The 57,671-nt window shown below is 48.0% G+C and carries 55 protein-coding genes (1 of these 55 running past the window's edge); 9 read left to right on the top strand and 46 right to left on the bottom strand.

The genetic code is table 11. The features are described from left to right. The 6 genes from H8K38_RS17775 to H8K38_RS17750 all read right to left on the bottom strand — a co-directional run. On the bottom strand, positions 1-363 hold the 5' portion of the coding sequence (locus H8K38_RS17775) for a DUF6348 family protein (RefSeq protein WP_186886185.1). 510 nt of this gene lie to the left of the window's left edge; the window shows 363 of its 873 coding nt (coding positions 1-363); it begins with the start codon at positions 361-363; its stop codon lies off the left edge, out of view. Positions 364-537: 174 nt separating this feature from the next. Continuing rightward, on the bottom strand, positions 538-2,421 hold the full coding sequence (locus H8K38_RS17770; RefSeq protein WP_186886184.1) for a glucokinase: 1,884 nt from the start codon (positions 2,419-2,421) through the stop codon (positions 538-540). 127 nt (positions 2,422-2,548) lie between these two features. After that, the gene (locus H8K38_RS17765) at positions 2,549-4,969 is read right to left on the bottom strand and encodes a TIM-barrel domain-containing protein (RefSeq protein WP_222610911.1); all 2,421 of its coding nucleotides are present in this window, start codon (positions 4,967-4,969) and stop codon (positions 2,549-2,551) included. After that, entirely contained in the window at positions 4,966-6,570 is a 1,605-nt protein-coding gene (locus H8K38_RS17760) for an alpha-amylase family glycosyl hydrolase (protein ID WP_255423064.1), read from the bottom strand. The genes H8K38_RS17765 and H8K38_RS17760 overlap by 4 nt, the downstream gene beginning before the upstream one ends. A gap of 323 nt (positions 6,571-6,893) precedes the next feature. Then, positions 6,894-8,213 (bottom strand): MFS transporter, encoded by a 1,320-nt coding sequence (locus H8K38_RS17755; RefSeq protein WP_186886182.1) that lies wholly within the window; start codon positions 8,211-8,213, stop codon positions 6,894-6,896. Between the two features lie 180 nt (positions 8,214-8,393). Beyond that, positions 8,394-11,057 (bottom strand): TonB-dependent receptor, encoded by a 2,664-nt coding sequence (locus tag H8K38_RS17750; protein WP_255423063.1) that lies wholly within the window; start codon positions 11,055-11,057, stop codon positions 8,394-8,396. A gap of 518 nt (positions 11,058-11,575) precedes the next feature. On the opposite strand from H8K38_RS17750, the gene H8K38_RS17745 reads away from it, so the two are divergent. Next, positions 11,576-11,947: a hypothetical protein gene (locus H8K38_RS17745; RefSeq protein ID WP_186886181.1), complete on the top strand. Its 372-nt coding sequence runs from the start codon at positions 11,576-11,578 to the stop codon at positions 11,945-11,947. A gap of 127 nt (positions 11,948-12,074) precedes the next feature. Here H8K38_RS17745 and lnt read toward each other — a convergent pair whose 3' ends face one another. The 7 genes from lnt to H8K38_RS17710 form a co-directional block, all read right to left on the bottom strand. After that, a complete protein-coding gene (gene lnt / locus H8K38_RS17740; RefSeq protein WP_255423062.1) occupies positions 12,075-13,670 on the bottom strand; it encodes an apolipoprotein N-acyltransferase in 1,596 nt (531 codons plus the stop codon). A gap of 7 nt (positions 13,671-13,677) precedes the next feature. Next, positions 13,678-14,556, bottom strand: a complete 879-nt coding sequence (locus H8K38_RS17735) for an HlyC/CorC family transporter (RefSeq protein WP_186886180.1) — start codon at positions 14,554-14,556, stop codon at positions 13,678-13,680. A 202-nt stretch (positions 14,557-14,758) separates the two neighbouring features. After that, the gene (locus H8K38_RS17730; RefSeq protein WP_186886179.1) at positions 14,759-15,649 is read right to left on the bottom strand and encodes an ion channel; all 891 of its coding nucleotides are present in this window, start codon (positions 15,647-15,649) and stop codon (positions 14,759-14,761) included. An 8-nt stretch (positions 15,650-15,657) separates the two neighbouring features. Then, positions 15,658-16,125 carry an rRNA maturation RNase YbeY gene (ybeY, locus tag H8K38_RS17725; protein WP_186886178.1) on the bottom strand — a complete coding sequence of 156 codons (468 nt, stop codon included), beginning with the start codon at positions 16,123-16,125 and terminating at the stop codon, positions 15,658-15,660. Beyond that, entirely contained in the window at positions 16,109-17,191 is a 1,083-nt protein-coding gene (locus H8K38_RS17720; RefSeq protein WP_186886177.1) for a PhoH family protein, read from the bottom strand. The genes ybeY and H8K38_RS17720 overlap by 17 nt, the downstream gene beginning before the upstream one ends. Next, positions 17,188-18,528, bottom strand: coding sequence for a tRNA (N6-isopentenyl adenosine(37)-C2)-methylthiotransferase MiaB (gene miaB, locus H8K38_RS17715; protein WP_186886191.1), 1,341 nt, complete (start codon positions 18,526-18,528; stop codon positions 17,188-17,190). Before miaB ends, H8K38_RS17720 begins: the two co-directional genes overlap by 4 nt. 167 nt (positions 18,529-18,695) lie before the next feature. Beyond that, positions 18,696-19,079: a hypothetical protein gene (locus H8K38_RS17710; RefSeq protein ID WP_186886176.1), complete on the bottom strand. Its 384-nt coding sequence runs from the start codon at positions 19,077-19,079 to the stop codon at positions 18,696-18,698. 290 nt (positions 19,080-19,369) lie between these two features. On the opposite strand from H8K38_RS17710, the gene H8K38_RS17705 reads away from it, so the two are divergent. Together H8K38_RS17705 and H8K38_RS17700 are read left to right on the top strand one after the other, a co-directional pair. Continuing rightward, positions 19,370-19,879 carry a flavin reductase family protein gene (locus H8K38_RS17705; protein ID WP_186886175.1) on the top strand — a complete coding sequence of 170 codons (510 nt, stop codon included), beginning with the start codon at positions 19,370-19,372 and terminating at the stop codon, positions 19,877-19,879. 6 nt (positions 19,880-19,885) lie between these two features. Next, positions 19,886-20,146 carry a SemiSWEET transporter gene (locus tag H8K38_RS17700; protein WP_186886174.1) on the top strand — a complete coding sequence of 87 codons (261 nt, stop codon included), beginning with the start codon at positions 19,886-19,888 and terminating at the stop codon, positions 20,144-20,146. A gap of 51 nt (positions 20,147-20,197) precedes the next feature. On the opposite strand, the gene H8K38_RS17695 is transcribed toward H8K38_RS17700, so the two are convergent. The 9 genes from H8K38_RS17695 to H8K38_RS17655 all read right to left on the bottom strand — a co-directional run bounded on the left by H8K38_RS17695 (position 20,198) and on the right by H8K38_RS17655 (position 29,337). Continuing rightward, entirely contained in the window at positions 20,198-21,235 is a 1,038-nt protein-coding gene (locus tag H8K38_RS17695) for an L-threonylcarbamoyladenylate synthase (protein ID WP_186886173.1), read from the bottom strand. Then, positions 21,232-22,449, bottom strand: a complete 1,218-nt coding sequence (locus tag H8K38_RS17690; RefSeq protein ID WP_186886172.1) for a 5-(carboxyamino)imidazole ribonucleotide synthase — start codon at positions 22,447-22,449, stop codon at positions 21,232-21,234. Before H8K38_RS17690 ends, H8K38_RS17695 begins: the two co-directional genes overlap by 4 nt. Before the next feature lie 361 nt (positions 22,450-22,810). Next, the gene (purE, locus tag H8K38_RS17685; protein WP_186886171.1) at positions 22,811-23,308 is read right to left on the bottom strand and encodes a 5-(carboxyamino)imidazole ribonucleotide mutase; all 498 of its coding nucleotides are present in this window, start codon (positions 23,306-23,308) and stop codon (positions 22,811-22,813) included. A 1-nt stretch (position 23,309) separates the two neighbouring features. Next, complete coding sequence (locus H8K38_RS17680) at positions 23,310-24,206, bottom strand: phosphoribosylaminoimidazolesuccinocarboxamide synthase (RefSeq protein ID WP_186886170.1); 897 nt, start codon at positions 24,204-24,206, stop codon at positions 23,310-23,312. Positions 24,207-24,294: 88 nt separating this feature from the next. Further along, positions 24,295-25,359 carry a class II fructose-bisphosphate aldolase gene (fba, locus tag H8K38_RS17675; RefSeq protein WP_186886169.1) on the bottom strand — a complete coding sequence of 355 codons (1,065 nt, stop codon included), beginning with the start codon at positions 25,357-25,359 and terminating at the stop codon, positions 24,295-24,297. 43 nt (positions 25,360-25,402) lie between these two features. Beyond that, positions 25,403-26,836 carry a pyruvate kinase gene (pyk, locus tag H8K38_RS17670; RefSeq protein WP_186886168.1) on the bottom strand — a complete coding sequence of 478 codons (1,434 nt, stop codon included), beginning with the start codon at positions 26,834-26,836 and terminating at the stop codon, positions 25,403-25,405. 67 nt (positions 26,837-26,903) lie between these two features. Further along, on the bottom strand, positions 26,904-28,097 hold the full coding sequence (locus H8K38_RS17665; protein WP_186886167.1) for a phosphoglycerate kinase: 1,194 nt from the start codon (positions 28,095-28,097) through the stop codon (positions 26,904-26,906). Positions 28,098-28,288: 191 nt separating this feature from the next. Then, on the bottom strand, positions 28,289-28,612 hold the full coding sequence (locus H8K38_RS17660) for an AzlD domain-containing protein (RefSeq protein ID WP_186886166.1): 324 nt from the start codon (positions 28,610-28,612) through the stop codon (positions 28,289-28,291). After that, positions 28,609-29,337, bottom strand: a complete 729-nt coding sequence (locus tag H8K38_RS17655) for an AzlC family ABC transporter permease (protein WP_186886165.1) — start codon at positions 29,335-29,337, stop codon at positions 28,609-28,611. Before H8K38_RS17655 ends, H8K38_RS17660 begins: the two co-directional genes overlap by 4 nt. A gap of 126 nt (positions 29,338-29,463) precedes the next feature. Between H8K38_RS17655 and H8K38_RS17650 the strand changes: the two genes are divergently transcribed. The 4 genes from H8K38_RS17650 to H8K38_RS17635 are packed head-to-tail and all read left to right on the top strand — an operon-like array spanning position 29,464 to position 31,669. After that, entirely contained in the window at positions 29,464-29,664 is a 201-nt protein-coding gene (locus H8K38_RS17650) for a zinc-finger domain-containing protein (protein ID WP_186886164.1), read from the top strand. Between the two features lie 15 nt (positions 29,665-29,679). Continuing rightward, positions 29,680-30,111, top strand: coding sequence for a nuclear transport factor 2 family protein (locus H8K38_RS17645; protein ID WP_186886163.1), 432 nt, complete (start codon positions 29,680-29,682; stop codon positions 30,109-30,111). Between the two features lie 6 nt (positions 30,112-30,117). Further along, complete coding sequence (locus H8K38_RS17640; RefSeq protein ID WP_186886190.1) at positions 30,118-31,080, top strand: YheT family hydrolase; 963 nt, start codon at positions 30,118-30,120, stop codon at positions 31,078-31,080. Continuing rightward, positions 31,073-31,669 carry a DUF2946 family protein gene (locus H8K38_RS17635; protein ID WP_186886162.1) on the top strand — a complete coding sequence of 199 codons (597 nt, stop codon included), beginning with the start codon at positions 31,073-31,075 and terminating at the stop codon, positions 31,667-31,669. Before H8K38_RS17640 ends, H8K38_RS17635 begins: the two co-directional genes overlap by 8 nt. Positions 31,670-31,797: 128 nt before the next feature. On the opposite strand, the gene H8K38_RS17630 is transcribed toward H8K38_RS17635, so the two are convergent. From H8K38_RS17630 to H8K38_RS17605, 6 genes are read right to left on the bottom strand one after another with little or no spacing between them, the layout of a single operon-like run. Beyond that, entirely contained in the window at positions 31,798-32,538 is a 741-nt protein-coding gene (locus H8K38_RS17630) for a bifunctional 2-polyprenyl-6-hydroxyphenol methylase/3-demethylubiquinol 3-O-methyltransferase UbiG (protein WP_186886161.1), read from the bottom strand. Beyond that, entirely contained in the window at positions 32,535-33,014 is a 480-nt protein-coding gene (locus tag H8K38_RS17625; protein WP_186886160.1) for a GNAT family N-acetyltransferase, read from the bottom strand. The genes H8K38_RS17630 and H8K38_RS17625 overlap by 4 nt, the downstream gene beginning before the upstream one ends. Continuing rightward, complete coding sequence (locus H8K38_RS17620; protein ID WP_186886159.1) at positions 33,004-33,960, bottom strand: hypothetical protein; 957 nt, start codon at positions 33,958-33,960, stop codon at positions 33,004-33,006. The genes H8K38_RS17625 and H8K38_RS17620 overlap by 11 nt, the downstream gene beginning before the upstream one ends. Positions 33,961-33,963: 3 nt before the next feature. Then, complete coding sequence (locus tag H8K38_RS17615; RefSeq protein ID WP_186886158.1) at positions 33,964-34,923, bottom strand: glycosylase; 960 nt, start codon at positions 34,921-34,923, stop codon at positions 33,964-33,966. Between the two features lie 2 nt (positions 34,924-34,925). Beyond that, complete coding sequence (locus H8K38_RS17610; RefSeq protein ID WP_222610910.1) at positions 34,926-35,663, bottom strand: WbqC family protein; 738 nt, start codon at positions 35,661-35,663, stop codon at positions 34,926-34,928. A gap of 25 nt (positions 35,664-35,688) precedes the next feature. Further along, on the bottom strand, positions 35,689-37,275 hold the full coding sequence (locus H8K38_RS17605) for a M48 family metalloprotease (RefSeq protein ID WP_255423067.1): 1,587 nt from the start codon (positions 37,273-37,275) through the stop codon (positions 35,689-35,691). Between the two features lie 22 nt (positions 37,276-37,297). On the opposite strand from H8K38_RS17605, the gene moaC reads away from it, so the two are divergent. After that, on the top strand, positions 37,298-37,813 hold the full coding sequence (gene moaC / locus H8K38_RS17600) for a cyclic pyranopterin monophosphate synthase MoaC (RefSeq protein WP_186886157.1): 516 nt from the start codon (positions 37,298-37,300) through the stop codon (positions 37,811-37,813). A gap of 166 nt (positions 37,814-37,979) precedes the next feature. Here moaC and H8K38_RS17595 read toward each other — a convergent pair whose 3' ends face one another. The 17 genes from H8K38_RS17595 to H8K38_RS17515 all read right to left on the bottom strand — a co-directional run bounded on the left by H8K38_RS17595 (position 37,980) and on the right by H8K38_RS17515 (position 55,827). Further along, complete coding sequence (locus tag H8K38_RS17595) at positions 37,980-39,572, bottom strand: O-antigen ligase family protein (RefSeq protein ID WP_186886156.1); 1,593 nt, start codon at positions 39,570-39,572, stop codon at positions 37,980-37,982. A gap of 207 nt (positions 39,573-39,779) precedes the next feature. Continuing rightward, entirely contained in the window at positions 39,780-40,901 is a 1,122-nt protein-coding gene (locus H8K38_RS17590) for a DegT/DnrJ/EryC1/StrS aminotransferase family protein (RefSeq protein ID WP_186886155.1), read from the bottom strand. Next, on the bottom strand, positions 40,901-43,315 hold the full coding sequence (locus tag H8K38_RS17585) for a tetratricopeptide repeat protein (protein WP_186886154.1): 2,415 nt from the start codon (positions 43,313-43,315) through the stop codon (positions 40,901-40,903). The genes H8K38_RS17590 and H8K38_RS17585 overlap by 1 nt, the downstream gene beginning before the upstream one ends. Positions 43,316-43,353: 38 nt before the next feature. Beyond that, positions 43,354-43,659 (bottom strand): hypothetical protein, encoded by a 306-nt coding sequence (locus tag H8K38_RS17580; RefSeq protein WP_186886153.1) that lies wholly within the window; start codon positions 43,657-43,659, stop codon positions 43,354-43,356. Between the two features lie 109 nt (positions 43,660-43,768). Next, positions 43,769-44,566 carry a TfpX/TfpZ family type IV pilin accessory protein gene (gene tfpZ / locus H8K38_RS17575; RefSeq protein ID WP_186886152.1) on the bottom strand — a complete coding sequence of 266 codons (798 nt, stop codon included), beginning with the start codon at positions 44,564-44,566 and terminating at the stop codon, positions 43,769-43,771. Positions 44,567-44,633: 67 nt separating this feature from the next. Beyond that, on the bottom strand, positions 44,634-45,059 hold the full coding sequence (locus H8K38_RS17570) for a pilin (RefSeq protein ID WP_186886151.1): 426 nt from the start codon (positions 45,057-45,059) through the stop codon (positions 44,634-44,636). A gap of 203 nt (positions 45,060-45,262) precedes the next feature. Continuing rightward, positions 45,263-45,862, bottom strand: a complete 600-nt coding sequence (locus H8K38_RS17565) for an FHA domain-containing protein (protein WP_186886150.1) — start codon at positions 45,860-45,862, stop codon at positions 45,263-45,265. 33 nt (positions 45,863-45,895) lie between these two features. Beyond that, complete coding sequence (locus H8K38_RS17560; RefSeq protein WP_186886149.1) at positions 45,896-46,702, bottom strand: Stp1/IreP family PP2C-type Ser/Thr phosphatase; 807 nt, start codon at positions 46,700-46,702, stop codon at positions 45,896-45,898. A gap of 190 nt (positions 46,703-46,892) precedes the next feature. After that, positions 46,893-47,774, bottom strand: a complete 882-nt coding sequence (gene sucD / locus H8K38_RS17555) for a succinate--CoA ligase subunit alpha (RefSeq protein WP_110255493.1) — start codon at positions 47,772-47,774, stop codon at positions 46,893-46,895. Between the two features lie 18 nt (positions 47,775-47,792). Further along, positions 47,793-48,974 carry an ADP-forming succinate--CoA ligase subunit beta gene (sucC, locus tag H8K38_RS17550; protein ID WP_255423065.1) on the bottom strand — a complete coding sequence of 394 codons (1,182 nt, stop codon included), beginning with the start codon at positions 48,972-48,974 and terminating at the stop codon, positions 47,793-47,795. A 30-nt stretch (positions 48,975-49,004) separates the two neighbouring features. Next, entirely contained in the window at positions 49,005-49,589 is a 585-nt protein-coding gene (locus H8K38_RS17545; protein ID WP_370587115.1) for a DUF2889 domain-containing protein, read from the bottom strand. Positions 49,590-49,764: 175 nt separating this feature from the next. Next, positions 49,765-50,217 (bottom strand): recombination regulator RecX, encoded by a 453-nt coding sequence (gene recX, locus H8K38_RS17540; RefSeq protein ID WP_255423061.1) that lies wholly within the window; start codon positions 50,215-50,217, stop codon positions 49,765-49,767. Positions 50,218-50,300: 83 nt separating this feature from the next. After that, the gene (gene recA / locus H8K38_RS17535) at positions 50,301-51,344 is read right to left on the bottom strand and encodes a recombinase RecA (RefSeq protein ID WP_186886146.1); all 1,044 of its coding nucleotides are present in this window, start codon (positions 51,342-51,344) and stop codon (positions 50,301-50,303) included. Positions 51,345-52,451: 1,107 nt separating this feature from the next. Beyond that, positions 52,452-52,883 (bottom strand): hypothetical protein, encoded by a 432-nt coding sequence (locus H8K38_RS17530; RefSeq protein ID WP_186886145.1) that lies wholly within the window; start codon positions 52,881-52,883, stop codon positions 52,452-52,454. Positions 52,884-53,363: 480 nt separating this feature from the next. After that, positions 53,364-54,461, bottom strand: coding sequence for an endo-1,4-beta-xylanase (locus tag H8K38_RS17525; protein WP_186886144.1), 1,098 nt, complete (start codon positions 54,459-54,461; stop codon positions 53,364-53,366). A gap of 11 nt (positions 54,462-54,472) precedes the next feature. After that, positions 54,473-55,603, bottom strand: a complete 1,131-nt coding sequence (locus tag H8K38_RS17520; RefSeq protein ID WP_186886143.1) for a serine hydrolase — start codon at positions 55,601-55,603, stop codon at positions 54,473-54,475. Positions 55,604-55,614: 11 nt separating this feature from the next. Continuing rightward, complete coding sequence (locus H8K38_RS17515) at positions 55,615-55,827, bottom strand: hypothetical protein (protein ID WP_186886142.1); 213 nt, start codon at positions 55,825-55,827, stop codon at positions 55,615-55,617. Positions 55,828-56,143: 316 nt separating this feature from the next. On the opposite strand from H8K38_RS17515, the gene H8K38_RS17510 reads away from it, so the two are divergent. After that, entirely contained in the window at positions 56,144-56,548 is a 405-nt protein-coding gene (locus H8K38_RS17510; protein WP_186886141.1) for a hypothetical protein, read from the top strand. Positions 56,549-57,372: 824 nt separating this feature from the next. Here H8K38_RS17510 and H8K38_RS17505 read toward each other — a convergent pair. Beyond that, positions 57,373-57,671 (bottom strand): nitrogen fixation protein NifQ (locus H8K38_RS17505; protein WP_186886140.1); only part of this gene is annotated, 299 nt, incomplete at its 5' end.

Genomic DNA, 57,671 nt, shown 5'->3' with positions numbered 1-57,671 from the left:
AAAGCCTTCAGCGATGGCAGCCGCCTCATCCGCGCCAAGCGCATGCTGATATTCTGATATCCCTTGCGGAAAATACTGTGGATGCCAAGCGTGTATGCGGGTGCAGCTACGAACCCGCCCCTCAGCAATCACATTCGTTGTCACCGGCTGCACGGCCAGTGCCAGCCCTTCCGGCAGTTGTATGCACGATGCTAAACGTTCAAATGCGATTCCGGCATCGCTGAGTGCGGCAGCCAGCACTTCCATCAACAGCGGGTCGCTCTGCATCTGCGGTGTCTGCACTGGCGACGTGACAGAGGCCACCGCAGGCGAGCCAGAGCTGAACTTATTTTTGAGGGTTTTGAGAGATTGAAGCAGCGACATAAAGTACGATCAGAAGGCAGATGAAGCGCGATTGCAGGTCACGCTAAACCAGCATTGTACTTTTTTACGCCGCTGCTGAGCAGCAGTGCAATAAATTCTTACACTGCATCACACCAGAACCGGCTGAGCCTGGCTGCCTCGCTGTTTGAAAGAAACGCGGCAGCTCGCCTCAGATCAGCTATCCAGATGTGAAATCAGCAGATGGCTCAGACGTGTCGCTTCTTTCTCGCGGGAGTCTGCGCTGTGCGGTGCATCGACTGATAAACCGACGGCCAGAATATCGATCAGCAGCAACTGCAATATGCGCGAAATCATCGATAAAAATGTAGCGTTATCTTCGGTGTGATTCACCGCCAGACAGACGCTGGCTTTTTTCGCTAATGGCGACTGATGTGGGGCAATCGCAATCACATCGGCACCTGCATTCAATGCAACGTCCACTGCATTCAGCAGTTCCGGCAACTTACCGGAATTGGACACCACAATCACGACATCACCGGGATTGAGTAATTCGGCTGCCATCGTGAACAAATGCGCATCGCCGTAATTGGCGGTCGGAATGCGGAAACGGAAAAATTTGTGCTGCCCATCCAGCGCGACCGCGCGGGAATTACCCATCGCATAAAATTCGACCTTGTTTGCCTTGCGCAATAAAGCAATCGCCTGATCTATCGCGTGCACTTCCAACTGATCGCGGAAATTCAAAATCGCCGACACGGTGTTATCGATCACTTTAGCACTCAGATCGTGGGTGCTGTCATTGCGCCTGACCTGGCTGTGACGTACGGGAATCGTTCCCGTCAGACTGCTGGCAAATTTCAGCTTGAAATCGGCGAGTCCGGTAAAACCCAGCGAGCGGCAAAAACGAATCACCGTTGGCTGGCTGACATCGGCCAGACGCGATATTTCTGCAATCGCTTCATTCAATACGGTACGCGGATTCTCCAGTATCAGCGCCGCAACGCGACGCTCTGCCGGGCTCAGTTCCAGCTGTATCTGTTGTATGCGATCCAGCAAAGAACTGTCGCCGCTGCGCCCGCGCAAATGCTCAGACAAGATAGCCGACACACCGTAAAACGCCGGATTCGGTGTCGTAATCACATACGTTGGAATTTGCGCCAGATAGCTGCTGAAGCGCCCTTTCGCCTCGAAACGGCTGCGGAATAGCGACGCTGCAAACTTTTCGCCCATCAGTGGCACGATGCCACCGCCAATATAAATGCCGCCAAAAGCGCCCAGCGTTACCGCCAGATTCGCAGCGAAACTTCCCAGCATCGCGCAAAAACATTCCAGGGTTTCCAGACTGAGCGGCTCGGCTTCATGCAAGGCGGCATGCATAATTTCCTGCGCCGATAAGGCGCGCACCTGATGCTGATGCCGCGCTGCCAGCGCACGATAAATCAGCTCCAGACCGGGGCCGGAAATCAGACGCTCAGTCGAGACGTGCGGCCATTCTTTCCATGCGAACTGCAAGATCGCATATTCACGTTCATCACATGGCGCAAAATTGACATGGCCACCTTCGGAACCCAAAGTGACGAAACCATCCGAGGTAGGTATCAGCCCGGAGACACCCAGACCGGTACCCGGGCCGAGCACGCCTATCACTGATTTTGCGACGGCAGTGCCACCGCCGATCTGCATCACATCGCTTGCCTGCAAGCCGGGCAAGGACATCGCCAGTGCCGTAAAATCGTTCACAATCAGCAAGGTGTACAGGCCAAATTCACGCCTGACTGCTTCGATAGAAAAAGCCCAGTCACGATTCGTCATGCGGACATCGTCGCCATCAACCGGATTGGCAATCGCAAACGCTGCATGTTGAATACGGCTCCCCTGATGATCATGCAGGTAAGCACGGATCAACGGCACGATGCCGGTGTAATCATCACATTTCAATACACGTACTGCAGAAAAATTTCCGGGTGCCGTTTCCAGCGTAAAACGGGCATGGGTCGCGCCGATGTCTGCCAGTAAACGTGGGCCACCGGAAAACCCGGCGCTATGATGTTCTGCGTGTTCTGCGTATGCAGGTCCTGCCAACGTATGTTCTGCCATGTTTTTTTATTTAATTAATTTCCGGAATTTCATCACACCATGATCTGACATTTGTCTCGCTGTCTGCGCTGACAAAGGTTAAGCAATTTACCACAGCCGCTGCCGGTTTCCGCATATTCTGTCGCGCTCATTCCAACATTTGAACAACTAATTTTGCCGTGCTGCCCGCCTTCCAGAGTACATCCAGCGTCGCTTGCCGGCTGGACGCATCCCAGGCAAACGCGACCGGCTGATGTTGCAGCAGAATTTTTTCCGGTGCAGCGGCTATATTGTGAATGACCATCTGTACACGCCTGTCACTGGCAACACGTTTTGCACCATTCACGGCATCCAGTGTCAGCACCAGTTGCCGTTGCTGGTATGCGCTGTGAAACTTCATCAGTGTGTATGCGCCGTGTTCAAATGCCTTAGCCGTCATACCGTCATCGTCGTATAACTGCGACTGGGAAGAGGCAACTGCGGGGTCATAGTAGTAGTGTAAATCAAGTGTCTGAGTCGAATACTGCTGGGTATTCTGCAGCGGCTTTGTCATGGGAATGAACGCACCGCCACGAACAAAAACCGGGATATGTTCGTTGACGATATCAATGCTGTGGCGACTACCTGCGGCATAAGCCTGCCCCGTATAAAAATCAAACCAGTTACTGCTGGCGGGAAAGTAAATATCGGTCTTTTTCTGGCCTGCACTCAATACAGGATGTACCAATAAATCACGTCCCCACAGATAACTGTCGGATGCCGAGGTCAACACCGGATTCATTGGTTCGGCAAAAAACAGCGGGCGCATCAGTGGCCAGCCATGCTGGTTATTCTCAAACGCCAACGTATAGTTATACGGCAACAGGCGGTAGCGCAACTCTATCGCCGCCTTGGCAAGCGCCCGCGTCGCAAGCTCACGAAACACCGGTTCTGAGGCAACTTCCTCCTGTGCATGCGGACGGAATACCGGTTGAAAAACACCATATTGCAACCAGCGTGTATATAACTCGTCGTCCAGATTAGCACCGGCAAAACCGCCAAGATCAGAATGCATGTATGCCATACCCTGCATACCCATTTGCAGTGCAATTTCTGGTTGCGAACGCAAACCACCCCAGGTCCGGTTCACGTCGCCCGACCACGGAATCATGCCGAAACGCTGCGAGCCGGAATAACCCGCGCGCATCAGAATGAAAGGCCGTTCTTGCGGATAGTCTTTGCCGTAGCCTTCCGCAATGAGTTTCGCCCATTGATGCCCGTAAATGTTATGGATCTGATCTGCCGATCCGGTTTTATGCTGCAGACCAGCAGGATGCACTTCCGGCTCGCCCAGATCGCCCCACCATCCGGCAACACCTTCAGCTTTCAGATTCTTGTAGATATTCCAGAACCATTGTTGCGCATGCTCGTCGAACAGATCAATCAGGCCAGTGTGACCGAAATAAAAGTCATAGGTATAAGGCTGACCTTGCTGATCTTTCGCCAGAATATTTTCTGTAACGGCTTCTTTCCATCTGGCCGAACTGGTCAGAATAAACGGTTCGGTAATCAGTATGGTTTTGACGCCTTGTTGCGCAAAGTCGGCAATCATTTTTTTGGGTTGCGGGAAATTATCGCGATCAAAAGCGAGATTGCCCATGGTTCCTTTGATCTGCTTTCCGAACCAGTACAGGTCAAAAATAATCGCATCAACAGGAATCTGCTCTTCCTTATATTTCGCCAGTACTGAACGTGCCTCGGATTCTGAATGATAGCCAAAGCGGCTGGCGAAATTACCGAAGGCCCAACGTGGTGGCAATGGTTGCCTGCCTGTCAGTTGCGTGTACGCAGAAACGATGTCTTCCCAGCTATCGCCCGCAATCACCTGATAAGTCTGGCGTCCGCTCAGGCTTTCATAGGCGAGCAGATTATTTTTTTTACTATCGAGATCGAGAAATCCTGTCGTCGGATTATCAAAATGTATGCCGTACATTTTGGAAGAAAAAACCAGGGGCATAGCAAAATTCATTTGCTCGGAATGTTCTTCGTAACCGTAATGCGCTTTGTTATATAAAGGCAGGCGATAACCACGCCGGTTCATGCCAAGGGCGCGGGCACCTGCGCCATATAAAGCCTCATCCTGATCCAGCCGGAAATCCAGGCTTCGCCCCTGTGCCGATTGCTGATAACCCTGATGTTCTGCAATCAGGGCTTTATTTTTGTAGGTATAACTGATCTGGAATGGCGCACGATTGATATGAACTGCCATATTGCCGGCGATATAGCTGAGATGCTGCGTATCGCTGCGAAGCTGTGCCTTGATTTTTTCCGGCGCCAACACCACCGCATGTGAGGCTTGCTGAAAATGCTCGCCCGCCGGAATAAAACTGGTCTCGATAATATTTTTTGTATACGGCTTGAATAGATAGCGGCCATCATTTGTTACCACTTCGAGATAAGCAGGCTGAACAGAAACACGCTGTATGCTGCGGTTGAGATTTTGCGCGGCAAGATCAGTCACACAGAACTGCATCAACAGCGCCAGCATTGCCAGACATGAGATGCGTTTGAAATGAATTTTCTGTTTCATGGTGCATCCTGTGCGATCAGAGCAATCGGAAACTGGCTCGCAAAAGTCACGTGGCCGTTAATGACGATTGCAGTCTTTCCTGAATAATGGTCACGTAATCGCTGACCATCAGAAAATACGCCGGCAACTGAAATCGGATTATCCTGATGTGTGGGTAAATCCAGTGCCACGACTACCTTGTCGCGCCGCCCGTGGTCGTCGTATGTGCGCTTGAATGTATAAGGACGATCATTGATTTTCTGATGTATTCCCGCGCCAATGGCAGGATGCAGCCTTCTGAATGACGCGAGCTTTTGCCAGTGTGCGAGTACATCGGCAATCCGGTAATCCTGTTGCATAGCATTGGCTTTCAGCGCGTCCCAGTTCATGAAGGAACGCAGTCTGGCATCGCCCTGCGCTTCTTTCACATCGATATCACGCGCGGTTTCGTCGCCATAATAAATCTGCGCTGCGCCCGGACTCAGCAAGAGTCGCGTCGCAGCCTCAAAAGGCTGGTGTCGTTGCAGATCAAAAGGTGTGCTGTCATCGTGAGAGCTGATGTAGTTGAGAACCGAATAACCTTGCAAATCACCGTGCAGTCGCGCTGAATACGTGCTGAAGAGCTGCTCACGATCTTTCTTCGCATCAGACTTGAAGCCAAAATTAATCAGATTATCAAAACCGTTTTGGTAAAAATTAATCTGGCTGCCACCATCCATCGTGAACTTCTGGCCTTCAGTGATCGAATAACCATAAACTTCTGCGGTCATAAAAAAAGGCGTGTCCCCGATTTTTTTCTTGGGGTTTGCGGTTTTCCACTCTTCATAAGCACTGCTGGCGAGTTGCTTCAGTTCTTTCCAGACACCTGGCTCAACGTGCTTGACGGTATCGGCGCGAAAGCCGTCAACACCGTATTTCCGTATCCAGTCGGTATGCCATTTCATCAGATAATACTTTGGCGCACGCGGATAGCCGGTACGTTGAAAAAATTGATCAAGCTCGCTGATTTCTTTGGCATAACGGCCTTCGGCTTTCCATTTATCGATCAGAAATGGCGGCAATGGCGTCGCCTCGTTGCTATCGGTACGGATATCCGGCAAACCTTGCACCAGTGTGCAACTGACGGTACTAGCCACATCCTTGTAGGTACAGACAGGCGCATGGAGCACCCAACTTTCCGGCCAGGCAGTATCTTGCTCAGTCTGCGGGCCGACGTGATTCATGACGATATCCAGCAAAATCCGAATACCATGTGCATGCGCGGTATCGACCAGTTCACGCATATCTGCTTCGGTGCCAAGATTGGCATCAACGCTGGTGAAATCGCGCGCCCAATAACCATGAAAACCGTATGATTTGCCACTGCCCTCGTCTGTCGCGCCATGTATCTGTTCGACTGGCGGTGTCAGCCAGATCGCATCCACACCCAGCTGATTGAAATAGCCTTCTTTTATTTTCGCAGTAATTCCCGCCAGATCACCGCCCATATAACCACGCAATGGTGCCGCATCTTTTTTCCTGCTGTAAGCAAGATCATTCGCAGAATTTGCATTGTAAAAACGGTCGGTCAGTAAAAAATAGATGGTCGCATTGTCCCAGGTAAAGAAGGGTTTCTCAGACAATGAAATTTTATTTTTTTGGCTTCTATCGCTGCCGTGGCTTTTTGCATTCAAGCGAACTTCATTGCCCGTACTCTCTGCGCGGGCTGAAGGCGATACACATAAACTGCTAAAACAAAGGAACAAAAATGAAATACAGAACAAGAGGTTTTTTTTCATGGCGGAGCTCTTACCGGTCAATGCGGAATTGGGGCGCAGACGAAAGAAAAGTATCAGGTTGCGCCAGAGGAGATTGGAGACACCGCAACCTGAATTCAAATCAGCGTAATACAATCAAAACTCCGACAAAAATAAAGATGATTTTTTAAACCAAACGGCATCGTGGTTTATCTATGCGACTCATCTTTCACGATCAGAGTCAGCAAGCCCGCCAGTATCATGCAGGCACCACCGAGCACCAGCGTTTGCATGGTGTGTCCGTGAAAGAAAGTCTTCGTCACAAAGCCTAACAACAAGCCGCTGACAATTTGTGGGATTACGATAAAGAAGTTAAACACGCCCATGTAGTAGCCCATCTTTTCAGCCGGCAGTGCAGACGCGAGTATCGAATACGGCATAGTCAGAATACTGGCCCATGCAACACCGACACCGATCATAGGCAGCAGCAGCCATTCTTTTTGGGTGATCAGGAACATGCTCATCAAGCCCAGACCACCGAGCACAAGACAGGTCAGATGCACCGTTTTTTTGCTGGTCAGGCGAGCGAAAACCGGTAGCAAAAATGCTGCCAGCGCAGACACACCGTTGTAGACGGCAAACATGGTTCCAACCCAATTTCCAGCATCCTGAAAAATACCGGAATGAGAATCCGTCGTGCCGAATACCTTATCGGCCACAGCTGACGTGGTGTAAATCCACATCGAAAACAAAGCAATCCACGTAAAAAACTGCACGATCGCCAGTTGCGCCATGGTCTGTGGCATCTGACGAAATCCGGCCATGATCTCTTTGACTACGTGAGCCATTCCGATCTTTTTTTGACGAGCCGCCTGAAACGCCTGCAGATCGGCCGGTGGCAATTCGTAGCTGAAAAATACCGTCCACATCACTGCCAGAAAATAGATAGCACCACCGGCATAGAATGAATAGCGGACAGTCTCAGGAATCGTACCGTTCAATGACTCATTACTGAAACCAAACACGTCTGAAAACAGGGTCGGCAGCAATGATGCAATGACCGCACCGCAACCGATGAAAAAAGTCTGCATCGCAAATCCTGCTGTCTGCTGTTCAGAATTCAGCTTGTCACCAACGAAGGCGCGGAACGGCTCCATCGACACATTGATCGCCGCATCCATCAGCCACAGCACCAGGACGGCCATCCATAACGCAGAAGAATTCGGCATCAGAAACAGGGCCAGCGAGGCCAGAATTGCACCGATAAAAAAGAATGGCCGACGACGGCCCCATGTCGGATGCCAGGTGTGATCGCTGAGATAGCCTATCACGGGCTGCACCAGCAGACCGGTGACCGGCGCCGCCAGCCAGAATAAAGGGAGATCATCCGGGCTGGCACCCAGGGTTGAAAATATGCGGCTGGTATTGGCGTTCTGTAATGCAAACCCGAATTGAATTCCAAAAAATCCGAAACTCATATTCCACAACTGCCAGAAAGAAAGCAGGGGTTTATTGGTCAAACTAGGCATCTTGGTGTCCCCGTATGATGTGTGAGGCCGGATCAAATCTGGCATTGCGACCGCAAAGTCTTCACATTTTATGCTTGAATGTTTTTCAGATGGCGACGATAACAACCATGCTGAAAAACCCTTCTCCGGCATGCGTCAGAGAAGGGTCAGATTCACTACAGTGCTGAATTACCGGGGCAATTACATTTTGTAATTGATACCGACAAACATCTGGCGACCATACTTCTGGTAGCCGCGTGGACGATCAGGCGAACCGGAATACGTCTGGAACGCGGTATCGGTCAGATTATTCACCTGGAACAGCAACGATGCGCCTTTCGCAAATCCACTGGAAAAATCATAGCCAAGTTGCAGATCGACGACATTATCCGCCTTCACAAAGGTCAGCTCGTTCTGTCCACCCGGGCCACCGATTTCGCCAACAAAATCGCTACGGCGGCGCTGACTGATACGTGCAGAGTAGCCGTTCTTTTCATAGTAAGCCGTAATATTTGCAACGCTCTTGGACAGACCTGGCAAAGGAATGCTCTGACTGCCGAAGCGACTGTCTTTGATAGAAATAGCGCTATTGGTCAACGACAGATTGGCTGTCAGTCCAAAGCCATCCAATGCTGGGGTCAGCAAATCCAGTGGCAACGATGCCGCCAGTTCCAGACCTTCGAGCTTACCACCCTGACCATTGATAGGCTGGGTAAATGTACCGATATTTGTCGTCGCACCTGCAATATTCATGGCCGAGAAATCATAAGGAGTCGTTTGCTTGTAGATATATGATTTCAGGTTTTTATAGAATATCGCTGCAGAGACGTAGGCTTTCTTGCCGAAATATTTTTCGTAAGAGAGATCAATGTAATCTGCCTTCCATGGATCAAGCTGCGCATTACCACCGTTACCGCTTGGTGTTCCGGTTTTGCCGTTAGACAAACCGACTTCACGCGCTGCATTCAGCTCATCCAGCTTAGCCCGGGCAATCGATTTACCAATACCAAAACGGATTACCTGATCACCAGGCAAATTAGCTGCCAGATTCACACTAGGTAAAACGTCGGTATAAGTCTTTCCGTCGGTAATTGGCACCAAAGCAGCGATAGGCCAAGACAACAAAGCATTTGATGTCGATGACTGATCCGTACGCACGACCTGTGCACCAACGTTACCCGACACAGGAATATTGGACACCATCGTTTCCAGATTCAGCTTCGCATAACCGGTCGTAACTTTTTCTGTCAGAGACCAGTTTTTTGTCGCGCCCCATGGATTCAGGACTGCGGCTTTGTAGGGGCCGAAATTAGAGGACAAAACACCCGGAATATCCCAGCTCAGCGTGCTTGGTAAGCCAACGAAACTGAGGTCCTGAGGACTATACAAAACGCCAGGAGAAAACGTCCCTGCGCCGATTTTATCGAAGCCGGTTTCCAGGTGCTCTTTCGTCTTTTCACGTTTAGAATAATTCACGCCAACTTCCGCGCTGGAAATCATGCCATCGGTGAAATCGCGCTTCAGACTGAAGCGGATGGAATTGAGCTTGTCACTCAACGATGGAACATTCACATAACCGTCGCCGTATTTGCCGCCTATGCTGATCGCTGAAGGATCGGAAAGACTGTCAGCAAAAGTAAAGGTAGGAATGTCACGTCCGTTCAGATAATTGTAGGAGATATTACCTGCGCTGCGACCAGAGTTGATCTCTATGAGTTTTTCATGAATGTTTGCCGATGAATGGCTGAAATCGGCAACGGCAGTCCATTGATCAACAGTGAATTTATTATTCCAGCCAAATGCTTTGATATCACTCTCTTTGGTGAACCAGTTATTCCGTATCACAGGGCTGGCATTGATCGTACCGCCAAGGGCGAGTCCGTTGACAATATTCAGATTAGAGAAATTTGCACCGGACCAGCTTTCCAAAGGCACTTCCACGCCACGGCGAATTTCATTTTGCGACAATTTGGAATAGTAAGTATCCAGCGTCGAGATAAAATTTTTCGATGGCCGCCACTCGAGTACGCCGATCACGCCATCACGTTTGGAATTACCTGTGATTGCCAGCCCCTTCACACCTTGTGGAGCTTTAACGCCTGCAGGGACGCCGTTATTTCCTTCAACCCAGTTCCAGGTTTCGAAAAAATTATTGACGTTCGGTTTGTCGCTGTGCGCAACGCCGACAGCCAGACCGATGGTGCGGTTCGCAAACTGATCAATGTAGGACGCGCTGAAACGATTGCCGGTACTTGGTGCGCCCGGGCTTTCACTGCCGAGAGAATTTTTCTCGCCGCGCGCATTGAGGGAAATAGTGCGTCCGCCAAATGCCAGCGGCTTAACAGTCTGCAAATCAACCGTGCCTGACAGACCTTGTCCGACCAGAGATGAGTCTGCAGTTTTATAGACAGTCACACCGTTGATCAGTTCGGAAGGATACTGGTCATACTCAACCACACGGCTGGCGCTGGTGCTGGCTTGTTCACGGCCATTCAGTGTGACCGTCGATAAATCGCCGGAGGTGCCACGAATACTGATTTGTTGTGCCTGACCATTCACACGTTGCGCGGATAAACCTGGCAAGCGGGCAATCGATTCAGCAATGCTGGTATCGGGCAATTTGCCGATATCTTCAGCAGAAATCGCTTCGACGATGGAATTAGAATTTTTTTTCACACTGATCGCATCTTCGATACCTTTGCGGATACCGGTAACGACGACAGTGTTTTCTGCAGTCTGCTGTGCATGTGCAATACCGGTCAGACTCAAGACCAACACTGCACAACCTGCCGCAACAGGACTCAACTTAAAACCCGGGCGCGCAAAATCCTGCCCATGCTCGCGCTTCTGCATAGCGTGCTTCATTTAATGTCCCCTCACTCTTATATTTGACCTACACTTCAGGAGTGATACTTTGTTTCAAAGTGCACTCAGAACCCAACGTTCCGAAAACAATTTTGTACTAAAACTAGATTATTTGTCAAACGGAGACTACAAAAAACTACTTTAACTATCAAACCCATGCGAAAACTAAGAGTAGATAAGGTGTCACCTCGTTGCGTTTCTTCCACAAAGAACAAATCAGCAAATGTAGTTCAACTACTTCCGGCGATTTATTGCCTCACTTATTGCCTCACTTAGTGACGTCATTTAGCAAATGGCGTTTCACAAGCCCTTTCTCGCCTGCTACCGAAAAATTTGAATTCCATGATCACGGCGCAAAACCGGGAAAGTTGGCGGTGCTATGATATATTCCCATTCGAAAATATCTCTGCCAGACCGGTGAGGCATATGTCCGCTGATCTGTGGATATTGGCAACAATTGCAGTAAATATCGTCGCTGGCAGCTTCAGTTCAGCGACATCCCGAAAAAGAAAGCCACAATGAATCACAAATTAAGTATTGATGAATACGATGCTCTGGAACAGATCAGCAAACTGCCTAAAAACGTTAAACCTAATGCCTGCATAGGCAGAAATACGAAACGTCTGACCGGTATCAAACTGGTCGCGTACCGTAAGGACGGCAGCCTGGAACTGACTGAGAACGGTCGTCAGGTTTTATTCATCAAACAATGTATCGATGGCCTGCGCGCAATTGCAAATGACGCCGAGACCAAGCTGTCCGGGCCTGTCGCTATATTTCTGGAAAAAAAGGGACACATACAAATCAATCCCGAATCAGGACTGCATGAAATCAGTCAGCGCGGTAAAGAATGCCTGGCCGATATAGAAATCAACAGCAAGAAAGCCTGATTCGCTGCGAAATCACAATGACGCAGTAACGCATCAGCAGGATGAAGTTCATGAAAAAAATGCCGCCCGTTTTAACAAATGGGCGGCATTTTCTATTTCAAAATCAACAGAGCTTACAGACGACGCTTCAGGACTCGCGCTGACATGAACGCGCAGATCTGTGAGTCAAATAAGCTGCAAGTATCAGACTGCATAGTGCCAGCAACATCACGAGTGCATTGCCCCAACGTATATACGGCGTCATGCCTTGCCGCCCCTGCACTGTCGCCTGCAATATCCCCTGTTGCAGGTAGGGCAGTTGCGTCACCAGTCGCGCACCAACGTCAATTACCGCAGTCGCACCAGTATTTGTCGCCCGCAGCATAGGACGCCCCGTTTCCAGAACACGCATCATGGAAAACTGTAAATGCTGAGGGATCGCAATGGAATCACCGTACCATGCCATATTCGAGACATTCAGCAACAGGCTGGTAACCGCTTTACCAGAACCGTTTTGTGACGCCAGTTGTGCAGCTATTTCGTCACCAAACAGATCTTCATAACAGATATTCGGCAACACAAACTGATCACGCACCTGCATCGGTGCCTGAATCACATTCCCCTTGGTAAAGTCACCCAAAGGAATATGCATGAGATCGACAAACCAACGAAAACCGAAAGGAATAAATTCACCGAAAGGCACCAGATGATGCTTGTCATAGCGATAGGCTTGCTGCTCATAAGACGGAGAGAAACCTAAAACGCTGTTTGCATAGCGACTGCCACCGTCGTGCACGGCAACACCGAGCACAACTGCACTCTGATTTTTTTGTGCAAACGCGTTAATGGCAGGCAAATAATCCGGCGGCAATTGCGATGACAACATCGGCAATGCCGTTTCCGGCGTGACGACCAGATCCGCTTTCGATTGCAGTATCAGATCATGGTACAAATGCAGAGAATCATTCAGGTGATCCTGATCGAATTTTTTATCCTGTTCGACATTGCCCTGTATCAGATTGATAGTTAAAGGCTGACCCAGGGGCTGAGTCCATGTGATCGTGGTCAGATACTGACCGCCACCAAACAGCGCAATGACAGCGACAAGAACCAACAAGCGTACACGCCTGCTGTTTGTAAAGATCATCAAACCCAATCCGCCTGCGCAGAGAGCGACGAGCCAGCCTAGCCCAAGAACGCCAAGCACAGGCGCATAGCCCGCGAGCGGACTGGCAGTATGTGCATAGCCGATAATTGCCCATGGAAAGCCAGTGAATAAATAACCGCGCAGCCATTCATTCAGCAGCCATAAAGCAGGGAATAACAATACGGCACAGATTGTGGGATTAACTTGCCAACGTTGCCGCAGCCAGGCGAGCGTTGCCGCACACATCGCGGCAAACAACGCCAGATAAGATGTGAGTAAAGCAAGCGCGATAACAGCAAGAAAGATGGGCATGCCACCATAACGCGTCATGGCAACTAACAACCAACTGGTTGCAGTAAACAGACTGACGAAGCTGAATACCCAAGCCAGAGCAGCGGACTGGCGGATAGAAAATGCCTGCTGTCCTGGCCGGAGCAGCAAAGAGGCGAATAAAGCCATGCTCAGCAATTGAGCCGACCAGAAACCGAATGGGGCAAAGCCCGCAACGGTCACCACACCCGCCAGCGCCATCACCAGCAGCGCAGAACGGAAAGACAGAGTGGAAAGCAAAACCGCTGGTGACAATCGTTTCAGCAAACCAGCCTCATTCTTTCAACAAGTTTGCTGGTCGCTGCTCAACCTGCAAGATCTGCACCTCAACAGCATCGGCGCGTAATACCTCAAAATGTAAATTACCGATTTCAAACTCATCGCCTTTATGCGGTACCTGACCAAGATGGCGTATCAGAAAATCGCTGATGCTTTCCAACTCATTACCTGGCATATGCGCACCAAGAACACTGTTGAACTGCTCAAGTTCAGTCAGACCTTTGATGCGCCAGCGCTTGCCATTACCTTTATTTTCCAGCGCCAGAATATTGTCTTCTTCTTCATCTAAATCGTATTCATCATCAATGTCACCGACGATTTGTTCCAGCACATCTTCGATCGTAATGACGCCTGCAATGCCACCATATTCATCAACCACCATCGCCATGTGATTATGATTGGCACGGAAATCGCGCAACAGTACATTCAGACGCTTTGATTCAGGTATGTAAATAACGGGACGCAGCATATCCCGCACATCGAACACTTCTTCTGCGTAATAGCGGAGCAAATCCTTCGCCAGCAGAATCCCGACCACTTTTTCAGGGTCACCATCGATAGCAGGGAAACGCGAATGCGCGGTACGCAGTACTTCCGGCATCCATTCTTCCAGCGGACGGGAAATATCGACAACGTCCATTTGTGCGCGTGGCACCATGATATCGCGGGCGGAAAGATCAGATACCTGGAATACGCCTTCTATCATTGCCAGTGCATCAGCGTCGATCAGATTGCGTTCTTGTGCATCGGTCAGAACTTCTAACAGTTCAGCGCGATTTTCAGGTTCGGGGGATATGAATGCGGTCAATCGTTCAAACAATGACCTGTGGGGTTTAAGGTCAGTTGATCTGACCTTACTAGAGTGCTCTTGCATAGGAGGCGTGACGCCGTTGTTTCAATCCTACAGAATACAACAAATACGCCTGATTCCAAAATTTTGTTAAGGCATTCACCTTGTTATTTCACAAAAAGACGGCTATTCGATGGCTATTAGGTTGTTATTAAATGACGATTAACGAGATTTACAATCAAGCCGGTCGCACGTATTGCACATGCCGGCAAAACACGACAACGCATCAGTGTATGTCATCCAGATTCTCGGATTCATGGAATTTTGCATAATGCAAATGCGGTGTATCGCCTTGAAACTTCAATATATCAACATAGCGATGATTCCAGCGTATCGATGAACACGGATAATAATGACGCGCCCTCTGACTCTGATTCGTCATTTCATCCAGCCCTTCGATACTCAGCACCAATGCCGCATTGAGTTCATTCAGTTGTTCTTTGGTGTAACCGTATAAAGGACTGGACTCGTCGATCACATGTATCACAGTCCAACCCAGACTAAAAATGGGGTGGTGGTCACGCTCCAGTTCCAGATCAAGAATTTTACGGAAGCTGCCTGTCTCGGGAGAAGCATGATTTTTAACCAGACGCAGTTTTGCCGATGCTTCACTGATGATATTCATGCGGGCATTCGCCAGACGTATCATCAGTAATCGTCGCCCGTCAACCATGTGGCAAACCGGATGATCGGCGAAAATAATGTTCGAGCGCGGACGCGAAAAGCGCGCAAACATCACACCTGTCGTCAATGCCACACTGGACATTCCGATAAATATTTCCACAGACGAAATCACATGTGCATAGACCGTTTGTGGATGCATATTGCCGTAGCCGACCGTTGCCAGTGTCTCTACGCTGAAGAAAAAATATCCGAGAAAATTATCCGGCGTCAGATTCGCAACAGGATGATCCCCGAGCGCATACAAACCGGCAAACACCATATTAAAAATCAGATACACCACGGCTGCAGCGAAAAAAAACATCGTCCAGCTTGATGTCATCGCATAAAAATAAATGTCCTGCAGATAATGGCGGTCGAGGCCAAAAGCGACAACATCACGTCCGCCCATACTGATACGGCGGCCATGATGCTGGTGAGAGCGCGGCATTTTCATACTGAAGCTTAGTCTTGATAAGGATTTGCAAGGCCTAAACCGGCGAGGATGGCGATTTCCAGCGCCTCCATCTCTTCGGCTTCTTCATCCGTCTCATGATCATAACCTTGTGCATGCAGCACACCGTGAACAATCAAGTGCTGCGCATGCTCGACGACGGATTTTTTCTGTTCACTGGCTTCGCGCTGCAACACATCAGTACACAGAATAATATCGGCCTGAGTGACTTCGGCATCCTCCTCTTCGGTATACGCAAACGTCAGCACATTGGTCGCATAATCTTTACCGCGATAATCGCGATTCAATACCTGCCCTTCCTCTGCATCGACAAATCTTAACGTCAGTTCCGCCGGAAAATATAAGGCGGCCTGTACCGTTTTACGCAACAAAGGGCGCGGTAATATTTCTTGCAAGCGCGGGTCTGCGTATTGAACTGATAAACTCAGTTTATGTTTGGAATTACTTTTTTCGGCCATGATGTACAGAACTGAATTGCGTTGTATTTTTTAATAAACCGAGTGCCGCGCTCTGCGCAGTGGTACCTGCATTCGCCGTTTCGTAAGCATCGACGATGCGTCCGACCAGAGGATGGCGCACAACATCAGCACTGGTGAATTGTGTGAAAGCGATACCGCGTACATCTTTCAGTACCTGGCAAGCATCGATCAGACCACTTTTCTGACCACGCTGCAAATCCACCTGCGTGACGTCGCCAGTGACGACAGCCTTGCTGCCAAAACCGATGCGGGTCAGGAACATTTTCATTTGTTCCGGTGTGGTGTTCTGTGCCTCGTCGAGAATGATGAAGGCGTGATTCAAGGTACGGCCGCGCATATAAGCCAGCGGTGCAATCTCTATCGCCTGTTTCTCAAACATTTTCTGAGTGCGGTCAAAACCTAACAAGTCGTATAAGGCATCGTACAAAGGACGCAGATACGGATCAACCTTTTGCGCCAGATCACCCGGCAAGAAACCCAGGCGCTCACCGGCCTCAACCGCCGGACGCGTCAGAATAATCCGTTTGACCGCATCGCGCTCCAGCGCATCCACGGCACAGGCAACGGCGAGATACGTTTTACCGGTACCGGCAGGGCCAATCCCAAACGTAATATCGTGTTCCACTACCGCCCGCAGATACTGGGTCTGGTGCGGTGTTCTGCCGCGCAAATCGCTACGGCGGGTTTTCAGCACCGGGCTTTCAAGTTCACCAGCGTTTATTTCTTCAGCGGATTCTTCCAACGCTGCCAGCGTCGGCATTTTCTGGTTCTGATGCGCCGTTTGTTCGACTAAGGCTAACTGCACCTCATCCACCGATACCGGCTTTTTCGCCAGCAGATAAAACTGCTCGAGTAATGCCAATGCCCGTTCAGCGTTATGTCCGCTGATAATAAATTTTTCACCGCGACGAAAAATCGTCACATCCAGCGCAGCTGAAATCTGGCGCAAATTTTCGTCCAGCGGGCCGCATAAGTGGGCGAGGCGGGTGTTATCCAGCGGTTGCGGAATGAAATGAGAAACGGGCACCGGGGTCTTTGCCATCATGCAGTCACAGTCTCGTCAATCAACTCACCACGCAAGGAATAATTATAAGATTCAGTAATGCGCGTATTTACCAGCGTTCCTATCAATTCTTTGCCGCCGGCAAAATTCACTACCCGATTATTTTCCGTACGCCCCTGTAACTCATTCGGGTCTTTGACCGAAGGCCCATCCACCAGAATGCGCTGCACGGTACCTATCATCGCGTTACTGTATTTTTTGGTATTTGCATCAATGACTGCCTGCAAGGTTTGCAAGCGACGTAACTTCAGTTCTGCTGGCGTGTCATCGGCAAGATTGGCGGCTGGCGTACCGGGGCGCGGGCTGAAGATAAAGCTGAAGCTGTTATCGAAACCGACATCATCAATCAGCTTCATCAAGGCATTGAAATCTTCGTCCGTCTCGCCGGGGAAACCGACGATAAAATCAGACGAGACCGACATCTCAGGTCGCACCTGCTTCAGGCGGCGCAGTACGGATTTATATTCGATTGCGGTATAGCCACGCTTCATTGCTGACAAAATACGGTCTGATCCGTGTTGTGCAGGAAGGTATAAGTGGTTCACCAATTTCGGCACTTTTGCGTAGCAGTCGATCAGTCGCTGAGTAAATTCTTTCGGGTGGCTGGTGACGAAACGAATCCGTTCTATCTGCGGAAATTCAGCGACATATTCAATCAGCAAAGCAAAGTCAGCAATCTCGCCATCTTCCATCACGCCACGGTAGGCATTGACGTTCTGCCCCAGCAAAGAAATTTCTTTCACACCTTGCGCGGCAAGACCGGCCACCTCAGCCAGCACATCATCAAAAGGACGTGACACTTCTTCACCACGAGTATAAGGAACCACGCAGTAACTGCAATATTTGCTGCAGCCTTCCATAATAGAAACGTAGGCGGTGGCACCTTCCACCTTCGCTGGTGGCATGTGATCAAACTTTTCGATTTCCGGAAAACTGATATCAACCTGCGAGCGGCCGGACAAGCGGCGTGCATCAATCAGTTGCGGCAAGCGGTGCAGAGTCTGCGGGCCAAATACGACATCAACATACGGCGCGCGTTTGATGATGGCATCGCCTTCCTGCGAGGCGACACAGCCACCGACACCGATCAGCAGATCAGGCCTTTTACGCTTCAGTTCACGCAGACGACCCAGATCCGAAAACACTTTCTCGGATGCTTTCTCGCGCACGCTGCAGGTATTCAACAGAATCACGTCAGCATCATCCGGAGAGTCGGTTTTTACCATGCCATCAGCGGCATTCAACACGTCTGCCATTTTGTCTGAGTCGTACTCATTCATCTGGCAACCGAAGGTTTTAATAAATACTTTTTTTTGCATCATTTTTTTCAGTAAAACAGCCCGCTTTCTCAATATGAACAAGGCCGCAGGCAATAACCGGATTCCGGCTGTATTCGAACATACACAAACTCATCACGCAGGAAAACCGATTCACATTCTCAAACAAAGCGACATCTGCTGACAGCGAGAAGACAGCCGACGAAAACTTACTTAATTTCCGGATTTTTAAATGGTATCGGTGCCCAGACTTCTGGCTTGGGTAATTGTTTCGGCATCTCATCCGATGTCAGTATCCAGACCTTATCAATATCACCGAAAGAATTCTCCGTGTAATTCACCACAATTTTCGGCGCATCCAGCGAGGCCGCCAGCACGATCAGATTATCCGCGTTGTATATGCGGCTGGATGGTGCCAGGTAGCGTGGTTTTCCATCCAAACGGATATCCGGATACGAGGACATATCGAGTTCACCACGCATGGTGTTCGGCGGAAACTGACGTTGCGTCACACCTTGTGCAAAAACTGTACATGTCAGACCGAACAAGACCAGCAGTAAACTGAGGCGACGGCAAATTGTAGTCAGGAACATAGTTATCACTTCATTTAAAGATAAGACCGGTACAAAATTATGCAGACTGGACATAACCACGAAGGCCATACACTGAGTGCAATCCGGAACGATCAAGCCGCCAGGGCCATTTTGCACAAGTCTTAAGATAAAATAAAAAAACCAAAAGAATCAATTACTTAAAGTATGAATCCAGATTCTGACAAGGGCGCAAGTTTACCACAGTCGCCCGTCCCAAGAGGGAATACCTGCCGCAGATCAACGGCCACAGCAAAATCTGGGATAATGTCGCAAAAATTGATGGATGACTGATGCATACCCGCTCTCCCCGCGCCGAAAAACGTGATTTTGATACCCGCCACTTCCGCCACGCCCTGTCTCAGTTTGCGACCGGCGTGACAGTCATTACCACCAAGCTGGCAAACGGACAGTTTCTCGGCCTCACTGCCAGCTCATTCAATTCTGTTTCACTCGAGCCGCCACTGGTTTTATGGAGCCTCGGTAACGCTGCCAATAGCATGCCTGTGTTCACCGGCAACTCACATTATGTGGTTAACGTACTGTCAGACCAACAAGCCTGGCTGGCAGAGCAGTTTGCCAGTCGTAAAACTGACAGGTTCGAGGGCGTCGAATACACCTTGTCGCGTACCGGTCATCCTATACTGAAAGGCGCCTCTGCCTGGTTTGAATGCCATAACCGCAGCCGCTATCCCGAAGGCGATCACGTCATTTTTGTTGGTGAAGTTGAACATTGCGAATTCACCCAACAGGCACCGCTGATTTTTCACGGTGGCCAGTTTATCCACGCATCATCCAAATAACCTGCCATGTTGACACTGACATCCGATGTGATCGGCTATATCGCCGCTTGCCTGACTACCAGTGCGTTTGTGCCACAAGCCTGGTTAACCTGGCAACACAAGCGTGCCGAAGGCGTTTCCACCGGTATGTATCTGATCATGGTTTGCGGCGTGCTGATGTGGATGGTCTACGGAATACTGTTGCATGCCTGGCCCATCATCATTGCGAACGCGGTGACGCTGGCACTGGCGATGTTTATTCTGGTGATGAAAATCATCTATAAATAAATCGCGCAAATACCAAAAACTACCACGGATGCCGTCAAGCATGGCGTCAACTCAGGCTTGCAGTATTTTCTGTAAAACATCCCGTGAATCAAACGCGGCGCGTCGCAAGCGGTCATTCACGCCCAGCCATTCTTTATCCTGTGGTATCGCTTCAACCAGAATCAGATCAGCATGGGTATGATCCAGTTCACGCAAACCGGCATACAAATCATGTGCATAACCAGCCGCATCTGCCGGTAACTGCCGCACTGCCAGCGCCACGATTCCGGGATGCGACTGGTAACAGAGCAATGCGATCGTTTTCCCTTTTGCCTGCAATTGCGCAGCAACATTATCCAACTCAGCAAGCGCTACCAGCACCACCGGTGTTTGCGGCGCGTAATGGGCATCGAGGGTGCCGGAAGCACGCGGTGCAGCGGCGTCCGGGCTGGCAGGTGTCACGCCTAGCACTTTGGCTAGCTGGGCAGAACCGATCTGCCCCGGGCGCAGCAATACCGGGCCATGTGTCGCCAAGCGGCTCAGATCAACGATCGTCGATTCAATTCCTACCTCACTCTGACCACCGTCAAGCACCGCGGCAATCAGGCCGCCAGGCAAAATTTCCTGGTCAAATTCCTCGGTCACATGCTGTGCCAGCGTCGGGCTGACATGACCAAATTTGTTTGCCGAAGGGGCAGCAACGCCGCCTTTGCCGTTTTTAAAAGCAAGCAATAATTGTTGCGCCACAGGATGCGAAGGACAGCGTATGCCAACTGTATCCTGTCCGCCGGAAACCGCATCCGGAATATGATCGGCACGTTTTAAAATCAGCGTCAACGGTCCCGGCCAGAATGCTGCAATCAACTGATCTGCTTCATGCGGAATATCTTTTGCCCAATAACGGATATCGGCACCGGGAGCAACATGCACGATCACAGGATGATCCGATGGACGTCCCTTGGCTTTATAAATATCAGCGACTGCAGCCGGGTTTTCAGCGTCGGCCCCGAGCCCGTAGACGGTTTCAGTCGGAAATGCGACCAGACGACCAGCCTCCAGCGCCTGCGCTGCCGTGACAATTGCGTCGGGTGTTGATACCACTACATTCATGCCTGCTCCGGTGCTGCCAGACCTAAAATGCCGCAGGCTTGATGCAATGCTGCCCGCGCTTGTTCCATCGTTGGCGCAACGAAAGTGATGTGTCCCATCTTGCGCCCGCGCCGTGCTTCCGCCTTACCATACAAGTGCAAGTGAGCGCCCGGTATTGCGAGTATCTGATCCCAGGCGGGTTCACGTGGCGTGTCGCTGCCGCCGCTGAACCAGACATCGCCAAGAATATTCAGCATCGCTGCAGGTGAATGCTGACGCACATCGCCCAACGGCAACTGTGCGAGCGCACGAACCTGCTGTTCAAACTGGCTGCTGACGCAGGCATCAATGGTGTAATGGCCGCTGTTATGCGGACGCGGTGCCATTTCATTCACGACCAGAGTGCCATCGGTCAGCACAAAAAATTCGATGCACAGCACGCCGACGTAGCCCAGCTCTTCTATGATCGTCAACGCGGCTTTTTGCGCAGCATCAGCGACATCGGCAGACACGCTCGGGCTCGGCGCCAGCGTCGTGAACAGGATGCCATCGCGATGCACGTTTTCGGCGATAGGGTAAACCACGGCCTGACCATCGACACCTCGTGCGACCAGAACAGAAATTTCGTAGGCGAGTGGCAGCATTTTTTCAAGCACGCAGGCCTGACCGCGCATGCTGATAAAAGCTGCCGCCAGTTCTTCGCGATTACGGACACGCGCCTGACCTTTGCCGTCGTAACCAAGACGCACGGTTTTTAAAATACCAGGCAACAAATCATCTTTCGCGCTGGTCACGTCTTCCTTACGCGAAATACCCCAGTGCGGCGTCGGGAAAATACCGGTACGCAGACTGCAACGGGTGAAAAAGCGTTTTTCTATCAGCCGGTCTTGCGCAATCGACACGCAATCGCCGGAAGGAGACACGAAACCGTCGTAAGCCAGTTCCTTCATGCTATCCGCGGGGACGTTTTCAAATTCAGTCGAAATATGTTTCGTCAACGCCAGCAAGGCCTTCAGACCTTCGGGGCTATCGTAGTCTGCCTGTACATGATGTTCAGCAACTTGCGCTGCAGGGCAGCCAGCCTCAGGCTCCAGCACGGCAACCTTGTAACCCATCGCCTGCGCGGCATGCGCGAACATGCGACCCAGCTGACCGCCGCCCATAATGCCGAGACAGCTTTTTTCTGTATTGGGTAACAGGGCTTGTCGAGGACGTACTTGTTTGTCGATATTCATGATGTCTGTCTGAAAGTGACGCGATGACTGAGCATCGCCAACGATTACGAGAATAAGGCAGGAGAAATCATATACTCCCCCCTGAAAATGCAAAAAACCAGCTAATGTCGGCAAAAACACAGGGGGTTTAAAAATACTCCCCCGGAGTATATAAAACGACTGATGCTGCTGACTAAGGTCAGTCTGATTAAATGGCCCGATTAGACTGAATAACCTGAGCGAAGCGACTTACTTCCATCAGCTATCCACAAATTAAGCAAAAAAAATAACTGGGTCAAAACGCTGGGCGAGAGAAATTATCTCTGACAAACTTTCCCTCGCCGCAGCTCTGATGATGAGCAATGGCTATGCTTGCTGCTATTCAGACGGGCAACACCATATCGCGTGCGACTTGCGTCTGTCTGACACGAAAATCGATCAGCTTTTGCGCTAATGCCTCATCGGTTGTCGCCAGCATTGCGACTGCTGCCAGCGCTGCATTCGCCGCCCCGGCTTCACCGATCGCAAAGGTCGCTACCGGTATGCCTTTTGGCATCTGCACGATCGACAGCAATGAATCCTCGCCACGCAGATATTTGGATGGCACAGGCACTCCAAAGACTGGCACGATGGTTTTTGCTGCGATCATGCCAGGCAAATGCGCCGCGCCGCCAGCGCCGGCGATAATCGCACGGATGCCGCGTTCGCGCGCTGTCTCGGCATAGCTGAACATTTCATCCGGCATGCGGTGTGCCGACACCACCTGCGCTTCAAACGGAATACCGAATTCCTTCAGAATCGCGACGGCGTTTTGCATCACGTCCCAATCAGAAGAGGAACCCATCACGACACCCACTAGGACTTTATTCGCTTGCGTCATGTTATGCCTTCAAAGTCTCGCCAGTCAGACGCTCCAGCGCTTCACGGTATTTTGCCGCGGTCTTCTGGATCACTTCTTCCGGTAATGCCGGTGCCGGCGCAGTTTTATTCCAGCTGGTAATTGTTTCCAGATAATCGCGTACAAATTGTTTGTCAAACGACGGTGGGGAAATGCCGGTTGCGTACGAATCCGCAGGCCAGAAACGGGAGGAATCTGCCGTCAGCACTTCATCCATCAGGTGCAAGACACCATTATCATCCAGACCGAATTCAAACTTCGTATCAGCGATGATGATGCCGCGCGTTGCCGCATAGTCTGCCGCTTCAGTGTACAACTGTATGCTGATGTCGCGGATTTTCGCGGCCAGTTCTTTACCGATTAATTCTTCTGTTTTTGCAAAGCTGATGTTCTCATCATGCTCGCCCATTTCCGCTTTCGCCGCAGGTGTAAAAATCGGTGCTGGCAGTTTGGCTGCTTGCGGCAAACCGGCAGGCAGGCTAATGCCGCAAATCGCGCCGGTGTCCTGATAATCCTTCCAGCCGGAACCGATGATATAACCACGCACCACTGCTTCCACCATAATCGGTTTCAGGCGCTTCGCGACGACCGCGCGGCCGCGTACCTGCGCTACTTCATCGGCAGCCACCACACTCTCAGGTGCGATACCGGTCAGATGATTCGGCACGATGTGACCGAGCTTTTCAAACCAGAAATTTGCCATCTGATTCAAGACGCGGCCTTTATCCGGAATCGGTTCGTTCATGATGACGTCGAATGCAGATAAGCGATCGCTGGTTACGATCAGCAATTTATCGTCACCAACAGCGTAGTTATCACGAACTTTGCCACGACCTAACAATGGCAGCGAATGAAGAGTGGAATTAATTTGGGTAGTCATGATTTTTTCAGCACCTCACGGCGCAACAATTTTGATTCAGCAAAAATGCGCAGGGCGCATACTCTGCGCCCTGAGATACGACGTCAGCTTAGTTGACGATCTGCGACAATGCGCCTTTTTTGTATTGCTCGGCCACTTTTTCGAGCGCCATAGGTTTGATTTTCGCAGCCTGACCTTCGCAGCCGAAAGACAGATAACGCGCCTTGCACACCAGTTTTGCAGCTTCGCGTGCTGGTTTCAGGTAATCACGTGGATCAAATTTGCCCGGATTTTCGAACATATAGCGGCGAATCGCCCCTGTCATCGCCAAACGGATGTCGGTGTCGATATTAATTTTGCGCACGCCGTTCTGAATACCGATGACGATTTCTTCTACCGGCACGCCGTAAGTTTCTTTCATGTCGCCACCGAACTGACGAATTTCTTCGAGTAATTCTTGTGGTACGGAAGAAGAACCATGCATCACCAGATGAGTGTTAGGAATGCGTGCGTGGATTTCTTTGATGCGATCGATCGCCAGAATATCGCCGGTTGGCTTACGGGAAAATTTATACGCGCCGTGGGAAGTACCAATCGCAATCGCGAGCGCATCACATTGGGTTTGTTTGACGAAATCAGCGGCTTGCTGCACGTCAGTCAGCAATTGTTCGCGCGTCATTTTGCCGTCGGCACCGTGGCCATCTTCCTTGTCGCCCATCATGGTTTCGAGTGAACCGAGCACGCCGAGTTCGGCTTCGACTGTCACACCGATGGAATGAGAAAATTTAACCACTTCGCGCGACACTTCCACGTTGTATTCGTAGCTGGCAACCGATTTACCGTCCTCCATCAATGAGCCATCCATCATCACGGAAGTGAAGCCAGATTTAATCGCAGCCATACAGACGGCTGGCGATTGTCCGTGATCCTGATGCATGACCACAGGAATATGCGGATACGCTTCAACCGCAGCTTCAATCAGATGGCGCAGAAATGCTTCACCGGCATACTTGCGGGCACCGGCAGAAGCTTGCATGATCACAGGAGCGCCAACTTCATTGGCGGCTTCCATAATCGCGGTAACTTGTTCCAGATTATTGACGTTGAACGCTGGCAGACCGTAGCCGTTTTCGGCGGCGTGGTCCAGCAATTGACGCATGGATACGAGAGGCATAATAAACTCCAGAAGTACTATTAAAAAATTTAACCTGGCAAACTCAGTTGTCGCCGACTTTCACTATTTTCATTGCGTTCGTGCCGCCGACCTGCCCCATAGGTTCGCCCCAGGTCACGACGATCTTATCGCCCTGACTGACAAATCCTTTTTTCAGCAATACAGCTTCTGCCGCTTTCAACACCGCATCGCGATCGGTTGAATACGGCGAATTGAAGGTACTGACATTGCGGTACAGCGCGACTTTACGCTGGGTGACAATACTCGGTGTCAGCGCAAACAAAGGCACATTAATACTGTGGCGGCTCATCCATAAAGCCGTCGAGCCAGACTCTGTTAAAGCAACGATGGCTTTAACGCCCAGATGATGCGCGGTAAACAACGCACCATACGCAATCGACTGATCAATACGGGTGAACGCCAAATTCATAAAATCGGAATCAAGCTTGGACTCCTGAAATTTCTCGGCATCAAGACAAATGGCCGACATGGCTTCCACTGTCTCGACCGGATATTTACCTGAAGCCGTTTCGGCCGATGCCATCACGGCATCAGTGCCATCCAGTACAGCATTGGCGACGTCGGATACTTCCGCACGCGTCGGCACCGCATTCACGATCATGGATTCCATCATCTGGGTCGCGGTAATCGCCAGTTTATTTGATGCGCGCGCCATCTTGATCATGCGTTTTTGCAACGCAGGCACAGCGGCATTGCCGACTTCAACAGCCAGATCACCGCGCGCCACCATGATGCCATCAGATGCATCGAGAATTTCCTGCAACGCCGGGATCGCCTCTGAACGCTCAATCTTGGCAATCATCATCGGCTTGTGATTATAGGCTTCACCAGCAATATTCGATAAATGCCGCGCCATTTCCATATCCGTCGCATTTTTTGGAAAAGACACGGCAACATAATCAGCCTGAAAAGACATCGCTGTCTTGATGTCCTCCATGTCTTTGACCGTCAACGCAGGTGCCGTCAGACCACCGCCCTGACGATTGATTCCCTTGTTGTTCGACAGCTCACCGCCAATCTTCACAACGGTATGAATCTCGTTGCCGATAATCCGTTCAACCTGCAACACGATCAAGCCGTCGTTGAGCAGCAAAATATCAGCAGCACGTACATCGCGTGGCAAGGCTTTATAGTCCAGGCCGACACGCTCCTGGTTACCGATGCTGCAATCGGCATCCAGAATGAATTTATCGCCGTCAGCAACCACAATGCGCGTATTTTCAAACTTGCCGATACGGATTTTAGGTCCCTGCAAGTCTGCCATGATGGCTACTTCACAACCACATTCAGCCGCGGCCTGACGCACCATCGCGGCACGGTCTATGTGATCCTGCGCCTTACCGTGAGAAAAATTCAGGCGCACAACATTCACGCCCGCCTTAATCATGCGTTTGAGGGTTGCCACATCGTTAGACGCGGGGCCTATGGTGGCGACGATCTTGGTTGCACGCAGCATCTGGTCTCCTGAATTATTTTTTATAAGATGAAGCTAAACGATGATCAAGCTTTGCAGCAAAGAACCCTTATTTTGCCGCGCGTTGCAACAGTATCTCAACCGCAGGCAAAGTCTTGCCTTCCAAAAACTCGAGGAAAGCACCACCGCCAGTGGAGATATAACCAACGCGATCAGCAATGTGGTACTTCGCAATCGCCGCCAGTGTATCGCCACCACCGGCAATCGAGAATCCGGCAGAATCCGCAATGGCCTGCGCCAATACCTTCGTACCGTTACCAAACTGATCAAATTCAAACACGCCGACCGGACCGTTCCAGACGATAGTGCCGGCTTTTTTGATTTGCTCTGCCAGCAGCGCTGCGGTCACCGGACCAATATCCAGAATCATGTCGTCATCAGCGACATCAGCAACGGCTTTTACCGTTGCCGCAGCTGTCGGGGAAAACTCTTTTGCACACACGACATCGGTAGGAATAGGCACGGAAGCACCACGTTTTGCCATCATGTCGATGATGGCTTTTGCTTCATCAACCAGATCAGCCTCTGCCAGCGATTTACCGATTTTCAGGCCAGAGGCGAGCATAAAGGTATTGGCAATACCGCCACCGACAATCAGGTTATCGACTTTATCTGCCAGGGATTTGAGGATAGTCAGCTTACTGGAGACTTTGGAGCCGGCCACAATCGCAACCAATGGGCGCGCCGGATGGCCCAACGCCTTGCCCAATGCATCTAACTCTGCGGACAACAAAGGACCTGCACAGGCAATCGGCGCAAATTTTGCAATGCCGTGCGTTGTTGCTTCGGCGCGATGTGCGGTACCAAACGCATCGTTCACGTATACGTCGCACAATGCTGCCATTTTCTGCGCCAGCGCATCGTCATTTTTCTTTTCGCCTTTGTTAACGCGGCAGTTTTCCAGTAATACCACCTGGCCAGGAGCGACATCAACGCCATCTACCCAGTTTTGCTTCAGCGTCACAGGCACACCCAGCAATTCGGACAAGCGCACGGCAACGGGTGCCAGCGTATCTTCAGGTTTGAATTCACCTTCAGTCGGACGTCCGAGATGAGACGTCACCATCACTGCCGCCCCGGCTTGCAATGCTTGAGCTATCGCAGGCACCGAAGCACGGATACGCGTATCTTCGGTGATATTACCGTTGTCATCTTGTGGCACATTGAGATCGGCACGGATAAAAACACGTTTGCCTTGAAGCTGATTAGCTGCGATCAGATCGCTGAGTCGGTTGAATTGCATCGTAGTCTATGGGGGCAAGGTTAAAAAGCAGTCTTCCGGCCAGCGCAGCCAACAGCAACCAGGTATTTCTTCACTGTTGCCTGTTTGAATCGATGCTGACGCGGATTAAACCGCTATTTTACCAAAGCCCCAGCGCCTGCCACAGCGTTTTCCGGTCTAATTGCATCCATACCAGTGACGCATGTTGAAATTCACATATAAAGCCGTGCCAGCGTGAATACCAGCATGCCAAAAATGATGGTTTGCAGCATATCTTTGCGAATCAGAAAAAAGACGGTAGCGAGCACTCCGGCGATCAGTCGGGGATTATGCCAACTGACATCCAGTTGCGCGTTAGTCAGCAATAAATCCGGAACGATGATGGCAGCCAGCGCGCAGGCAGGCGCATAGCGCAGGGCTTCCTGTACACGCTTAGGTAATTGAATCCGATTCCCAGCCAGCCAGAAACTGCTTCTGGCGATAAATGTTGCCAGAAACAATAAAAAAATAACCCTCCAAATATCAGCGGCGCTCATCGATTACCCTCTCTATCGTGTCGGTCGCGACGTGATTCGCGCCATTCATCGACCAACATCGCCGCCCCCATGCCAGCAATAACAGCAATTAACAACCCCAGCTTATATGGCATCGCAAATGCAAGTAGTGCCACAACACTGGCAACCAATACCCCGACTATCGCGGCATGGTTCATCATCAACGGCAACATGATGCAGAGAATTGCCAGCGTGCCTGCGAATCCCAGCCCCCAACTCGCTGGCACCTGACTACCTAACAGAACACCAATCACGGAACCGAGTTGCCAGGAAGCCCAGTTAGGGAAGATCAGTCCTTTCAGATAGGCAAGCTTCCCTTTTGCATCTGCGAACTCAGGAAAACGTTGAATAAACAAAGTGACAGAAAAATCGCCGGATAAATACCCGAGCCACGCGCGGGTGCGCCACGGCAGGTGGGAAAAATGCGGTGACAAGAGCGCTGAAAAAATCACAAACCGCAAATTCACTACCAAGGCAGTCACAAAAATCACCCATAACGGCGCATGCGCCGCAATCAGTGGCAACGACGATAATTGTGCAGAACCGGCGAAGACGATCAGCGTCATTCCCAAGGCTTGTGGAACACTCAGCCCCGCCTTAATCATGGCAACGCCGACCACCAGTCCCCATGCACCGACACCGAACCAGGTGGGTGCCCCCACTTTCAGCGCGGCTTTGGTAGCGGCTTGATCAGATTCAAATGACATGAGATTTTTTGCAATAGAAAAGTCCGCGATTTTACCGTCGAATCAAAAAGCACGCTGATCAGGCGACAGCAAGCGGCAGGAATCCGTTAAAATTCTCGTCTGGCGTTTTAACTTTATGGAATCATCATGACCACATCTAACACCGCGAATAACGTTGTCGAGCTGCAAGCCAAAGATTTGCCTGCCTATTGCCCTAATCCTGCGATGCCGCTCTGGTCTTCACATCCACGCGTTTTCCTGGATCTGTCGCATGGCGGCTCAGCAACCTGCTCATACTGCGGTACGCAATATAAATTAGCGCCTGGTACTGTCCTCAAAGGGCATTGATCAGCACCACTAGCTATGTCAGCCAAAAAGCAATTTAACGGTAGTGCAGATGAAGCCGAGGCAGCATTTTATGCTGCCCTTGCCCGCGCCGATCTCGACGCACTGATGGCGCTATGGGCCGATGACGAAGAAATCGTCTGCATTCACCCCGGTGCTGCGCGCCTGATAGGGCATGCAGCAATACGCGCATCTTTTGAGGCTATCTTTGAAAGGGGCAGTGTACAGATTCATCCGACACAATTGCATGCTACGCATACGATGGCGACAGCTGTGCACAGCGTGATTGAACAAGTCACGAAAACCAGCGACGCGATGCCGGAAGTTCACATATTGGCGACTAACGTTTATCTCAAAACACCGCATGGCTGGCGCATCACCATGCATCATGCGTCAGTTGCTGCAGGCAAAGCACCACTGGATTTATTTAAAGCCAGTGTTCTGCATTAAAACGTGATGAGATATCTGGCTCCTGCATGGCTACCCGGTGGTCATCTGCAAACAATTTATCCGGCCACATGCATCAGCAAGCCAGCGGTCAGCTTCCGCCGTGAACGGTGGGACACTCCCGACAATGATTTCATTGACGTTGATTTTATCGATGGCAAAGCTGGGCAACCATTTGTTGTCTTGTTTCATGGGCTGGAAGGATCGAGTGACAGCCACTACGCACGTGCATTGATGGCGGCTGTTCAGGCGCGCGGCTGGTCGGGGGCAATTCCGCATTTCCGAGGATGTTCAGGAGAACTGAATCAGGCGCCACGTTTTTATCATTCTGGCGATGCCGAAGAAATTAACTGGATCATTCGTCGCTTGCATGCCCAGCATTCCAAAACCAACGCAGCTGCGCCCTTCTTTGCCGCTGGCGTCTCGCTAGGTGGAAATGCCTTATTACGCTGGATCGGTGAATCGCAACAACAGGCGGCCATCGTTCACGCCGCCTGCGCAGTTTCTGCACCGTTGGATCTGGCGCAAGGCGGCGCATCCTTATCCAGCGGCATCAACATGCTTTACACCCGCATGTTTTTAAAAACCTTGAAGCCGAAATGTTTACGCAAGCTGGAGCAATTTCCGGGCTTATTCGACAGTAATCGCTTACTTGAAGCAAAAAATTTATACGAATTTGATAATGTCGTCACTGCGCCGTTACATGGCTATCTGGATACAGATGATTACTGGCACAGAGCCAGCGCAAAACACGTGCTGAACGACATCACTATTCCTACGTTGGTGCTGAACGCAAAAAATGATCCGTTTCTGCCCGGACGATATTTACCATTGAAGGCAGCGAAGTGCGTGCAACTCGACTACCCTGATCGTGGTGGGCATGTTGGTTTCGTCAGCGGAAAAATTCCAGGGCAACTGGATTGGTTACCACAAAAAATCCTTCACTTTTTTGACAAGGCGACACATGGATGACATCGTCAAAGCAGCAATGGCAAAGTGGCCCGATGTGCCCGATTGTTACGGCTGGTTAGCTTTGGATGCGCGCGGCAACTGGCGCATGCGCGATGCACGATGCCAGGCGCTGAACCTGCCGGGCGACATCATCCGCCATCCTGCATTGATCAACTTCATCAACCGCAACTACACCGTTGATGAACGCGGCTGCTGGTTTTTTCAGAATGGGCCTCAACGAGTATATGTTGATTTGGAAACGACGCCGTATATTTTACGTACAGGCATACTGGGTATGCAGACACAAACGTCTGAAGCATTTACTGACATTGACCATGCATATATAGTTGAAGAAGGAAATATAGTATTCAGGTCTGGTCATCGGCTGGCGCAAATCGACGATAGAGATTTAGTCGAAGTATTACCTTATATTTGGAGCGGAACAAAGCCGGCTGATGACGAAATGCTTATCAGCTATCTGGATGAATGCAGTAATCCAATCGATCTCATGTTGCATTACAAAGAACTGAATATGCCTTTAAAAAAAGGCAAACTACAAAATTTACGCCAACTTTGCGGTATCCAGGCTCATCCTAGACCTGATGTCTAAAATTACAAACAACTTACTAGGCGCAAAAACATCGCAATAAAATTCAACTTACTGATGAACTCAAAAGCACCGTTACTCCATAAGAAATTTCTATTACTAATAAGAACTGAATTCAGCAATCACACAAGTCATTCCGATTGACGCTCACAAACCAAAACAATACTGGAACATAAATCTGGATATTGTTGCCCGAGTTGATAACATCCCTCAAGATACTCAGCAGATATTACATCAGTCGCCAATAAGCGATCCCATTGAAAATTAGCCAAAGCTTTAAAAAATACACCTGTACGGTGAACAACTCGAAAACCTGCCTCAACAACGTCTCTTTCCATTGTGTCAAGTGAATACGTTCGCCGATGCCCATGTACTTCTTCGGCTGGCGTGACCGCAGCATTATGAGAAATCAATCCCATTTTGACAGCAATTTGTCGTGAAGGAGCATTGGCATTCGGACATGCCAATAAAAAGCGCCCACGATCTGCAAGCCATTCATTATTGACACGCTTCAAAACACGAACGGGATCATCAAGATGCTCCAACACATGTGTCATGACTATATTTTCAAATTTTTCAGGTAATACAAGACTTTCAAAAGTGGAATGAATTATCTTGGCACGACCTTCTACACGCTTTTCTGCCGCGTTAATCGCATCTTCTGAAGCTTCCACGCATGTAAGAGAAGAAAAATGTTCAAGCAAACGCGAGCTAAAAGCCCCCTGATAGCTCCCCAACTCCAGCATTTTCCCAACTTTAAAAAAAGGGGAAAATGTCCGGATCATGAATGGATGCATCACATCGAAGTCAAAGCTGTAGGCGTACTGCCTTTCTTGAACATCCTGTGTCTCTTGATTGTAATTTCTCGTCATAAATTGCCATTTTCAAATTTTTCTTGCAATGCTAGTCTCATCGTCTCGGTGCCGTTGTGCTCGCTTACCATGAAAAATCCAGCCTTAATGTACAAATTTCTCGCAGCGACATTCTCACTAGCGACTTCCAGCTCAATTTTCTCAAATCGCTGATCACGAACATAATTGATCGCAGCTGTAAGCAAGGCATCAGCCACCCCTTGCCCCTGAGCCGCAGGTATGACACTGACGCTAGTGATAAAGGCATTTGTACGAGCAAGATCATTGGTATAGCAAGCTAGCAGCGCAGATAACTCTCCGCCGATCCACACCTCAAATCTGGTAGCACGCAAGGCTATTTTTTCCGCATACTCCAATAAATCAACCCGGGTGTTTAACGGAGGTATGAAACAACGATCACAAGCATGTAAATGCGCCAACACCTGCATAACCGTTGACCCATTTATAGATAATTGCAAGTGCTCGTCAGAGTTCAAGTTGCGCTATTCCAAATCCAAATTTACCAAATTGGTTGCCGTTATATGCCAAGTAAATTTTTTCATCACATTGGAAAATATGCGGGTAACATTGCATGTCACTATCCCACTCTCCAGCAGCACCTGGCAAAGGGCAAGCCTGATCATCTCGTTCCCAGGTTTGTAAATCATCTGACCAAGCATGACCGAGACGGTAACCACGTGCCTTATTAGTACGAAAGTCAGTCGCCTCACGATAACAAAAAAACATATGATATCGAGAGGCTATTTGCAAAACTGTTGGTAATGCCTGGCATTCGTCTTCCCCTAAAATATCAGGAATAATCTGGTACCCGCCGTCTTTATGCCAGTTAATGCCATCATCTGAAACAGCATGTCCAATCTTGTATATGCGCTCAGGTGCTACGCTATCACTGTAGCGCTTCCAGTTTCGACCAAAAATGTACCACATATGAAACTGACCATTATTTTTTAGTACAAAACCATCACCAATCAGACAAGCCTCGTGTAATGAACTACTCAAAATTGGGCCATCACCTACACGCTGAAAAGTTAAACCATCATCTCGACTAATAGCAATTCCAATTCCTGTTTCGACGGAAACAGCCACTCGCCGACTCCAACCGCAGGTATAAGCATAAATTTCTTTCCCCACCCTTAGCACATTCATAGGGAAAATACCATGTTCATCAAAGCATCCTAGTTTCCCGGAGGCGATCACGTCGTCACTGGAAATACGCAAAACATTGTTCAGCGTTTTGTCCATATCTACAAACGCAATCTTGCTGAGAAATTTTCCTGATGCATCTTCTACGCGAGTTGAAAAATAAATCCTGACAAAGTCGTCAAATATCAAAGTTTGTGGCGACTGAGCAAATCCGATTCCATTATCAACAATATGATGTTGCGTAGGATCAAAAATTTTTCCTAATTTACGCCATCTCATGTCTCACCCTAGTATTCCATCTAACTCCGCCATACCAAAACCAAATTTTCCGACTTGGTCCCCAAGATAAAACATATAGATTTTTCCATCTAGTTCGAAAACATGTGGGTAACTGACCATTTCAGCATCCCAGCCATGATCGGAAACATTGATCCCAGCTTTTTCGTCATCTCTGGTCCAGTTAATCAAATTTTCACTTGATGCATAACCAATCCGGTATCCAAACTCTTTACTTCGATAATTTTCACTATGCCTGTAACAAAAAAACATATGGTATTTCCCATTCGAGAAAATCACATCCGGACTTGCCTGAGCCTCGTCGTCCTCAATACGGCTCTCAATCAGATCACGATTATTTTTATCCCAATTTAAACCATCGTCAGACACTGCCATACGGATTTTATAGACGGGCTCGGGTCTGCCTGCAACGATCTTCCACTTGGTTCCAGCAATATAAAATAGATACCAACGGCCATTAAAATAACGGATTTTGGGTCCACTAATGACAAATGGTTCATGAAGGGAATATCCCAACACAGGACCTGATCCTATTTTTTGAAAATTCGCCCCGTCATCACTCTCGGCACAACCAATCGCTACATTGAAAGGAACAGATTCACAGCGGGTCCATCCTGCATAGTAGGCAACATAACCCTGATTTTTTTTTATGACAGATACTGGATAAATACCGAATTCGTCGAAAGCACCGACATCTCCCATTGGAAGTATCGGTTGATCCGAAACGCGGACAATTTTATATAAATTGTTTCTGTCCAGATCGACGAAAGCAGAATGGCTGACATACTGCCCGTTCACATCTGGTAATGGCCTACAAGAAAAATAGACTCTGACGACATCATCCAGGATAAGCGTTGATGGTGCTTGTGCAAACTCCTTCAGCCAATCCAGGCCAATCACTTGCTGAGGAGTAAATATCTTACCTTTTTTGATCCATTGGAACATAGTTATATCAACTCAAACTCTGTTGGTAACTGAGACATCAGGCTGTCTCTGGAATTAAACATTAAAACATCAATTATTGATAACCATGGCAGAAAATCGGCACCGAATTGTGTATAAGAAGGATAACGAGATTGAAGAAAATGCAGTGCAATTCCTTGCTCTATAAATGCAACTTTGCTGTACAAAGCGATACCACCAATAGGATTGATATATTGCGTTGCCTGTAAGTCTCTGCAGACTGATATAACACGATCTTGACTGCTGAGCTGAGGTTGACTTTCAAAGTCTGAAGAAGTCAAAATACGTGTTGAAATTTCTAAGTAGTGGCATATAACTTTTATGGATGCAGAGAGAAACTGAAATAAATTTTTTTCTTTGCTACTTAAAATTTCTTGCAGCAAAGGTTGCACGGCAGAGAAATATGGCGCTTTTTTGTATGCAGCCTCAAATTGCCGATACAGTTTTTTTCCATCAAATTCGTCAGAGATTAAACGGTCGGCAATGTAAGTTTGGTCAGATGCATTTTTGAGTGGCAAAGAAAAAATTACTTCCTGATTATCGCGTAACATCCGGTTCCTGTTGATCCAACCTTTTTTTGTGTATTTGATATTATCATAAAGAACAAATATATCGACAGAGCTAATCAGTTGAAAATAACCGACATAAGGCAAAAAATATGGCTGCATTATCCCGACTTTCACATCTGTTCTCCCAACAATTTTTAGCTCATTATGAATCATAGGTAAGCAAGAACATAAACGAAGTTTATATCCCTATCTTTTTTCGTTTTTCATCAACAAGTTCTTCTTTATGTAAAACCGACCATTCTCGTTCACGTGCATCAATGACGGATTGCTCGTAATACTGAGCATCCTTTTCAAGTCTTGCGATATTCAGTTGTTGCATCGCAGCCCTCCAATTCGCCTGAATTGCATATGCTTCCGCCAAGGCGATATGTTGCAATGCTTGCTTACCTTGGATTTCGTACACTTTCGCCAGCAGATTCTGTAGTTTTGCATCTTGGCGATATAAAACGAGCTGATCCCGCAAATAGCTTTCTGCCTGCCCTACTTTTTGTGCGGCAAGCAAAGCCCCCACATATTGATACACGAGTCCTCGTGACAAAGGAAGTTGCTCTATCGATTTTTCGGCTTCACGAATCGCGTAATCATATTTTTTTTCAGCTATAGCGATCTCAATTGAAAGGCTACTGAATACACTGCTACGAGTCAAAATGGGCTGTAATACTGGATTCTTTTCGACTTGTTTTTTAGCGTCAGAGTATAAACTGTCTGCTTTCAGATAATCTAATTGTTTTAGCGCGATAAAAGCTAAGCCATATTTAGCCGCAATTTTATCCTCAACTCTTTCTGACTTCATTTGCAAATCAAATGCAAGCTTACTATCCAGTAAGCCTTGTATTGTCGGATCCTGCAACACCCGGATCCGCGCTTTCATCAAAAAAAAGTCGAGGCTGTCAGGAATTTGCTTATACCGCTGATCCAGGACTCGCGTCTGAATATCTGCAATACGCTCGCTGGTTAAAGGATGACTGCGCAGATAAGCTGGTACATTGTCATTGTAATTGCGTGTAGAAGCCTGTAACCGGCCAAAAAAACTGACCATACCATTTGCATCAAAACCTGAGTCACGCAAAATCTGAAAACCTATACGATCAGCTTCTCGCTCCGCCTCACGACTAAAGTTGAGTTGTTTTTGTATTGCCAAACCTTGGCCGCCTGCAGCCAGTGCAATGGCGGCATCTGGACTGGAGCGCGAGGCGAGGACGGCTAACGCTAATGCGGCTAAGGGGATGAGCGCATCATACTTTTGACTGCTCAGCATTCTTGCTATATGACGTTGAGCGACATGGCCAATTTCATGACCCATGACAGAAGCAAGCTCAGACTCTGACTGTGATGCAAGTATTAATCCAGAATGAAAACCGATAAATCCACCAGGAAACGCAAATGCATTCAGCACAGGATCTCGTACAGCAAAGAATTCAAAATCATAACGCTGCTCACCGCGCGCGTCAGGGCTGGCATCCAGCAATTTATCGCCAAGCCGGTTCAAGTATTCGGACACAGGACCATCATCAATATAGTCTGGATCCCGCCGAACAACATTCATAATCTGCTCGCCCAACTTACGTTCCGCGAGTGGTGATAATTCTTCGCGTGCAGTATCTCCTAAGGTAGGAAGGTTCTGCGCTACCGCTAGCTCCGAGCATATTGAGGAAGTACAACAAAGTGTTGTGGCCAGCAGAATTTGCATGAAACGTAAACGCAACACATTTTTTTTCGTTGCGATCGCACTATGATGCTGCACTGCTGGATATACTCCGAACATCTTCAACTGATCTCCTCACGCTATGACAACAGAAACTACAGCAACTGGCCTGACCCATTTTGATGAAACAGGACAGGCACATATGGTCGATGTTATAGAAAAACAAGATACACATCGCGTGGCAATTGCCAGTGGCGCTATTCGCATGCGCCCTGAAACACTTGCCATCATACAATCGGGTAATGCAAAGAAAGGTGATGTGCTCGGAATTTCCCGCATTGCCGCCATCATGGGCGCAAAACGTACCAGCGATCTGATTCCTTTGTGCCATCCTCTGGCTCTGACTAAGGTTGCTGTCGATTTTAACATTATGGAAGAAAAAGCAACGATAAGCTGTACCGCACAAGTTGAAACGTTTGGTAAAACTGGCGTGGAAATGGAAGCATTAACAGCAGTACAAATTGGTCTATTGACAATTTATGATATGTGTAAGGCCGTTGATCGCGGAATGGTGATGAGCGATATACGTGTTATGGAGAAGCATGGGGGCAAATCTGGCGACTGGATCAGTCTGATTGATGATGCTGGGGAAAACTAGTTCAGCTTGCGTTTTCCCCAGCGTGCTGTTGCGCTACTCATTTGGTCAAAGTTATTTTTACCGATCATGTGAATACCAGTAAAAATGACCGCCCACAGTTTCTTTCTCCATTAACGGATGAATCCAAAGAACATCTGGTTCTGGTGACATTGGGTCAATAGAAAATTTATGGTGAGTTACGTGGCAGCATTTTTTTAAACACATTCATATATCGCGGATCCATTGCTGCTTTAGCGCGCCAGTAGTCGAAATATTCCGGGTAACCATCTGGATGCAAGCGTTGTAATGTCCGCATTACCTGAATAGCTTGATCTTGCCGGCCATTCAAAACACACACCTCTGCTAGTTTGTTTAAATTATGCATAAAACCAAACCGGTACGTAGCACTCTCTATAAAAGCAATTTCATCATCATGCATCCCTTCTGTGGGAACGATACTCATCAATTTAAAATAATCGTAAAACTGAGGAAATATGGTGATAGCAGGTTGCTGTAACGATTTCTGATTTTTAGCCCCCTCAGATCTTAATACATCAAATGCCTGCACTACTCGACGATAATCTAAGCTCAAAACCACGATAAGCGCCAATGTAATCAATGCTCCACTGACAACCAACACTGAAGGTAACACCACGCCGTTTGCCGGCCAGCGATTTTGTTGCAGCATACCCATTAGCGTAGCGACAGGTAACAAAATATAGGCATACCAAAGTGGAAACTCCACCATGCTATGCACCATGACTGCCAATAAGCAAAAGCTGGCAAAACGCACAGCCAAACTTTGCCCGCTCAAAACGCATGTCTGGTATACCCACCAGGATAGAAACGCCAATAGGATAATAGTAAACGGCCAGCCCATTTCTGCTGCAAGATTCAACACCACATTATGACTGTGTTCAGCATAAGTAGATGAGGGGAAATTAGCGGCAATACGCACCTGTTCCTCCCCAAAACCAAACCATCCAATCCCTACCCAAGGGTGATGCGATGCGATATACCATGCTTGTTGCCACAAAGCAGCGCGCTCTGAACGAACACCACCAATGCGCTCAATCACAGAGCCGCCCTGCCATCCTAATAATCCAACAATATGAGACTCAAAAAATACGAGAAAAAAATAGACACATACATAGCCCAACAAAATAGCGCCGGGAACAGTCTTAGGATGTTCATCTTTACGCAATAAGAGGAGAGCATAGGCTGGAATGATAATCCAACCTATGCGTGATTGCGTCATGACCAGACCGAGCAACAACATGATTGCACTGATAACAGTCAGTATGTTGGATAAACGCTGTACTCGATATAAAAAAATTATACCCGCCAAGCCAAAGCAAAGTATTAATGCAAGCTGATTAGGCTGCGCAATATTGCCGTAAGGACGAGGAAAAATCGTTGTTTTCCCCATGTACATTACGACAGGTGCCAAAGACAGCCCAGAAACCTGAAGAATTTGAATGACCACAGACAACAGGCTGGCGATAAAAAATGCACTCGCCATCATCAGCACCAAATGATCCCTCTCCTTTCTACTCTGAGAGAGAGACGTACCAATCACAGTGGCTAAAGCAGCAAGAAAAAAATAAGCTACTGGCAATAATAAATCTGCCCAAGATTGATGCTGAAAAAACAAATATTGAATCAACATCAATAAAGGAAAGCACAGAAACAATTTTGTTATTGCATGTCCATGCCAGGAAAATGCATTTTCCCTCGCTAATATGGCCGCCGCCACAATGAAGGAAACGATGATTGCCACATCATTCACGTAGGAACGAAGTGGATGTAGATGGTAAGGAATCAGAAATGAACTTACCACGCCCATAGCCAGTAGCAATATGGGGAAACGATGTTGATGAATCACTTGTCAATTAATTAGGTTGGTCAATAGTTGGAGGCGCTCTTCATCTGTCCTTGCATATGTTGTGCATCAGCAATATGCAGTGCAGTGATACATCATCTGAATTTATGTTACATCAGCAATAATATCGACAATATTGTCCACATCTGACAATGATAAATCTGGATAAATAGGTAAGCAAAGCACCATTTCGGAAGCATGGTGAGCGATGGGCAAGCCTGCTTTATCTGCGGAAGCCAGTTTACTGTACATCTCAAATTCAGAAATCAATGGATAAAAGTAGCGTCGAGGGTGAATATTAAAAGACTTCAATTTCAGATACAGCGCATCCCTACTCAAGGGGAAGTGAGCGTCGATTAACACAGGAAAATATGAATAATTAGAGCGTTGTTGTCCGTTACGATCCAGACATCTGACGCCCTTGATTGAACTTAATTTTTCCCTGTAACGAGCATCGATTTGTCCTCGCTTTACAATTGCGTGATCAACATACTTTAATTGCAGCAGGCCAAGAGCAGCGTTCAATTCGCTCATCTTGCCGTTGATTCCTGTGGAAATCACACTGACTTCATCCTCAAACCCAAAATTTTTCAGATCATCAATCAGATGTTTCATTGCGGGATCGGCTGAAATAATCGCCCCCCCCTCAAATGTATTAAACACTTTGGTTGCATGGAAACTCAGAACTGAAAGGTCACCCTCATTCAGAACACTGCCATGATCTCCCACAACGCCAAATGCATGGGCAGCGTCGTAAATGACTTTTAATTTATATTTATCAGCAATTTTCTGAATTTTTTCGACGTCACAAGGATGTCCATAGCAATGCACAGGCAAGATCGCCGATGTCTTTTCTGTAATCGCCGCCTCAATTTTGTCAGGATCAAGATTTAAGGTAACAGGATCAACGTCAGTAAAAACCGGCGTGAGACCATTCCACAGTAGCGCGTGCGAAGTGGCGACAAAAGAATAAGGCGTTGTAATAACCTCGCCTTCGATATGAAGTGCCTTAAACGCTGCGAGCAAAGCAATCGTCGCATTGGCAAACAAAGAGATATTGGGCACCCCTAAGTATTGACACAAAGCCGTCTCCAACTGCTGATGAAATGGTCCGCAATTAGTCAAAATCCGGCTCTCCCACATCTTCTCCAGATAAGGAATAAATTCATCCAAAGGAGGTAACTCGGGCCGGGTCACATAAATCGGGGTGACACTATGTTTCGGCATCAGATAAATTCCTTGATATCAAACTGAGTATCTTTCTTAACTACTTCAAATGTTGCAGGTGCTAGATCTTCACACCAACGTTTCCACATATGTCGTAAAGCACATTCGAAAGAATCTGCAACCAGTCCCTGCTGACAAAAGGCAGAATCAAGAAAGCGTTGCCGTAATTCCATGCGAATTTCCGACAGTTCCCGAAGTTGCAAGGCAATAGCACTACCCTTGCTGACAAAATCGTCAGGCCCCTCAGCAACAAATATTGACTGCAAACCAACATGGGAAAGATTACTCGCTCCTTGCCGCCCCGAAATTGTTGCACCAACCATCGTTAGCGTGGGAACACCCATCCACAACGCATGATTCGTCGTCGTACCACCGGTATAGGGAAAAGTATCAAGACAGACATCAACTTTGTGATGAAGTGCTAGGTAGTCTCGCATGTTAGTACGCTGATACAGCGTCAATCTATCCTCAGAAATTCCTTCCTCCTCCAACCATTTCAACAACTGCTGGCAACTTTCTCTTGCTGGTAACCCACCAAAAATCATTGTGGATTTTGGTATCGCTCTCAATAATTTACCCCAAAGCGCAATCACTTCCCGATTGATCTTATCGATCCGGTTAAAACTACCGAACGTTATGTGGCCATTGCTTAAAGCAGGCAAAGCGTTAACATCTGGAGCGTCATGCTGTGGCTGAAACGTAATTGAAATTGGAATAATTGCCAGCTTTTCGACAAATTGCTGCGCTACCTTTTCTGGCGGAATAAAGTAACGATCACCGATGTAATAATCCATCGATGTCAACCCAGTTGTCCCTGGGTATCCGATCCAGCTTGCTTGTATCGGAGCAGGCTTTCTTGCAAACGTCAAAAGTCTATTCAATGCAGTATGACCGGAGAGGTCAATCAGAATATCAATCTTATCGGCATGAATCATTTCTGCAAGCTTATCGTCAGATAAATTAGCCACTTTCAGCCAAGAGCGCACATACGCTTTCATCCGTTGCGTAACGTTATCCTCTACAGGATTATTGCTATACACGTAGATATGTAATTTTGTTTTTTTTGCGAGTGATGCCAGAATTGGTTCAAAAAAGGACACTACAGCATGATTAAATAAGTCTCCAGACACAAAACCTATTTTTAAAAATCGTTCGGTATCAACAGTATTATCGTACTCAAACTTCTTATCACCGAGGGAGGCTTCATATTGAGTTCCAAATAAACAATGTTCATTAAATAACTCATCTGCAGTCACCGATGTTTTATGACTTAAACAAAATAAATAATTACTATATGCACCATTAAACTCTGGATTTAGCTCTACTGATTTTTTGAAGCTTTCCACTGCATTATCAATTTGTCCACTATCTTTATAATAAGATCCTAAATTGTTGACTGCCAGATAAAATTCAGGATTTATTTTTAATGCTTCTTTTGTGGATTCAATCGCGTGATCAAGGTCGCCACGGGCAGCGTGAACATTTCCAATGTTTACAAAGTAATCTGGTGTATTACCTGAGTAAAATACAGCGGCCTTAAAACTTTTTAATGCATCATCTAGTTGCAATAACCCCAAGTAAGCTAAGCCCAAATTATTATGAGCATCAGCGACGCTATCGTCATTGGCTAAAGCACGTAAAAGAGATTTTTTTGCATTTACATAATCGCCTTGGCTATTTAATTCGCGTCCAACCGCATTTAACAACTCAACGCTAACAGATGGTATTTTTATAATCTGACGAAATGCTGTCTGAGCATTAACAATATCTCCGCTAGCCAGGTAAAGATTTCCCAAGGAAAAAAATGAATTCGCATCGTCAGGATTCGACTTAATCGCATTGTTTATTATTTCAATAAACTTATCATGCTTTTTCAGTTGCAGTAACACACTCGCCAGATTACGATAAATGTCTGTCGATTGTGGGTTCAGTTTTAATGCTTGCTCATAGCACTCTATTGCCTCTTCAGGCTTATCTACATCCACCAGGGCATTTCCTTTGGCTACCAATGCCTGAAAGAAAACAGGGTTATATCCGATTGCAATGTTATAAGCACCTATGGCTTCATGCGTGTTCTCAAGCTTTGCCAACGCATTACCTTTATTGTAGTGGGCTGCTGCATAAGAAGGATCAAGTTCAATAGCTGCGTTATATGACGATAGAGCCTCAGAAAAACGCTCCATTTTCATGAGCACATTACCTTTATTCAGGTGCGCTCTAGCCATTTGAGGATGAATAGTCAACAGATGCTCATAAGTAGATAAGGCCAGATCAAAGCTACCCTGATCTTCCAAATCATTTCCCTTTTTTAGAATTAATTTGGCTCCGTCATCGCCTACCTTTACAGTATTTTCTGCGTCAGAACGTGCTCCAAAAATACTTTTAATTCGTTGTAAAAATCCGTTTTTTTCCATTGAGAGCTCTGATATTGTCGAATGATTCTTGAGTTCAATTATTTCAAATGATGCATCAACCACTGGGTCAAATCATCGACATACTGATCGGTATAACCAATTTCCAATAATTGCCACTTAAAGACGTTACCTAACTGCGCTTTTTTATACACATTCAACTTGTTTTGCAGCTTGAACTCTGTAATTTTTTGTTCCATTTTCAGGAGAAGTTCTTTTTGCCTGCGTTCAAATTCTTTTTTCCCTTTGTTACCTGATTCTGTTTTTTTCTCGCGCTCAGCATAAAAATTTGCCAAAGTAATGCCAAATTCCTTAGACTTACTTGCATTGAACCAATCAAACAACATAAAACATTCTTCCTTCCCTCAAAAATTTACTTAGACAACATCATTCATATTAAAAAATTATCATCTTATATCACAAGTTAAAACAAGCAAAAAAAGATTAAAATTTCCTCTAAAAGGATGCGTCTTTGGGAACAAAACCGATCATTTCAGCAGTCTCTTTATTCAATAAAACGGTCCAACTATTGCGAGCAGAGACAATTGGAAGAAAAACCACCTGACTCCTATTAAGACCAGATTTAGCTATCTGGGCGTCAATTAACACATCATCTGCCGGATATTGTTTATACAGATCCTCAACACTACTAGCTTCACGCACAACCTGATTTTTTGATAATGTATAGTCTTGCCAAAACGCTGGCATTACACCTCTTAACTGCCCCGTCACAGATAACACCATCAACTCCATACGCTCGCTTTCACTTTGTGCGGCACGCATGCTTAACAAGCGAGGGCCTGTCAGTGATAATCGACGGAAATCAGGCGCGGCATCAGGTAATTTATCTTCAGCAATTTGAACCTGTGTGACAACATCGAACTGCTTTCCATTAAAAACAACTGCTACTGGTCTTGCTAAAAAAACCGTATGCATTCCATATAACAAACCCACGAACTGCAATACCCCGACAATCACCAAATCTCTTACTAATTCTCTCTTGCTCTTTTTTAAGTCAAACACTACAAATGTCAATAAAGGGCCTAGAACTAAATCAACGCTTATAACTAAATATAATAATGATAGACCACCACAGATTTGGTCATATGGAGTCGGATACCAGACTAACTTCACTACTAATGTCACCAATGCAGCGACAATTAGAGATATCATCGTATGACAAACAAAAGCTTTGAATTTATGATGGTAGATATTCATTGCGTATAAAAATAGAAACGAACTATATCCGGACATACCGACTACAAGTGTAATTCAATAAAAAAAACCCGCCCAAAGGCGGGTTTTTACAACATTTTCCAGATTAACGGCATTCAGCAGGAACGTATTTTTTATCTGTGGTCGTAGAACATTTCCAAGTAACTACACCGCTACCGACTATAGGCTGCAATTTTAAGACAGCACTTTGTGCTTTCGCTGTTCCGGTACCAGTTAACGTACCACTAGAACATGTAACAGAAGCAGTATTCGTTGTTGCAGTTGTAATATCAGTAACACCATTACAAGCTGTAGCATCAAGATTCCCACCTGCAGAAGCAATATTTTCAGAAATTGTTGGCTTAAAACCTGCCATCAAACCCAAAATCTCAGTAACACGACCACGTGTTGTGTAATCTTGATAAGCTGGCAATGCCACTGCTGCCAAAATACCGATAATCGCCACAACGATCATCAATTCGATCAAAGTAAAACCTTGTTGTACTTTTTTAACCAATTTCATAGATTTCATATAGTTCTCCGGATAACAATTAAAAAGGATGACCCTGATCGACTCACAGCAAACTGTATGCCAGCTATGCAACATTAAGTCGCAAGAGTAAATTGGCGTTAGCGAGCTTCATAGACTTGAAAAAAGTGACGCGTCATGTCAGTTGGTGACATTTTTTGTCAGTTATTTACATTTCAGGTCAGAAACATGCGCCTTACCAACGGCTAAACACTAAATTGCATGTGAGTGCCACTGATATCAATCACATCACCATGCTGTAAGGTATGTGGCTGATCTGACAGCAGTTGCCCATTCACTTTCGGAAATTCTTTGCCTTCGACGTGGCGGACAATATATCTGTCCGTTTGCCTTGCAATTGCAATAACCTGCGTTCCGGGGCTACCCACTGTCGTCACCGCTTTTGTCAACACCAACTCCTTACCCGCATTAGCACCATTGATCACTTTTATTTTCGCCGGAGCCTGTGTCATCACTGGCGCAGAAACAACTGAGGAAACTGCTGTGACCTGCGCACTCTTCTCTACCTGAAAGCGTAATTTGTACTTGCCGATATCAATGACATCGTCGTGCTGGAGTAAATGCTTTTTGACTGGCTGATTGTTGACCAATGTGCCATTGGTACTACCCAGATCAAGAACGAAAGAGCCGTTTGACGTGGTATCGATCGCCGCGTGTTGACCGCTAACAGTCAGGTGGTCAATAACTATATCGTTCCCAATGCGCCGGCCTATCGTAATACGGGATTTGTTAATACTGACTTCTTGCTGCACCAATCCATTAAAGGTGACGATTATTTTCGCCATAAATCATCTCTCACTCATTCAATTTTCAAAAAATTACCGGAATAGCAATTTTTTCACCCACGACGGACCCGATACCGCCTTTAATTTAAACAAAACAACAGAAGTGTTATCAAAGCCCCCTGCCTCATTTGCACAATCAATTAATGCCCTGCAACACGCGGGTAAATCACCGTCATACTGTCGCAATATGTCCTGTATCTGATCGTCAGCAAGCAAGTCAGTCAATCCGTCAGAACAGAGCATATAGACATCGGTCTCATCTGCCTGATGCACACTCAGGTCTACCTCAATATTCTCCTGGGTCCCTACCGCACGCGTAATCAAATTTTTGATCGTTGAAAACCGTGCCTGCGATTCTGAAATTAAACCTGCATTGATTTGCTCCTGGAGCACGGAATGATCTTCCGTCATTCTTACAAGCGCATCATTACGATAGCGATATGCTCTGGAATCGCCTACATGTGCAAATAAAATTTTATCTTGAGTACAACATGCTACAACCACTGTTGTTCCCATACCAAAACATTCCGGATTTTCCTGCGAAGTCTGCACGACCTGACGATTTGCTAAATGAATAGCATCTGAGATCCAGCGCGACAAATGAATCGATTGGAAACCCAATTTCGTATACCACGCTGAATCCAGTTTTGCGCAGAGATAATCAGCAACAATCTTTGCCGTCATCGCACTGGCAACTTCTCCTGCTTTGTATCCTCCCATGCCATCCGCAAGCACAACACAGCCGTAATCAGCACAGACAACAATCGCATCTTCGTTATGTTTCCTGACTCGTCCGATATCAGACAGTGCAGCAAATTCTAGTACATACTGATGTGACATCGATAAATAGCGCTCATTGATTACAGGCCTGGGCAGAAAACTAAGGAAGTTTAGTTTATTTAATATTGCCTATCGTTGCTAGCTTAACATTAAGGTATTGAGTTTGCACTTCATATACTCAAAAGCAAAGTGTGAGTACGAAAAAAAAACCGCGAAAATCGCGGTTCTTTTATTTTGAATAAAAAGAAAATTACAGCATTGCTTTCAACAAACGCGCCATTTCAGATGGATTCTTCGTTGCTTTAATGCCGCACTCTTCCATAATGTCCAATTTTGCTTGCGCAGTATCGGCACCACCGGAAATCAACGCACCTGCATGACCCATGCGTTTGCCTGGAGGCGCAGTCACACCAGCGATGAAACCAACGACTGGTTTCTTCATGTTGTCGCGTACCCAGTAAGATGCATTCGCTTCATCTGGACCACCGATTTCGCCAATCATAATCACAGCGTCAGTATCTGGATCATCATTGAACATCTTCATGATGTCGATATGTTTCAAACCGTTGATAGGATCGCCACCGATACCAACTGCAGAAGACTGACCCAGACCCAGTGCTGTCAATTGACCAACAGCTTCGTATGTCAAAGTACCTGAACGGGAAACCACGCCGATACGACCTTTACGGTGAATATGACCTGGCATAATACCAATCTTGATTTCGTCTGGTGTGATCAGACCTGGGCAGTTAGGGCCGAGCAATTTTGTTTTGCTGCCAGCTTTAGCCATGCGGTCTTTCAACATCATCATGTCGCGGACAGGAATACCTTCAGTGATGCAAATAGCCAAATCGAGATCCGCTTCTACAGCTTCCCAGATCGCAGCTGCTGCACCTGCTGGTGGAACATAGATCACAGAAACAGTTGCACCTGTTGCTGCCTTCGCTTCGGAAACATTCGCGAAAATTGGAATGCCTTCGAAATCTTCACCGGCTTTCTTAGGATTTACGCCTGCAACGAAACAGTTTTTACCGTTTGCGTAATCGCGGCACATACGTGTATGGAACTGGCCAGTTTTACCAGTAATACCTTGGGTAATAACTTTAGTGTCTTTATTAATCAGGATGGACATAGTGATTCCTTGCGATAATTAAGCTTGAGCAGCAGCGGCAACAACCTTCTGCGCTGCTTCTTCCATCGTGTCTGCAGAAATGATAGGCAGACCAGAGTCAGCCAACATCTTCTTACCGATATCTTCGTTTGTACCTTTCATGCGTACAACCAAAGGCACTTGCAATGACACTGCTTTAGACGCGGTAATCACGCCTTCTGCAATCACGTCACAACGCATAATGCCGCCAAAGATGTTGACCAGGATCGCTTTCAGACCTGGGTTTTTCAACATGATCTTGAAGGCTTCAGTGACTTTTTCTGCTGTCGCACCACCACCTACGTCTAGGAAGTTAGCTGGCTCACCGCCGAACAATTTGATCGTATCCATCGTTGCCATCGCCAAGCCCGCGCCGTTTACCAAGCAACCAATATTGCCGTCGAGTGAGATATAAGCCAAGTCAAATTTAGACGCTTCGATTTCCGCTGGATCTTCTTCATCCAGATCGCGGTAAGCCACGATTTCAGGTTGGCGGAACAAAGAGTTCGCGTCAAAGTTAAATTTCGCATCGAGTGCAATTACTTTACCTGAACCAGTCAAGATCAAAGGATTGATTTCAGCTAAAGAACAATCTGTTTCCATGAAGGCTTTAAACAAACCTTGCAATTGAACGCGCGCATCAGCGATAGAACCTTCTGGCACCCCGATTTTGCGGGAGATATCATCAGCTTCTGCGTCTTGCAAGCCAGCACTTGGATCGATCGCGATAGAGTGAATCAACTCTGGATGCTTCTCTGCAACTTCTTCGATGTCCATACCGCCTTCAGACGATGCCATCAATACAACGCGTTGACTGATACGGTCAGTCACCATACTGACGTACAGTTCTTTCGCGATATCGGCACCCTCTTCGATCAACAAGCGACGAACTTTTTGACCTTCAGGGCCGGTCTGATGTGTCACCAGTTGCATACCCATGATCGCATCAGCGTATTCACGCACTTGCTCCAGAGATTTTGCGACTTTCACGCCCCCACCTTTTCCGCGGCCACCCGCGTGGATTTGCGCCTTGACTACCCAGACTGGCCCGCCCAGAGTTTCAGCCGCTTTAACGGCTTCTTCAACAGACATGCATGGGATACCGCGTGGTACGGTCACTCCGAATTTACGGAGGATTTCTTTACCCTGATACTCATGAATTTTCATACGACTTCCCTTCAGACACTGAGGTATAAATAATTAAAAAACAAACTAGCTGGGTGATTTTGCGTTAGGCACAGATTTCGCCCAACGCGGGTAATACTGAACGACAGCCGGACCATCCAAACGCAAAGCGTGGCAACGGTCAAGCTGAAACGGTTGTTGAGATTCGGTTGAGCTACTGGCGCCATCGCGAGTGTCAATAACATCGCCGGCAAAAGCCTGGATCGCAGCGGTTGGAAGTACTAAAGCAAGTTCCGTTAAATGAGAGCAACCATTAACACCTGACATGCGCTCTTTGACTCCCTGACGAAATTGCTGCATCAAATTGAGTCCAATAAGCTTTTTATAGTCAGCCTCTATCGCTTCACAATAACCAGGATAAGGAACTGCCGCTGACAGCGCCTGCGCATCGACAATAGTTAGCTGCAAGTCGATAGTGACTCGCAACTGAAGATCGTGCAAAGCCATACCCTCCGGCCGGATGCCGGACGCAAGCGTAATATCACGGGTCTTATGATCAGTGATACGCGCGTCAAGATCCCATAATCCATCGTCCCGGGCGAACGCGGATATGCTGATCGCACGCGTATGCTTCAACGTGCGTTGTATATTGGGAGTAGATAAGGGCATCATGCCTTTTAAGCGGCTTACTTTAAATTAGCCACAATTGCGTGTCGCTACCGCAGCTTCTACGGTAGCAGCCGCTCCTGCGGCGCTGCAAAAAACCTGCGGATTCTAGCACAGCTAATTAAGCAACTCGTATCTAGCCTCAATTTTTTTTGCATGACGAAACCGAGATTTACTTTTGCTAATCATTGGCTGAACGTTCCGTCTTCAGGGCAAGTTGTATAGACTTCCCGGAAAAACCTCTTTGTTGTAAAAACCTACTTTGCTTGAGGCGTTCATTTTGATTCAACGGCGGGTGGGGAAATTTGCGGAGCAATACATCAACTGCTCTGGATGTCTCTGACTCTGCTAATTCGGATTTAATCCGATCCATTTCTATGGCATCTACGTTGTGACTTTGCAACTCCGCCAGAATACGATGATTCCCAAAGCGCCCCGAACGTCTGTTGACCAACGAATCAGAAAATCTTTCTATAGATAGAAAATTATTTTCTTCAAGCCAGTCAAGAATGGCATCGACATCATCCCCATCTTCTGCGTGTGAAGATAGTTTTCTGAATAATTCGGCGCGACTGTGCTCACGCATAGATAAATACCTGAGTGCCCTGCCTTTAAGACTTAATTTTTGTTTCATCACGATTAAAAAAGCCGATAAACCCATTAAAAGAGGGCTTATCGGCTGTTGTTCTATCCTGAATCGATTACCGGTAAGTATCGTTAAACTGCGTCAGAGCTGATCGCAGGCAACAAAGGTACACCAAGATGTTCACGTACCTTATTTTCGATCTCATGCGCAAGCTGCGGACGCTCTTTCAGGAAATTACGAGCGTTATCTTTACCTTGACCAATACGCTCGCCATTGTAGCTGTACCACGCACCGGCTTTTTCAATGATTTTAGCATCCGCACCCAAATCAAGAATTTCTCCTTCACGAGACGTTCCTTCTCCATACAAAATATCAAAATGTGCTTCTTTGAATGGTGGCGCAACCTTATTTTTGACAACTTTGACTTTAGTTTCATTACCGATCACTTCATCGCCAGCCTTAATAGAACCGGTACGGCGGATATCCAGCCTTACAGAAGCGTAAAACTTCAAGGCATTGCCACCAGTCGTCGTTTCCGGGCTGCCAAACATAACGCCAATTTTCATACGAATCTGATTAATGAAAATCACCAGCGTATTCGTCCGTTTAATACTACCGGTAAGCTTACGTAAAGCTTGGGACATTAAACGAGCCTGCAAGCCTGGCAAAGAATCGCCCATGTCGCCTTCGATTTCAGCACGTGGTGTCAATGCTGCGACTGAGTCAATTACGACCAGATCGACACTCCCAGAACGAACCAGCGCATCCGTGATTTCCAGTGCTTGCTCACCTGTGTCCGGCTGAGAAATCAGCAGATCATTTAAATTCACGCCCAGTTTCTGAGCGTAACCTACGTCTAACGCATGCTCAGCATCAATAAATGCACAAGTACCGCCAATCTTTTGCATCTCAGCGATCGCTTGCAGAGTCAAAGTGGTTTTACCTGAAGATTCCGGGCCATAAATTTCAACCACACGCCCGCGTGGCAAGCCACCAACACCTAAGGCAATATCCAGACCGAGCGAACCAGTGGAAACAACCTGCACTTCTTCCACCACAGCGCCATCAGCCATACGCATGACCGATCCCTTACCAAATTGCTTCTCGATTTGCGCCAATGCTGCGGCGAGTGCCTTGCTCTTCTCTGAGCTGTTTTCAGGTTTCTTATCGTCCATACATTCTTTCATTCAATAAGCAGCGGGTGGAAAGTCAAACCGCAATTAATATTAACTGCGTTTGACAGTACTGTATAAAAAAACAGTGATTTATGCAAGCGGGATTTTTATTTTATGTACATATCATTGACCGGGACCGACACCCGCTGTCCAATATTGTCGAAATTCACTTAACTCTGAATTTTATTCATCTAAGTCTGAATTTTTGGGAGACTTAGATAAATCTCCCGGCAAGAAGCTTTGCCGTCCACAAGTGTAGCTTGTGGACGCCCCCCTCTCCAAGGAATTGTTGGGCGGTCATGGCTTACCTCCCAGAACCTGAAGAATTCTCAGTGCTGAGAACATGGCTTAACGGGAGCGAAAGTAGAAACCACTGCCCCAAGAATTAACTTTGTGCCTGCCGATGCTCCTAAGCGTAATCACAAGGCCGACTGGCACACATGCGACTGTGCATGGTATCCGCTTGCCCACCCAGTTAGGCTTTGCACACTTGTGCGCGGTGGTGGAATCACCACTGTGTTTCACGTCACTTGTCAATTTACGCCCCACTTTACGCGCGCTGGAACTCAACACGAATCCTCACCGTACGGACCTTTCCAGGTCCTCTCCAGCAGTGATTCCGATCCGCAGTAGTCCATTGATTCCAGTCGGATACCGACACGCCAGGAGTGATCATGTGATTTGGAATGATGATTTTATATGACCGACGGCTTTCGCCCCAAAGCCGCCTGTCAACCCGTGGCGGTCAATTTGTGTCGGTAAATTTTCAATAAGTAAACGATCGCGATTGCTGAGTCGCACCGGAGTCGTGGCAGCACCTCTCCCAAGGACTATCTTCTCAGCTGGAGAATATTGTTGAGTTCGATTCCACACTCCACCATACGCTTATCCATGCGATCATACTCACCAATAAGGAAGGGAAGAATAGGGCGGCCATCATACCGTGTACCAGCATAATTAAAACCAAGAAATTCCAGAGAAACCCTCTTAGGATCAGGGTTGAGATGAAACCATACTGCACTTTTGACTATGCTTCTGTGCTTTCCGTGGTTATCAAGCGCAGTAAGATAATTAAATTCTCCCTCAGTGACCATTAAATTGAAAATCTTATGGAGGGCCTCTAGTGATTGGTCCAGCGCAAGCTTTTTTTGCGACTGCTTTATGACTAATATCTCTTTCATTCAACTTGAATTTTTTATCCAAAGCTAATCCATAATACAAAGCATGGCTGAGTATATCTGGGAACGAGTGAAGAGACTGCACACAAGCTTGCACATGCGCACCGATTTCGTGAAATCTACTGGCATATCGGGTTTTGCGGTCATCACATGTGGGCGCTAGCACCTCACCCATTTTGAGGTCACGAACCTCACCAATATGCTGGTCCCAACGCAAAGTCACTTCGTGTATATGAAACGACGCAAAGTCGGCTCTTTCCACCACAGATACCAAGCTATCTCTGGCCAACAGCATTTGGTCTTTTCCATAAATGTCAAAAATAAGCTGTTTCGTAACTTCTTGGTTCCACAAGTTGTCCATATACTCATCTTCTCCGAAACTTCCCGTCTAGTGCAAGTATTGTGATGTCTGTTCTTGGCCGAACCTGGCCATTTGTGGCTAGAATAGCATCTTTCTCGCCCAGAGGGCTCACGCTTTGTCGCGGCAAGCGGAAGTCGTTCAAAGCATACCGCACATTCCGGGTCAATGCCGTCCACTAGTACTCCGTTAATCTAGACCAGCCATTCCAGTTCAAACCCTGCCAGCCGCAAAAAAATTAACCCGCAATACAGGCGCGCCAATCGTAAGGCGGCATTCATCAGTAATTGTTTTTTCCGTTGCTTCTGCATCGACTCATCCTTAAGGGCACCTCGAATAACTGGAGAATGGGGGCGGAGTGCTGAGAAAATCGAGGCATGCAGCGAATCGGCTGCTGATTGGCTCAGGACTCCTGGCCCTTCGGGCAACTTCGGTAACTTCTACCCTGCGCAACCCGCCATGCTTCCTGATCTGCGGAGCTTGCTACTTTGCCGCAGGCGACAAGCCCTGTACGGCCTTCAATGCTCCCCAATAGGCGGGCTTTGGATGCTGTTGGCTGTCAAAGAGCAAGGGTGCATCGCTGCGCCACCAGTCCCAGCCCGCGTTACGACTGGTATGGGCGTCGGAGATACCCCACCATGTCACCGCCGTCAGTTCCGGATGGGAAAGAAAGACTTTCATTAGCGCTTCATAGCGTTGGCCCTGTACGGGCAGGAGACGGTCCACGGAATCCGGCAGCAGGTAGGTATGGCGTTGATACAGGCTCATGTCCATTTCGGTAATTTGGTTTTCCAGTCCCAGGCGGGCGAATACCACCAGCGTTTCATCTACCTCTGCAACCGCAGGTTCGAAAATCGAAATATGCATCTGGTGTCCCACGCCATGGACAGGAACACCGCGCGCCAGCAAGCCTTGCACCACACGTTGCAGGCATAAGCGCTTTGCTGGCAGCGTCGTCGAGTAGTCGTTGATTATCAAGCGCGCGTTGGGATCGGCCGCATGTGCGTAGCGGAAGGCCCAATCGATATAGTCGGGGCCGACCACCTGCAGCCATTGGTCGTGGCGCAGACAGTCAGACTGGGCCGGATCAATGACTTCGTTGACCACATCCCAGGTATAGATCTTTCCCTTATAGCGGCCTACCACTGTCTCGATGTGCTGCCGAAGGCGCGACAACACCAGATCGCGTGACGCCGGCTGGCCGTCTTTGCCAGACCAAAACCAGTCCGGCGTGCGCTTGTACCAAAGCAGAGTATGGCCTCTGACCGCCATGTCGTGCTGTTGGGCGAAATCGACGATCGCATCGGCCGGAGCAAAATTGAATTCGTTTTCGCTGGGTTGAATGCGCGAAGGCTTCATGACGTTCTCGGCCACGACGCTATTGAACTGGGCTGCAAGCAACCGTCCTTCGGACGTGCTCAGTTGACCCGGCTCAACAGCGGCGCCGAGCCGCAGCCTACCCTGGTATGCTTGCGCCAGTGACGTTATGCCGGAGGCCGGTTCCGGTGCTGTGCAGCCCTGCAGAAATGCCGCGAGCATGGCGACCAGCAGACAGAAACGTAAGACAGGTGAATCCATCATGATGACCTCATTCAGCGTGGTAGGACGATGGCCGCAATCTTTGCCACCAACTCGTCTGGAGTAGGATCGCCAGCGTCATTATTCGCCAGCACGGTGATGAAAATTTCCTCCTGCGGGAAGCGCATCATGTCGGCGCTGAAGCCGCCGATATCGCCACCGTGTTCAATCGCAGCTTTGTTCCGTATGCTGCGGACGAAGAAACCGTAGCCATAGCCTGTCGCGCGTATGCCGTGCAGGCGGTAACTTGTAACCATCCGCTGCCAGGATTCGGGTTTCAGCAACTTGCCGTGAACGATAGCCTGATCCCACAGTGCCAGGTCATCGACACTGGTGCGTAACGCGCCAGCCGCGTAAGGCCAGCGCATGCTGTACTCCGGCGACACAGTCACCTTGCGGCGTTCCTGCGTGTAGCCGACGACGTCGGCAGGAGTGGCGGCAGTCTCGATACGGGTATGCGTCAGTTGCAGCGGCTCGAAGACGTTGCGGGCCATGAAGTCCGCGTATGGCATACCGGACACGTGCTCGATGATGGCGCCCAGCAGGAAGTAGTTGGAATTACTGTACGCGAAGCGGTCACCTGGGGCAAATTCCGGCTTGGCGTCTTTGAAGAAGGCGATGCCATCCTCTACGCTTACATCCGAGTTCATCCGTTCGATGAAGTGCGGCAGCTCGGTGTAATTCCGGATGCCGGAGGTGTGCGTGAGCAAATGCTCGATGGTGACCGGACTGTCCGCTCCGGCGAAAGCAGGCAGGTATTGCCCGACCTTGTCGGAAAGTGCGAGCTTACCTTGTTCAACCAGCAGCATGATTGCCGCTGCCGTAAATTGCTTGGTGATGGAGCCGACACGCAAGCTCATTCCGGGATCGAGCGCGACGTTTTCGCTGACCTTGGCCAGGCCGTAGGCTTTGCGGAACAGCGGCGTTCGATGGTCGGTTACCAATACCACCGCGCCCGGTACGCCGGGCTTGAGATAACGCTGCAGCATGGCGTCGATGGCACGCACGCGTTCGGCTGTGTCGTCATCCTGCGCCGGGGCTGGCAGTGCGTCGGCGGCGGCCTGTGACGTAGCACAGGTACCGAACAGCGTCAGGCCGATGATCAGCGCGCAGCACGCGGGCGCTATGCGTAGCGGTCGGGACATCTTGACGCACCTTAGTTGCGCTTGTCAGTGGCCTGGTCGCGCTGCTTCTTGTAATCGTCGTAGTTGGTCGAAGCGCGGTTCATGCAGGCAGTGCGGTCAGGGTCTCTCATCGCGCTGCAACGGTCGTGTTCATGATCTTGCAGGGAGTCATAAATGTTGGCGGTGCTGCAGGCCGACAATTGCGATGCCAAAGCCAGAACAGTAAAGAGGACGGAGATACGCATGTGAATTGGCGTTGACTTAAAGGATATCAATTATACCAATCAACACCGGAACATGATGAAGATACGCTTAAGGTATCAGCATGTGACGAATCCGGTCTATAACCGTGACCGCGGCCCGTTCTCAAACTACGCAGCCCGCTTGCATGCTGAACTATAAACACGACGATATTTCATTGCTGGAATACATATCGTTACAACTACGTTGATAATGTTGTCATCCACTGTGATTCAAACCCGTTAATTGCTCAAGACATCGCAATTCAGCAAATACGCTAACGATGCTTAAGCCCAGTAATCACTTTCAGGAGCCATCACCATGAAATCTAAAATCATCCTCGCCGTATTGGCAACTGCCTTCTCTATTTCTGCTTTTGCACAAACACCTAGTACTTCACCAACAGATCAGGTTAAGCAAGATAACAAAGCAATTCGCCATGAGAGTCGTGAAATCGGTAAAGATAAACGCGATATCAATCACGACAAAAAAGAAATCGCTCAAGACCGTAAAGAACGGAATGCTGATCAACGTGCAGAAGATCGTGATGTAAAAAATGGCAACGTTGCTGGCGCGGAGAAATTAGAGAAAAAACGTGAGCATGAACAACGCGAAATCAATCATGAAAAGCATGACCTGAACAAAGATAAAAAAGAACTGAAACAAGACCGCAAAGAGCGTAAAGAAGATGTCAATAAACGCAATAATGATGCTTCAAAAATTTGATGATGTCACCAGAATGAAATGATGCGTTGCTGATCAGACAGTGCAGACAGATAGACGATAAAAGGGGAATAAAATTTCCCTTTTATTTTAATGCTTCCTATTTTTATGTACCAAAAGGCTATTCCGCGTTTGGATTTTCAATTGTCTAAAAAATACATTACGATCTTTTTCTTAAACTTTGCGTTCGTCAAATGACGTAACTCTCAAAAGTCGTTGGCCGCCCTTGCGAGGTCGCGAGTCTGACTCCTTCAGGTGCCCCCCGCTCTACTGAGCCGAGTCTGAGGAGAGTGCGTCACGGACAAAGCGCTGGTACTCTTGGCACGTGACCCACCTCCGCCACCAATGCGACTAACACAGAACGGTTTTACATCCGAGATTCTGGCAGAGCTGCAGTAGAGATTTTATGCACGACGCAGCCGTAGCTGTTACGAACTGGACGACCCAGCATTTCCGGCCTCAAGTGCTTGCATCGCGTGGTGAACAGGTGGTGCCAGGGGCGGAGGCATATGACAAAATGATGTTGAGCTATGTGGAGTGTAGCGTAGACCGCTCCATCACACCGATTCTACAGCTGCAAATGAAGCAACGCGCTGGCTGTCGTTCGTAATTGTCAACTTTGGACACTGCAACATCCAGTACTGCACGTCCTTACTATATCCTTTTGTTCGTATCGTATCTTTATATATCTATTACGCAGTCAGAGAAATTTCATAACTCCATGATTTAACTTCTATTGCACTCAAGAGAGCAGTTTCACGCGTGAAAGTCAAAGACAAGACCTCCCAATCACCTCTAAATCGAACCAAATTACAAGGAAAAGGTAATTATCCTAAACGCGGAAAGCATACCCCGAACTGGTCACATTGCCTGCATTTCGGTGGTTGTAATGCAGGTTTACCCAGCCGCATGCCTAATTGAGTGTAAATGAAGCGCTTCCATTTCAGATTCTGAATATTAAGAATGTAAAGTGGTTCGAAATATTCTTGTAGTAATGCAGATACTTCGTCACGATTAGATAAGCCTAAATCCTGCCAAAGATGGCGACTTCCCTGACAACCGGCGGCAACAGCACTTGCCAGCCAGTCAACGTGTTTTGCATTCTTTTTTGTTGAACGCAAATCTA

The organism is Undibacterium sp. FT79W, from assembly GCF_014284215.1.
Taxonomy (GTDB): Bacteria; Pseudomonadota; Gammaproteobacteria; order Burkholderiales; family Burkholderiaceae_D; genus Undibacterium; species Undibacterium aquatile.
The sequence above is the reverse complement of the archived record's forward strand: the minus strand, read 5'-3'. Positions and strand labels throughout refer to the sequence as shown.

Bases quoted from the DNA above. Each gene is read 5' to 3' on its own strand.
- H8K38_RS17770 (WP_186886184.1), bottom strand. From the start codon at position 2,421: ATGGCAGAACATACGTTGGCAGGACCTGCATACGCAGAACACGCAGAA.
- H8K38_RS17765 (WP_222610911.1), bottom strand. From the start codon at position 4,969: ATGAAACAGAAAATTCATTTCAAACGCATCTCATGTCTGGCAATGCTG.
- H8K38_RS17755 (WP_186886182.1), bottom strand. From the start codon at position 8,213: ATGCCTAGTTTGACCAATAAACCCCTGCTTTCTTTCTGGCAGTTGTGG.
- H8K38_RS17750 (WP_255423063.1), bottom strand. From the start codon at position 11,057: ATGAAGCACGCTATGCAGAAGCGCGAGCATGGGCAGGATTTTGCGCGC.
- H8K38_RS17745 (WP_186886181.1), top strand. From the start codon at position 11,576: ATGAATCACAAATTAAGTATTGATGAATACGATGCTCTGGAACAGATC.
- H8K38_RS17735 (WP_186886180.1), bottom strand. From the start codon at position 14,556: ATGCAAGAGCACTCTAGTAAGGTCAGATCAACTGACCTTAAACCCCAC.
- H8K38_RS17730 (WP_186886179.1), bottom strand. From the start codon at position 15,649: ATGAAAATGCCGCGCTCTCACCAGCATCATGGCCGCCGTATCAGTATG.
- ybeY (WP_186886178.1), bottom strand. From the start codon at position 16,125: ATGGCCGAAAAAAGTAATTCCAAACATAAACTGAGTTTATCAGTTCAA.
- H8K38_RS17720 (WP_186886177.1), bottom strand. From the start codon at position 17,191: ATGATGGCAAAGACCCCGGTGCCCGTTTCTCATTTCATTCCGCAACCG.
- miaB (WP_186886191.1), bottom strand. From the start codon at position 18,528: ATGCAAAAAAAAGTATTTATTAAAACCTTCGGTTGCCAGATGAATGAG.
- H8K38_RS17710 (WP_186886176.1), bottom strand. From the start codon at position 19,079: ATGTTCCTGACTACAATTTGCCGTCGCCTCAGTTTACTGCTGGTCTTG.
- H8K38_RS17705 (WP_186886175.1), top strand. From the start codon at position 19,370: ATGCATACCCGCTCTCCCCGCGCCGAAAAACGTGATTTTGATACCCGC.
- H8K38_RS17700 (WP_186886174.1), top strand. From the start codon at position 19,886: ATGTTGACACTGACATCCGATGTGATCGGCTATATCGCCGCTTGCCTG.
- H8K38_RS17695 (WP_186886173.1), bottom strand. From the start codon at position 21,235: ATGAATGTAGTGGTATCAACACCCGACGCAATTGTCACGGCAGCGCAG.
- H8K38_RS17690 (WP_186886172.1), bottom strand. From the start codon at position 22,449: ATGAATATCGACAAACAAGTACGTCCTCGACAAGCCCTGTTACCCAAT.
- purE (WP_186886171.1), bottom strand. From the start codon at position 23,308: ATGACGCAAGCGAATAAAGTCCTAGTGGGTGTCGTGATGGGTTCCTCT.
- H8K38_RS17680 (WP_186886170.1), bottom strand. From the start codon at position 24,206: ATGACTACCCAAATTAATTCCACTCTTCATTCGCTGCCATTGTTAGGT.
- fba (WP_186886169.1), bottom strand. From the start codon at position 25,359: ATGCCTCTCGTATCCATGCGTCAATTGCTGGACCACGCCGCCGAAAAC.
- pyk (WP_186886168.1), bottom strand. From the start codon at position 26,836: ATGCTGCGTGCAACCAAGATCGTCGCCACCATAGGCCCCGCGTCTAAC.
- H8K38_RS17665 (WP_186886167.1), bottom strand. From the start codon at position 28,097: ATGCAATTCAACCGACTCAGCGATCTGATCGCAGCTAATCAGCTTCAA.
- H8K38_RS17660 (WP_186886166.1), bottom strand. From the start codon at position 28,612: ATGAGCGCCGCTGATATTTGGAGGGTTATTTTTTTATTGTTTCTGGCA.
- H8K38_RS17655 (WP_186886165.1), bottom strand. From the start codon at position 29,337: ATGTCATTTGAATCTGATCAAGCCGCTACCAAAGCCGCGCTGAAAGTG.
- H8K38_RS17650 (WP_186886164.1), top strand. From the start codon at position 29,464: ATGACCACATCTAACACCGCGAATAACGTTGTCGAGCTGCAAGCCAAA.
- H8K38_RS17645 (WP_186886163.1), top strand. From the start codon at position 29,680: ATGTCAGCCAAAAAGCAATTTAACGGTAGTGCAGATGAAGCCGAGGCA.
- H8K38_RS17640 (WP_186886190.1), top strand. From the start codon at position 30,118: ATGAGATATCTGGCTCCTGCATGGCTACCCGGTGGTCATCTGCAAACA.
- H8K38_RS17635 (WP_186886162.1), top strand. From the start codon at position 31,073: ATGGATGACATCGTCAAAGCAGCAATGGCAAAGTGGCCCGATGTGCCC.
- H8K38_RS17630 (WP_186886161.1), bottom strand. From the start codon at position 32,538: ATGACGAGAAATTACAATCAAGAGACACAGGATGTTCAAGAAAGGCAG.
- H8K38_RS17620 (WP_186886159.1), bottom strand. From the start codon at position 33,960: ATGAGATGGCGTAAATTAGGAAAAATTTTTGATCCTACGCAACATCAT.
- H8K38_RS17615 (WP_186886158.1), bottom strand. From the start codon at position 34,923: ATGTTCCAATGGATCAAAAAAGGTAAGATATTTACTCCTCAGCAAGTG.
- H8K38_RS17610 (WP_222610910.1), bottom strand. From the start codon at position 35,663: ATGATTCATAATGAGCTAAAAATTGTTGGGAGAACAGATGTGAAAGTC.
- H8K38_RS17605 (WP_255423067.1), bottom strand. From the start codon at position 37,275: ATGTTCGGAGTATATCCAGCAGTGCAGCATCATAGTGCGATCGCAACG.
- moaC (WP_186886157.1), top strand. From the start codon at position 37,298: ATGACAACAGAAACTACAGCAACTGGCCTGACCCATTTTGATGAAACA.
- H8K38_RS17590 (WP_186886155.1), bottom strand. From the start codon at position 40,901: ATGCCGAAACATAGTGTCACCCCGATTTATGTGACCCGGCCCGAGTTA.
- H8K38_RS17585 (WP_186886154.1), bottom strand. From the start codon at position 43,315: ATGGAAAAAAACGGATTTTTACAACGAATTAAAAGTATTTTTGGAGCA.
- H8K38_RS17580 (WP_186886153.1), bottom strand. From the start codon at position 43,659: ATGTTGTTTGATTGGTTCAATGCAAGTAAGTCTAAGGAATTTGGCATT.
- tfpZ (WP_186886152.1), bottom strand. From the start codon at position 44,566: ATGTCCGGATATAGTTCGTTTCTATTTTTATACGCAATGAATATCTAC.
- H8K38_RS17570 (WP_186886151.1), bottom strand. From the start codon at position 45,059: ATGAAATCTATGAAATTGGTTAAAAAAGTACAACAAGGTTTTACTTTG.
- H8K38_RS17565 (WP_186886150.1), bottom strand. From the start codon at position 45,862: ATGGCGAAAATAATCGTCACCTTTAATGGATTGGTGCAGCAAGAAGTC.
- H8K38_RS17560 (WP_186886149.1), bottom strand. From the start codon at position 46,702: ATGTCACATCAGTATGTACTAGAATTTGCTGCACTGTCTGATATCGGA.
- sucD (WP_110255493.1), bottom strand. From the start codon at position 47,774: ATGTCCATCCTGATTAATAAAGACACTAAAGTTATTACCCAAGGTATT.
- H8K38_RS17545 (WP_370587115.1), bottom strand. From the start codon at position 49,589: ATGATGCCCTTATCTACTCCCAATATACAACGCACGTTGAAGCATACG.
- recX (WP_255423061.1), bottom strand. From the start codon at position 50,217: ATGAAACAAAAATTAAGTCTTAAAGGCAGGGCACTCAGGTATTTATCT.
- recA (WP_186886146.1), bottom strand. From the start codon at position 51,344: ATGGACGATAAGAAACCTGAAAACAGCTCAGAGAAGAGCAAGGCACTC.
- H8K38_RS17530 (WP_186886145.1), bottom strand. From the start codon at position 52,883: ATGGACAACTTGTGGAACCAAGAAGTTACGAAACAGCTTATTTTTGAC.
- H8K38_RS17525 (WP_186886144.1), bottom strand. From the start codon at position 54,461: ATGATGGATTCACCTGTCTTACGTTTCTGTCTGCTGGTCGCCATGCTC.
- H8K38_RS17520 (WP_186886143.1), bottom strand. From the start codon at position 55,603: ATGTCCCGACCGCTACGCATAGCGCCCGCGTGCTGCGCGCTGATCATC.
- H8K38_RS17515 (WP_186886142.1), bottom strand. From the start codon at position 55,827: ATGCGTATCTCCGTCCTCTTTACTGTTCTGGCTTTGGCATCGCAATTG.
- H8K38_RS17510 (WP_186886141.1), top strand. From the start codon at position 56,144: ATGAAATCTAAAATCATCCTCGCCGTATTGGCAACTGCCTTCTCTATT.